Genomic DNA, 56537 nt, shown 5'->3' with positions numbered 1-56537 from the left:
ACAACGGACATGAAGGAACTGTTTTGCGCCCCCATGTGTTTGAGGAAATCCTGTTCCGAGACAATGCCCACAACCTTTTGCATTTCGTCAAGCACGGGCACCCCTGTAATAAAGGCATTCGCCATCCGCTCCGCCACTTCGGCCAAAGGGGTTGTCGGCGCGACAGTGACGACGTCTCTGGTCATGATATCGCGGGCGCGCACCGACTGGGTCAGCCTTTGCATTGCATGCCGGTAGGAGAGATGATACAGTTCCTTGAAATCACTTGTCGTGATATCAAGATAGCTCTCTATCTGCTTCATGGCCTCGTATATGTCGTCATCGGAAATTGCCGGTTTTTCCGGCAAGGAAGAAACCGGGCTGTTTTTTGCCGGTCCGGTGCCTTGGTTTTTCTTCATGCTTTTTTCCTCGTTTTGTCGTCACTGTCGCGGTCACGTCTCTTTCCAGGGGCTTGGCCGGGAACCCGCTTATTTCCCCGCATGCTCGGCCCGCATCGATTTGGCCAGTTCCTTGATCTCACCCAGGTCCTTGGTCATTTCGTTCCAGCCGTACCAGTAGGCATAGTCCGGATTGACATGAAAAAAGGCCTGATAAGCCCGCATGCGGTGTTTCATATACATCTGCACCAGCACCTGGTCGATGTAGGACAGGCCGTCCAGATTCTCGTTCCAGGCCGCGCCGTTGGTGTGCATGAAGGTGAGAAGGAACGGATAGTTGTGCGGGTAGCCCGCCGGTTTCGTGATGATGCCCTCCTTGTAGAGAGCGGCAACCGTCTCGATGGCATCGGCCATCAGCCGGTCTGATTTCTGCAGGATGGCGTCCCCCATCTCAAGCTGTTCCCTGGCATACTTTTCCGAATGGCATTCGGAGCAGGTGGCGATCATCTTGTTGCGTTCTTTCTCCCATGATTCCTGATCGAGTTTCGCCATTTTCACCGCCTTGACCGCATCGAGAACGGCGGTTGGCTCTCCTGTTTCAGGGTTCAATACCCCCAGGGCTTTCAGGATGGTGACCCGGTCGGCGGCTGCCTGCTTATCTTCGGGCAGCGGCAGCCGCACGCCGAGAAAGCCCCAGGCGGTATGGTTTGCATGGTTGCCGTCCGGCATGTGGCAGTGCTGGCAGGTGGGGGCGGCGGCGTTTTCAGGCAGATCCCCTTCCTTTTTGGCAAAATAGCGCGCCCCGTGCTTGGAGCTTGACCACATCTCCCATTGGGGATGGTCGTAGCCCATGTGGCATTGCTGACAGGCGTGGGGATTCAAGGCTTCCTTTTTGGAAAAAGCGTGACGGGTATGGCATTCGTCGCAGGAGTTGTTCTGGTAGCGGTAGCCTTTGTCCCGCAATTCTTTTTTCTGCTCCTCGGATTTGATGCCCATGTTGTGGCAGCCGCCGCAGCCGCGGCCGCCCTCGATCAGTTCGTCCGGGGCCATGTGGGTGGCGGGAATGGCATTGAGCGAGGTCCAGCCGAAGTTGTGCTTGCCGTCGGCAAACTGGTTGAACTGCTGTTCGTGGCAACCGGCGCAGACCTTTTCATCGGGCAGCTCGGCCAAGGTAGAATCATCCGCGCTTTTGTGCTTGTCGCCGTGGCAGGTTTTGCAGGTAACATCGCCGCTTTCGGCATGTTTACTGGTTTGGTAGTCCGCCACCTGGCCCGGGGAAATTTTGCTGTGGCAGTCGATACATTCGTCGGCCCCGGCAGGACCTGAGAAGCCTAAAAGTGAAAAAACAACCCCGGCAAGCAGTACTTTTTTCTTCATCATTTTTCTCCTTTTGTGTAATTTCCGATGCGCCTTGCCCGGGAAAAATCCGACCCCGTTTTCCCGTCACGGGGTCAGGTGCAAGGTATACCGAAGATTATAGGGGAGAACATTGACTTAAGTCAAAAAAAACAATTTTGTGGAGGCCGACAACCATACCGGCCTCAGCCGGGAAGTTTCGTTTTTTCCAGTTGACGGGCCAGGCGGATTCCCTCCTTCTCGTCGACAAGGCAGAGGATGGCGCCGCCGATGACAAAAAGGAGGATTACGGCAAGCAGGGAAAGACGGGGGCTGCCGGTGGCAAGGCTGATGACGCCCATCAGCAGGGGGCCGATAACGGCGGCGAATTTCCCCAGCATGTTGTAGAAACCGAAAAATTCGGCGGACCGGTCGGGGGGGATGATGCGGGAGTAGAGGGAGCGGCTCAGCGACTGCACACCGCCCTGGACCAGGCCGATGGCCGCGGCCATCAGGTAAAACTGGCTGACCGATTTCATGAACATCGCCCAGATGGTTACCAGCAGGTAGACGCATATTCCGGCAAGAATCGCCTGTTTGGTGCCGATCTTTTCACCCAGCCGACCGAAAATGAGGGCGGCGGGAAAACCGATGAACTGGGTGATGAGCAGGGCCAGGATAAGATCATTGGCTGAAAAACCAAGCGCCAAGCCGTAATCCACCGCCATGCGGACAATGGTGTCAAGTCCGTCGATATAGAGCCAGTAGGCGATGAGAAAGAGAAGTACCACCCTGGCTTTTTTTATTTCCCGGAAGGTGGCGGCAAGCTGACGGCAGCCGCCGGCAGCGGCTGTGACCAGTCTTTTGGGTGGGCCGGATGCGGATTCAGGCACCAGGAAGAAGAGCGGCAGGGAAAAAAAGATCCACCATGCGGCAACGGAGAGAAAGGAAAAACGCACCGCTGCCCCGGCGTCAGGCAAACCAAAGAGGCCGGGTTGTATGGTTGTCGTCACGTGAAAGGCAAAGATGAGCCCGCCTCCCAGATAACCAAGGGCGAAGCCCAGGGCGGAAACCCGGTCCGATTCGGCCGGCGTGGCCACATTGATCAGCAGGGAGTCGTAAAAGACGTTGCCGCCGGAAAAACCGATGATGCCGCCGATATAAAGCACAAAGGCGAAAAGCCAGGCGCCCTGGGGAACAAAAAAGAGCGATCCGCTCATAACGGCTCCGAGCAGGGTGAAGAAAAAAAGAAATTTCTTTTTCCCCCCGGCCTGATCGCTGACGGCGCCAAGCAGCGGCGCCAGCACAATGACGATCATGCTGCCGATGGAATTCGCCAGGCCGAGCCGGAAGGTGCCGGCGGAAACCTCCATGCCGCTGCACCAGTACTGTTTGAAAAAGATGGGAAAAAAACCGGCCATGATACAGGTGGCAAAGGCGGAATTGGCCCAGTCGTAAAAGGCCCAGGCAAGGACGCTTTTCCCCTTGCTTCCCTTTACCCCCATCTTATTTGCCACCTTGGTGGAGCAGGCTGATCATCAGTTCCGGGAAATCGGTGACAATGGCATGTACCTTTGCCTTCATTGCTTTTTTTAACTGATTTTCGCTGTTGATGGTGTAGACCCCGGTGAAAATGTTATTGGCGGCAATATCGGCAACCCGTTCTTCGGTGAGCTGGTTCAGGGCGCAGACAAAACCTTTGCAACCTGTTTGCCGCAGGATGTCTGACGGAAGAAGTTGTGAGTCAGGCGGCAGCAGGGCCGCGGTGCGAAAAGCATTGTCAAGCGACTGCAGATAGCGCAGTGAATCATGATGAAAAGAGGAAAAAAGGGTATGTGCGGTCATGGAGGCGTCCCTGGTAACGGCGGCGATGAGGTCGATCCGTTTCCGCCAGTCTTCCCCTGCCGCGGGTGGTTTGATTTCAACATTGAGGCAGGCCTTCCCCCTGACCAGGGCAAAGAGGTCGACCAGGCGGGGGATGCCTTCTCCGCTGAATCCAGGGCCAAACCAGGATCCGGCATCAAGGCCGCACAGCCGGCGGTAGGTGAAATTTCGTATTTCTCCCGTACCGCTGCTTGTTCTGTCCAGGGTGGAGTCATGGAATACCACCACCTCTCCGTCACGGGTTATCTGCACGTCGATTTCCATCATTCGCGCTCCGGCGTCAAGGGCAAGGCGAATTGCAGCAGCGGTATTTTCCGGCGCGTTGCCCGATGCGCCCCGATGGGCGACGACCAGAGGGAGCTCTGTCGTCAGCAGTTCTTCAAGTGTTGTCATGGTCATTTCCCGGTTTTGTTATGATGGTCAGGCTGGGTCAAATGCGGGGAGCAATGCTGGCTTTTGGGAGTTTTTTTCCGTTTCCGTTAAAAAAGTTGCCAGCCCCTCCTGGTAGAATTTGCCGGAAAGAAGAAAACCCGCATTGTGATTGCCGTTTATCTGTAAAAAGGTTTTCGGCTCATGCGCGGCGGCAAACAGGGCGCGGCCCTGGCGAAACGGCACTATCTCATCTTCCGTACTGTGAACGATGAGAAGAGGACAGGTGATATTTTTCACCGCGGCCAGGGTGTCATAGCTGAAACGGCAGAGGAGGGCGGCCGGAAAAAAAGGATAGAGGGCGGCTGCCATTTCCGGCGCCGAGGTAAAAGTGGATTCAAGGATGCAGGCGCGTGGCGCCTTGCGGCTGCTCAGCCAGGCGGCGACGGCGCCGCCCAGGGAACGGCCGAAAAGAATGATGCGGCTTGGGTCGATTTCCCGCTCCGTGAGGAGGTACTTCCAGGCTGCTTCAGCGTCAAGATAGGTTCCTGCTTCCGTCGGTATTCCTTGGCTTTCCCCGTATCCCCGGTAGTCGAAGATGAAGAGGGGGTGGCCGAGGCGGTGGATGATGTCGATGGTTTCCAGCCGGTGGGAAATATTCCCGCCGTTGCCGTGGCAGAAAAGAATGACGCTTTTGTCGCTGTCGGCGGGAATGAACCAGCCATGGAGCCTGACCCCATCGGCGGCGGCAAAAGTGACGGATTGATAGGGGAGGCCGATCTGGGCCGGAGTGGTGAAAATGGTGCGGTCGGGAAAATAGATGAAGCGCCCCTGGTTGACGAACAGGGTGGCCCCGAAGCAGAGATAAATCGCAACAAAAAGAAGAATGAGTGACAGCAGGGACGTGGACATGGCAGGTATCGTTACAGATGAAAACCGTTTTTGCTTTTTGTATGTGGGTATCGGAAATTATTGCTGAATTATAACAGATTTCTCTGTAAAGTCCTTTACAATCGATTCTGATTGGAGAAAAATAGGAGGATATGGTTGCATATCCAAATGATGTGTTGCGCGTGAAACATTTATTTAATGAGGTGTCATGATTATGAAAATGCAATTAAGTGTCGCCATGTGTCTGCTTTTTCTTTCTGTTTTCACCCTCACCGGCTGCGTCACACCCGGCACGCAGGCAACGGTTGCTTCCGGACAGGCTTCTCCGGACATCGGCCAGGTTCAGGCCCAGGCCTACAACGGACCCCAGGCGAGAATCGCCGTTGCCCGGTTCAAGGACAAAACAGGCGGAGGATGGTGGAACGGAAACATCGGTGACGGCATGGCGGATCAGCTGACCACCGCCCTGTTCAACACCAATCGGTATATCGTGCTTGAGCGTCAGGCCCTTGAAGATGTCATGTCGGAACAGGACCTTGGTGCCTCCGGCAGGGTGCGGTCCGATACGGCGGCTGAAATCGGCGCAATCGAGGGGGCCGAACTGCTGGTTGTGGCCGCGGTAACCGAATTTGAGGGCGCCGCCTCCGGAACCCAGGGCGGATTGAGCGGCGGCGCGGCCGGCGTTATCGGCGGGCTGCTGGGGGGATTTAAGAAATCCCATATGGCCATTGACATGCGCATCATCGATGCGAAAACATCACGGGTGCTTGCCGCCACCAGTGTTGAAGGCGAGGCGACCGACGTCAACCTGGGCGGGCTGCTTGGCGGGTACGGCAGTTCCGGAGCCCTGGCCGGCAGCCTCGGCGGCTGGAAAAACACCCCCACGGAAAAGGCGTTACGGATCTGCATTCAGAAAGCGGTTGATTTTATCGTGACAAAAACCCCCCAGAACTATTATCGCCATTAATTTTTTTGTCCGAGGCGATGCCCTGCCGGGGGTATGGAATGGTGGAAATTCCGCGTTACTGCCATACCCCTGCAATTGTTTCTCCGCAGGAGGGGCAACGGCCTTCCTTGATTTTGTTTTCCCGGATGCGGAAGCCGAAACGGCTGATCAGTTCCGTGCCGCAGGAAGGGCAGGAGGTGTTTTCCCCGCCCTCGCCGGGAATATTGCCTTCGTAAACAAAGCGCAGCCCCTCGCCAAGGCCGATTTCCCTGGCCCGGCGCAGGGTGGCCGCCGGCGTCGGCTCGTGGTCCGTCATCTGGAAGGTCGGGTAAAAGGCGGTGACATGCCAGGGCATGGCCGGGTCAACCTCCTTGATGAACCGTGCAATGGCGCGCAGTTCATCGTCTGAATCGTTCCAGCCTGGAATAACAAGGGTGGTCACCTCCACCCAAACCCCCAGTTCACGCATGAGGCGCACGGTGTCGAGCACCGGCTGCAGCCGGGCTTTGCAGACCTCCTTGTAGAATTTTTCCGTAAAGGCCTTGATGTCGATATTGATGCCGTCCAGCACCGGGGCCAGATGCCGGGTTGTTTCAGGCGACATGTAGCCGTTGCTGACAAAAACGTTTTTTATCCCGTTGTCGCGCGCCGGCACGCAGCAGTCGTAAGCGAATTCATAGAAGATGGTCGGCTCGACGTAGGTGTAACTGATGCTTTGGCACCCGGAACGGAGCGCTCCGGCAACTACTTCCTGCGGACTGGTCTCGCTGCCGGTGATGGCGCCGTCATTCATGCGTGGATACTGGGAAATCTGGTAGTTCTGGCAATGCAGACAGCGGAAATTGCAACCCACCGTGGCAATGGAGTAGGAACGGGAACCGGGCAGCAGGTGGAAGAGCGGCTTTTTTTCTATGGGATCGATGTTTTCCGAGATCAGCCGGCCATAGACCAGGCTGTACAGGATGCCGCCCCTGTTTTCCCGCACCCGGCAGATTCCCCGTTTGCCCTCCTGGATCCGGCAGTGATGGTTGCAGAGGTCGCAGATGACCTCTGTGTCCTTTTCCGTATGGTAAAACATGGCCTCTTGCATAACAGCCTCCCTGATTTTGGTCGTTGCTTTCTCCGGATGGTGACGGATTCGGGAAATGTTTGTTTTTCACCACGGAGCTCGCAGAGATATTTCTTTTAATTACAGTCTGATACCTCTGGGAGCACTGTGTTCTCCGTGGTAAATTTTCAGCCGTTGCCGGACAATCCATGTTGCCCCCTGAACAGGTACGATCTTTTTTATTATACTCATTTTGCGGCAGGGATTGAGAGGTATTTTTGTTTTATCAGGTCAGGGCAAGGTGAAGTTGCCTGCTGTGGCCGCTTTTATTTACTATCAATCCATTCTCTGTTAAAGTGGGTCAATGGCGGCGGGCGAAATTGCGGCTGCCGCCATGGTTTTGCATAACAACATCATCAACAACCATTGCGGGACAACCAATGAAAGTCGCTTTTTCCGATTATATTAAGGAGCATGTCATCCTGGGGGATGGGGCTTTTGGAACCTATCTTTTTGAAAAAGGGATAGATTTCGGGAAAAATATCGATCTGCTCAACATCAAGAACCCGGATCTCATTTATTCGGTTCATGAGGAATATATCCGGGCAGGCAGTCAACTCATTGAAACCAATACCTTTGGCGCAAACAGCTTTAAGCTTCAGGCCGCGGGCAAGGAAGATCAGATTGCCGAGATCAACCAGGCCGGAGCGCGTATTGCGGTCAAGGCCGCGGGGCATGATGCGTATGTCGCCGGCTCGGTGGGGCCGACGGGTATCGAGTTTCCCCTGATTTCAGGTGACATTACGGTTGAGGATATCAAGGCGGCCTTTGCCCTGCAAATGGGCGCCCTGGTGGAGGGAGGGGTCGATCTCCTTATTCTGGAAACATTTACCCATCTTGAGGAAATGCTGCTGGCCATTGAAACCGCCCGGCAGGTCGGCAGCGGATTGCCCATTGTCGCGCAGATGGTCTATCCGGCCCAGGGAAGAACCGCCCGCGGCATTGACGCCCTTGAATGCGCCCGGGCGGCCTTGGCTGCCGGCGCCACGGTTGTCGGCACCAACTGCGGCAGGGGCATTGACGCCATGTCCATGGCTGTCTCCCGTCTGATGCCGCTTGCCGACGAGCATGTGCCGCTTTCCGCCTTTCCCAATGCGGGACTGCCCGAGGTTATGGGCCATCGCATGGTGTATCCGGCCCAGCCTTCCTACATGGCCAGGCGTGCCGCTGAAATGCTGAAGATGGGGGTGCGTCTCATCGGCGGCTGTTGCGGCACCACCCCGGCCCATATTCATGAGTTTCGCAAAACCCTGAAACTCCGGCACAAAAAAACGCTTGATGCCAAGAGTGTCCCGGCAGCTCCCCTTGAGGAAACGCCTGCCGCCCCAGCCGGATTAAAAAGAAGCGGCCGGGGCGCTTTTCTCGATAATCTGCCGGAGGACAGGCTGCCGGTTCTGGTTGAACTGGACCCGCCCACCCATCTTGATATCGACAATGTGCTGGCAGGGGCCCGTTCCCTGGCCGCCAGCGGGGTGGACGCCGTAACCCTGGGGGAAAATCCCCTGGCCATCCTCCGGGCCGGCAACATCGCCCTGGCCCATCGCATCAGGGAGGAAACCGGCGTGCAGGTGGTACTGCATCAAACCTGTCGTGACCAGAATGCCCTGGGGCTTCAGTCCCATATCATGGCCGCCCATATCCTGGGGATCGAGGCGATCCTTGCCGTTACCGGTGATTCGGCCAGTTCAACGGACCAGCCCGGGGTAAGCGGAGTCTTTGACGTCAACTCCCTTGGGCTGATCCGCATGATCAGCCAGTTCAACCAAGGGCTCAACATGGCGGGGCAGTCCATCAAAAAACCGACCCGTTTTTCCATCGGCGCGGCCTTCAGTTTTCGGCCGTCCAACCCCACCATGCAGATCACCAGGTTGGAACGGAAAGCGGCCCAGGGCGCTCATTTTGTCATGACCCAGCCTCTTTTCGATAAAAACGCGGTGGAGGCCATGGTGGAACAGACAAGTCATCTGAATCTTCTTGTTTTTCCAGGGATTTTTCCGCTTATTTCGGCTCGTAACGCCGACTTTCTCCATAATGAGGTGCCGGGAATTTCCATTCCGGCCGAGATCCGGAAAAAATTGTGGAGTTATGCCGAGGTGGCTGACCAGCGCAAGGCTGCTTTGGAAATCACCGAGAAGCTGATTGCCGATCTTGCCTCGTTTGTCGATGGGCTTTACATTATCAGCCCGTTGAACAAGTGGGAAATCGCCGAAAATTTCGTCAAGCAGATTCGTCTGGCCGGATGGAAGGGAAGCGGCAGGGCCGCGATGAAAACGGCTCCATGAAAACCAAAGGCTGTTCATGCAAAAAAAACGAATTCTGATTGTCGATGATGAACCGATTGTTCTGAAAAGTCTCCAGTGGGGATTGACGGAACAGGGATACGCGGTCGAATGCGCGGAAAGCGGCGAGCAAGGGCTTGAGATGCTTGAGCGTGATTCGTATCATCTGCTGATCAGCGATTTGTTGATGGAGGGAATTGACGGCATTGAACTGATTAAAAAGGCCCGGGCGCTGTATCCCGATATGGCGGTTTGCCTGCTCACCGGTTATGCCGACCTTTCCTCCGCCATTGAGGCGCTGCGGTTGGGTGCTGATGACTATCTGATGAAACCGTGCGAGCTGACTGAACTTTTTCTGCGGGTTGAGCGGGCCCTGGCCCGGGAGGATCTGCGCAAGAAGATTCGCTATTTTGAAAATATCCTGCCGGTTTGCGCGGTCTGTAAAAAGATCCGGGATGATACCGGCAAGGAGCCGGGAGAAGGTGATTGGGTCAGTCTTGAAGACTATCTGCGACGCAAAACCGGGGTGGAGATCAGCCGGGTTCAGTGCGACCAGTGTGGAAAGAAGGAAAAAAGGAAGGAGGAGCCGTTCCTGAGATAACAGTTGTCTTTCGCATCATTTGCGTGGCGGTTTAAAGCGTCGCAGGGTGCACTGATTTGATGCTTTCATTGATTTTTTCCTGCAAGCTCCGATCGCCGATGAGCTGCCGGAGTTCTTGCAGCTCTCGGGCAATCAGTCGTTCCCGCTGGCCGGCAATATCGGCGAGATTTTTCTGTCGGGATGATTCCAGCGTTTCCAGAACCATCAGATCCGCCGCCAGATTGAAATTTCCCCTGTCCCGCAGAATGACCGCGGCCCAGAGCAGATGAGCGGACGGCGGGTTGATCTTCGGGTCCCGGGGCCAGAGTGGAGACGGCTGCCGGATAATGGCCGCTTTTTTGATCAGTGCCCCGCGGAGACGTTGATGCAGGGAGGATGTTCCCGGCATTTTTCCTGCCTGCAATGCGGTGATCATTTCCGAAAACATGCTGCACTCCTGTCCTTTTTCGGGAGAGAATATCAAATACCTCAAATAGTTAAAGTGCCTAAAGTGTCTCAAGTTAAAGGTGTCATATGATGAGAAAGCGCTGTAAATTCAAGCGATTGAGGCACTTTTCCCGTACCGCAATTCCGGTAGCAAAGTAAAATCTGCCGGGATCAGGTTGTCTGAAGTTGTCAAAAAAAAAATTTTAATGCAAACAAAAAAAGGAGAAAAAATGTCAATCATCAAAAAGCTGATGGGGGTTTGTCTGGTATCTGTTCTGGCAATGAGTCTTGCCGCTTGCAGTGAAGAAGGTTCGGCGGAAAAGGCGGGCAAGGAAGTTGACAAGGCATTTGATTCGGCAAAGGAAAAAGTTCACGATGCGACCAAATAACCGGGCGAGGTGAACAGAAACTTCCTTTTCGTCAAGGCGGCGTGGTGAGCCGTCATTCTTGATTGAGTTCCTGCAGCGACCTGGTCAGGCTTTCAATGGTATAGGGTTTCTGCAGGAATTTGTTCGCGCCGAGCTGCAGCACCTCTTCAACCCGCGCGTCCTGGCGGAATCCGGACACCAGCAGCACCTTCACCGCGCTGTTGATTTTGCGCAGTTCCACGTAAGTCTCCCGTCCCCCCATCACCGGCATGACCAGGTCAAGCAGCACCGCCTTGATATCGTCCTTGTTGTCGCGATACACATCAACCCCTTCCCGGCCGTCATTGGCGATGAGCACCGTATAACCCACTGATTCGAGAATGGCGCGGGAGGTTTCCCGCAGAACCTCGTCGTCGTCGATAACGAGAATCGTGCCGCTGCCCTGATGTATTATCGGTTTTTTGTCCCCGTTCGCCGCCAGAGGATCTCTTTCCAGCAGCGGGATATAGACGGTGAAGGTCGAACCGAGCCCTTCCTCGGAATAGACGTCGATAAATCCTTCAATCTGCTTGACGATGTTGTAGGCCATGGCCAGGCCGAGTCCCGTTCCCTTGCTTTTTTCCTTGGTGGTGAAAAATGGGTCGAATATTTTGGAGACGGTCTTGGTGTCCATGCCGATTCCGGTGTCATTGACGGAAAGCTGCCAGTACACGCCTTGCTTGGCTTCCGGGTGGGTTTTTTGAAAAAAAGGGTCCGCTTCTATTTTCGCCAGTCCCACCGTCAGGGTGCCGCCCCATGTTTCATTTTCCCGCATGATGGTCATGGCATGGACGGCATTGATGCAGATGTTGAGAATGACCTGTTCGATCTGGGTCGGGTCGGCCATGACATAGGCCGGCGTCGTCGCCGGCCGGGTGACGATTTTGATCGATTTGTCAAAGGTGTTTTCCCCGATTTTACGGATGTGTTTGATGGCCAGGTTGAGGTCGACCGGCACCATGTTGACTTCCTGTTTGCGCGACAGGGCCAGGAGCTGGCGCACCATGTCGGCGGCACGGAATCCGGCGCTGTTCATCCGGTCGAGATATTCCCGCAGTTCGTGCTCGGCAATGATTTCATGATTGTCCAGACGGAACTGGATCAGGGAAAGATTGCCCAGGATGCCGCCAAGCACGTTGTTGAAGTCGTGGGCCAGACCGCCCGCCAAGGTGCCCACTGACTCCATCTTTTGGGCCTGGCGCAGCTGTTTTTCCTTCATTTCGAGTTCCGTGATGTCGTCAAGCCTGATGGTGACGCCTTCCACCCCGTTGGCGATCAGGGGGAAAATGGTGAGGTTGTATGTCTGTTCGTGCGGGTGATTCATCTGCTCGCGGTGCAGCTTGATCGACTGTCTGCTGTTTTTGCTGTTCTGGATGAGCTGCCGGTATTTCAGGAAAAAAGGCACTATTTCCCATATCTTTTTCCCCATGGCCTCGGAGGAGGAGATGCCGGTTGCCGCGTACGCCGCGCTGTTCCACTGGGTAATTTCCGAATTTTCATTCACCGTCACCAGCATGGACGGCATGGACTCGATGATGTTGTTGAGGTAGTTGCGCATGCGGGCGATCTCTTCCGCCGCGTTCTTTTGCCTGGTGATGTCGCGCAGCAGCCCTTCATATCGAACGACCCTGCCGTCGCTGTCCTTGATCGCCTGGCAGGACAGGGAAATGTGGATATGTTCGCTGTCCTTGCGAATCATTTTCACCTCGTAGTCCTTGATGGAGATGTGGCCGCTGATGAGTTTCCGGAAGGTTTCCGTGCTTTGCTGCGAGGCGAATATGTCGGAAAACAGATTGCGGTTGAGCAGTTCGTCCCGGTTGTCATAGCCGAAAATGGCCACCATGGCCGGGTTGATGTCTTGAAAAACACCATCCGCGCCGCAGGCGAAAATCCCCTCCATGGCCCGCTGAAAAAGGTGGCGGTATTTTCGTTCCGATTGCTGCAGTGCCTCCTCCCGGGCGGCAATGGCCCGTGCCATGACGATCAGCACGTTGGAGAATTTTTCCAGTTCATACACTCCGCGTGGGGAGGGCGGCGAGACATCGAAGTTTCCCTGGCTGATGCTTTCTGTTAACCGCATGAAGCTTTGCACCGGCCGGGACAACATGCGGGAAAGAAAATATCCGAGGACAACGGCGAGCAGCCAGAACATCATCCCGGTCAGGACGCCTCTTTGCGTGATGAGGTTGACATGGGCCGTCATTTCCTCCAGAGACAATTCAACCGTGCAATATCCCATTCGTTCATCGCCAAGCTGGATATTGGAATCAATAAGAAGCCTGTTGCTCCGGCGGTCAAAATGGATGCAGTTCCGGCCGTCCTGCAGCAGGCATGGTCCTTCGTGCGTATGCTGCATGGTGCCGCCCAGCTTGTTGAGATCGCTTGACGCCAGGATGTGCCAATCCGTGTCGCTGATTTCAATGGATTGAACGTTGGGCAGGGTGGCCAGCTCTTGCGTCAGTTCCAGCAAGGGCGCGAAATTTTCCGTAATGATGTGGTCGACCGCGGAAACCGTGATGTTGCGGCTTATGGTGAGACCGTATTCCGACAGACTTTTGACGGTATGGTCCTTATACTGGCGGGTGTACAGCAGGGTCATTGCCGCGGTGAGCAGCAGGGCCACGGCGGAGATGGAAAAGATCAGGTAGGTTCGGATTCGGAAGGAGGCCATTATTGGGTGATATCTCGGTGCATCTCGATTATTTTGCGAAACGATTCGTAATCCGATTCCCGGGCAGGGACGATTTTCTCAAAACGGAGGCTGTCCAGCAGTTTTTTGTCGGCGGGATCATCCGCGGTGATGTCGAGAAGCACCTCCAGTATCAGTTCCGCCATGGAGGGGGGCATGTCGTTTCTGACAACAAAGGGAAACTGGGGGATTGCCGGCGAGACGGCGAGAACACGCAGTTTGTCTCGCACCGCCGCAAACTGCTCTCCGTCAAGTTGATCGACGCGAATGAGGCCGGCGTCATACTCCTTGTTCAGGATGCCGAAGATAATCGAGTCCACCTTGTTTAAAAAGTTAATGGTCACGTTTTCCGGTGCCGTAATACCCATTTCATCCAGCTTGATTTTGAGAAAAATGTATCCGGCATAGGAATGGGGGCCGATGGCGGCGATTTTTTTCCCCTTCAGCTGGGCAATGGTCGTAAGGTCGCTGTCCCGGCGGACGATGACTCCGCCGTAAAACGAGGGTTCGCCCCGGGCAATGATATGGTAACCGGCGGGCTGCATATGGAAAAAACAGGTGACGCAGGGAAGAGCGAGGTCGTACTCCCCCTGTTTCCCCCGTTCAATGTAGGTATGCCAATCGGGAGCGGAGACAAGCTCTACTTTTTTGCCCGTTTTTTTCTCAATGCTCTTGGCAATGGGACCGAAAAGCTCAAAAGTCGCGCGCGGGGACTTGTAGGGAAAGACGCCGAATTTGATCACCGTGCCCGGATCATGGGCACCGCCCTTGGGCGGCAGGCAAATAAAGGAAAAGAGGAAAAGCAGCATGAAGACGAAGGCCGTTGCCTGGGGATTTTTCCTTGTCCGGACCATTATCGTTTACCATGGAGCCTCTTTCAAAATGAACAGCCTACAAGGCTGTCCACAATTTGATCTTTGACAATCTATCCGATCAGGCGTAGGAGCTGATCCGCAAACAGGGTGATGACCCCGAACATCAAGTGCTGGGTCACCTTGCAGTGTCCCTTGACCATGACATTGTTAGCGCCGAAGTCTTCTTTCAATCGGCTGTTTGCCCGTTCCGCGCTGGACCGGATTTTATAGCGCTCTGCCTCGTGCGGTGCCATGGGGACAACCTCTTGGCCGCGGCCATTCTTATCTGTGATTGGAACATGGCCGAACTTCCGGCTGGTCTCCTCGATCCGCTTGGCATCGTAGGCTGCATCCATCAAATCGTAGAGATAGGTCACCTTTCCGCTGGTCAACTTGATCAGCGGAATCGCTACCTGGCTGTCATGCAGCGAAGCAGAGGTTACAAGGGCACTGATTGGCAGGCCGATATCGTTGATGTCCAGATGCAGCTTGAAACCGTTCCATGATATTTTGTACCCCTTGGCGTCCTTCTTGGTGCCACGATCACAGGCAACCGGCAACTCACCAATGGCTTCCTCGGCACTCTGGCGGACCTGACGGTCAAGCCGCTTCTCGATGGCCGGCGTCCGTTGCTCGCCTTTGGCGGGACGCCCCCTCTTGCGAGGCTTCTTCGGCTCCCTGGCCACCTTCTTCGCCGCTTTCTCACGTCCGGCAATGGCCGTGGAGTCCCGGCTGATGTGTCCGACAAGCTCTTCGCCAAGGTATTCCTTCACCAGTGCATCATGGACCCGCCCACCAAGACTGCCGGCGGCAAATTCGGCAAAGGCCCGCGACAAGGTAGGCTCCGACGGGATAGCATTGGAAGTGGCAAATCCGCATATCTGCCGCAGATTCCCTGCTGATTGCAGAGCCCGACGCAGGTCGCTGGTCGTCGGATATCGGTAGAGCGCCTTTGCCACGAATGCTCGGGCGCAAGCCTGTCGGTCAAGAGGCTTGCGCCCGGGATACTGATATCGACGTATGTTCCTTGGTACGTGTTGCTCAACCTGGATAATCTCCAGAATAGACACCAGGCGTTCCTCCTGCGCGGTGAGCGGAGCTTGCAAACATTTGTTCAGATGGGGAAACAGACTTCTTTGGACATACCCCATCAACCATGATATTTTGTCGGTGAGCTTCACGGCGTTCTCCTGTGTTCTGTTTTGCTGGTTACAAAACAATACCAGAAAACGCCGTGAAGTTCAATTATTTCAATATGTTACGCGATAATATCTTTTGTGTGGCGCGTCTCGTCATTTTGAAAGAGGCTCCATGAATTATGTTTTATGCAGACAGCGTTTCTCCTTTCAGCTTAGGATTTCATAAGTTGAAATGTCAAGCCGGAAGTAACGGTATCGCGCGAAATTAAGAAAAGTTATTATTTGTTTTTTTTGGCTCCCGAGTCGTTTGCTCGCCTCTGTTGTCACGGCCCTGATAGAAATTGGCCCAGGATGAGCTGCCGTTGAGCAGCCAATTGCGGGGCGGCTCAAAGCTTTGGGCATCTTCATCCGGGGAAGCGGATGAGGGATTTCTTTCGTAGGCCTTGACGTAGAGACATCGTTTTTTGCCTGGGTACACTTCGCACCAGCCGTCGCGGCTGCCGCCGCATGGCCCGTTCAGCATGTATTTGGCACAGCCCGATTGGGGGCAGAGGTAGCCGTGGCCGGCCAGGGTGCAGTCACCGCAGTTCTGGCAGTCGAAAAGGAGAAATTTGGACACATGCTCCAGGGCGAAAAACGGTTTTTTTAAACAGGAATCATGCAGGGCCAGGCAACTTGTCCGGCAGAATGGGAAGAGCGGGCTCCGCGGGTCAAATGCCGCGTTGTGCACCAGCCGGGCCAGGGAGAAAACGGGGCGGAAGGCTGCAAACCCCTGGCCGCATTGGTTCATTTCCTCGCGGTTCAATCCGGTATGCTCATCTTTATGGAAGAGGTAAAATCCTTCCTCCGGCCAGAAATTGACATCACCCACCAGTTCCCCTGCCTGCGGCAGGTACTTCCGCGCCTCGGTGAGCATGAAATCGAAATCCTCCATCCGCAGCCCCGGTCCGCCGATATGGGCGCCGTTGTAATCCATGTGGCGGAGGATGGCCAGCAGTTTGGCCGCCCTGGTCAGGCGGGCTTTTTTCCCTTTGTCGGCCGCTGTTGCTTCTTTTTGCATTTCACGATACAGCTTTTCGGAAACAATGCAGCCGGGCACGCCGCCCTGGTACATGATTTCCGCAAGCTTCAAGGTGGGGACAAAAACGCTGCCCAGCACGGGCAGGCGCAGATCATGCCGTTGCATGAAAAGCAGTGCTTCATGATATTTGCGGGCGTCAAAGCCAAGCTGGGTAATGACGTAATCGGCGCCTGCGGCTATTTTTCTCCGCAGTTTGGCGTACTGCATGAGTTGTTCCGCCTCGGTCAACTTGAAGGGAGAAACGGCAACACCCTTGAAAAAGGCGGTGGGCTGATTTTCATGGCGGATAAACCGGCCCTGATTCATGAGACGGAGCATATCCACCACATGAACGCTGTCCAGGTCGAAAACAGGTTTCGGGTGGCCGCTGTAGCCCTCCTTCGGGTAGTCGCCGGAGATAACGAGCAGGTTGTGCAGGCCGCGTCGGTCCCAACCGAAGAGCTGGCTTTCCATTTCATTGCGGTTTTTGTCCTTGCAGGAAAAATGGCTGATGACATCGAGCCCCATGGCCTTGATTTCCAGGCCGAGCACCTCCGGGGAAAGGGCGGGACTGCCGCCCGCATTGTCGGTGATGCTCACCGCCCGGATCCGTCCGTCAAGGGCGAGATCACGGGCCAGACCCAGGGTGCGGTCGATCCGGCGGTTGCGTCCGCCGCGACTCGGTACCAGCTCAAAGGTGATGGTGAATTCCTCCGGGCTGTGCAGCGAGCGCTGGAAGGGGGAGAAAGGGGGGGCCCCATCTTTGTCTTTACTTTCTTCGGTCATATTGGTTTATTTCAAGAATCAAGAATCAAGAATCAAGAATCAAGAATCAAGAATCAAGAATCAAGAATCAAGATTCAAGGTTCAAGATTCAAGGTTCCGGATGCACTAAAATTTTCAATTATCAAGATAGATATGAATTCACAGCTTCTGCTTGTTCTGCTTGTTTACCTGCTCATTAAAGGGGTGGAAAACATTGTCGCCCTGGTCAACCTGCAGCATCTGCGCCGCTATGGTCATAAGGTGCCGGCCGGTTTCAACGGTTTTGTCGACGATGCGACGCTGTCCCGCATGCGGGATTACACGGTTGATCATAACCGGGTGAATTTCCTTTCTTCCGGACTTGATGTGCTGATAACCCTGTTTTTTATCTTCGGCGGTCTTCTTGACCTGTATAATTCCTGGCTGGCCGGTCACGGCTGGTCAAATGCGGTGAGCGGTATCTGTTTTTTTCTTTTTCTTTTGTATGGGGGCTTTGTTTTGCAGATCCCTTTTGATCTCTATAAAACATTCGTCATCGAGGAAAAATACGGTTTCAACCGCCGGACTTTTCGGCTGTGGCTGGCCGATACGGTGAAGGAACTGCTGCTCACCACGGTTATTTCCGTTTTTCTGCTGTGGGTCACTTTTCGCCTCATGGTCTGGCTGCCCGGTTTCTGGTGGCTGTTTCTTTGGGCGTTCATGCTGCTGTTCAAGCTCTTCATGCTCTACCTGTCACCTTATGTGATTGAGCCCCTTTTTAATAAGTTTACGCCGATTAATGATAAAAAGCTTGAGGAAAAAATCAAGGATCTGCTTGCCGGGGCAGGACTTTCGGTTTCCAGGGTGTTCACCATGGACGCCTCAAAGCGGAGTGGTCACGGGAATGCGTACTTCAGCGGTATCGGGCATGCCAAGCGGATTGTCCTGTTCGATACGTTGCTCGCCAAAAACAGCGAGGATGAGATTCTGGCCATTCTGGCCCATGAAGCGGGGCATTGGAAGAAAAAACATATTTTGAAACGACTGGTGCTGATGGAGGTGGTTTCCTTTGTCGGGCTTTTTTGTGTCTGGTGGTTCATGCAGAATAATGTATTGCTCGACATCTTCTCCATCAAGGAGCCGACCCTGTACGCCAATCTTCTGCTGGTGGGGTTCTGTGCCATGCTGGTTGCTTTCCCGGTGAAGCCGCTGTCCGGTTATCTTTCCAGAAAACATGAATGGGAGGCGGACGCCTTTGCCGTCGAGCTCTTCGGCAAACCTCATGCCCTGGCCCGCGCCCTGGTGAAGCTGGGCCGCGACAATCTGGCCAATCTCCATCCGCATCCCTGGCAGGTTGCGCTCTATTACGGCCATCCGCCGCTGCCGCAGCGGGTGAAAAAATTGATGGGGGACTGAACATGACGGGCCGCAAATGGCGGGAAAATTCGGCTGTTTTTCACGAGATGGCGGCTGAATATGATTCCTGGTTTGAGGACAGTTTGCTTTTCAACATTGAATTGGCCGCCTTGCGGGAGTTGGAAACTCCTCTTGCAGCGCCGAAATTCGAGGTGGGAGTGGGGCCGGGACGTTTTGCCCGTGCCCTTGATGTCGACTTCGGCATTGATCCGGCCCTTGCACCGCTTGTCTTGTCAAACCGGCGGGGGATTTGCGTGGCGCAAGCCATCGGCGAAGAGCTGCCCTTGGGTGATTGCCGGGTGGCGACGGTGTATCTGCTTTTTACCCTCTGCTTTCTGGCAGACCCGCAAAAGGTCATGGCTGAATGCCGGCGGGTGCTGCAACCAGGCGGCCATCTGGTGCTCGGCATGGTGCCCGCAGGCGGGGCATGGGGTCGGGCCCTGCAGGCCAAGAAGGAAAAGGGTCATCCTTTTTACCGGAATGCGTCGTTTCACCGGGTGGATTTGATTGCCTCCCGGCTGCGGGAGGCCGGTTTTTGCGTGGCGGAGGAGCGTTCTTCCCTTTTTCAGAAGCCGGAGGAATTAAAAGAGATGGAACATTCCCGGCCCGGAGGTGATGAAAGTGCCGGATTTTGCCTGCTGGTGGGGAGAAAATGATATCGGCGTGATATGGCCGCGTTCGACCGCCGCTTTATTCGTCTGTTTTTTCTTGTTCTTCCAGCCAGCTCTTGCGTTCCTTGAGGAATTCCGAGACGAGAAAGGCTGTGCCGGTGACGATCAGGGCGGAAGCGATCAGGGTGGGAATCCAACTTGTTGATTTTGAATATTGATGCCCGTATTCCGGCAGTTCCCGCTTGCAGTAGCGGCAGACAATGGCGTTGCTGTAGATATTTTCCTTGCAGTACGGACATTTTTGCATGTTCATGGTGAACTCCGTATAAATTCATGTCACCTGTGGTGAGTCGATCAGGGGAAGCGGCATCTCTTTTGAATCTATCGTGCCGAGTTGTTGCTGTCAACCCCGGATATTTACAAATGTAGGGAGTGAATACATTGTCCGGTCGGTGCCGCGCCGCTGTCCGCTTCCCGGCCGTCGCTCCTGTTTGCGGTTGTTTCCCGCCCGGTGATCTGTTATAAAGGCGCCAGCCGTGCCGGCTGAAAAAATTCCGCCTCTTGCACCGCTTGCCGTTGTTGTGCTCAGGGGTCACTCTTAACCATCTTTTTTGTCACTCACCAGAAAACTGTTGCCCGTGCATATTCTTATCGTCAAGACAAGCGCCATCGGCGATGTCACCCACACACTCCCGGCCCTTCACGCCCTGCGTCGCCATTATCCCGCGGCGCGCATCGACTGGTTGATCGAGGAGGCGGCAAGCGGGCTGATCGTCGGCCATCCGGCTCTGGATCGTCTGCTGATTTCCAAACGTCGGAAATGGATGGATACGCTGCTCCATGGCCCCGGCCGTCTTTCCGCCTGGCGGGAACTGACCGGTTTTATTCGTGAACTGCGGAGCAGGCGTTATGATCTGGTTATTGATTTTCAAGGCTTGCTGAAAAGCGGCATTTTTGTCGGTTTGAGCCGGGGCAGGCGCAAGATCGGTTTTGGCCGGGGCATGGATCATGCCGAATGCAGTTATCTCTTTTTAAACGAAAAAGTCCCGCCGGTGGACATGAACATCCATGCCGTCCGGCGCGAGTTGCTGCTGCTTGAGGCCATCGGCGTCACATGCGATGAGGTGGTGTTTGACCTGCCCTTGCAGGACGGACATTTTCAGGAAATCGCCGCGTTGCTTCGCGCCGGGGGGATCGATGATCCGTCCCGGGTGGTGCCGATCAACCCCCAGGCCACCTGGCCGACCAAACTGTGGGACAACGGCAAATTCGCCCAGGTCGGCGACTGGCTGGCGGACCGCGGTCTGCATGTTGTCTATACCGGCGGCAGGGGGGACAAAATGGTGATTGATGACATCATCACCCGGATGCGGTGTCCGGCGATCAACCTGGCCGGGGAAACCTCCCTGAAAACCCTGGCCGCCCTTTACAAAAAGGCGCCGCTGGTCATCTCCACCGATACCGGCCCCATGCATATCGCCGCCGCGGTCAATACCCCGGTGGTGGCCGTGTTCGGTTCCACCGCGCCCTGGCGCACCGGTCCTTTTGGCGAGCGTCATCAGGTGGTTCGCCTAGATCTCCCTTGTTCCCCCTGTCTGAAAAAAGAGTGCCGTCATCACAGCTGCATGGAGAAGCTGCCCGCTGAAGCGGTGATCGATGCGGTTCAAAAAATTCTTTCCGCCGGAACGATCTCCTGTAAACCGTAACTGCAGAACTCCTGATGTTGTAACGTAATTTCAGTAAGTTGTATCACCACTTCGGATTCCGGCCTGTTGCCGGTTTTAGTGACTGAAATACTTCAAGTACTTCAAATACTTCAAGTGCCTAAAGTGCCTAAAGTTTAAGGTGTTATCTGATCAGAAAGTACCGCCACTTCAAGTACATTAGGCACTTTTCTCGAACCATAATTTATTTTTTTTCAATTCTTGCGGCTGCCATTCATTCCTACTGTTTATGCGTAGAACTACCTAAAAAATGTTTGACTTCTTTTGGGATTTCGTATTGTAATAAATGAGGAAGAAATGGAGCACCGCTGTATCGGCATGTCGTAGAAATGATGCCGTCCTGATTTTCCTGAAACAATATGGTCAGTGCTTGTGACAAGAAAAGGAGGTCTTCATGTCGAAAAAAGAAGATGAACACATCCCGCCGCTCCAGTGCAGCCGCCGTCTTTTTCTGAAGGGCTGCACCATCGCCGCTGCTGCCCTTGGATTATCGGAGGTCATGGTCCCCCGGTTGGTGGAGGCGGCGGCCAATCCCCAACGGCCGCCGGTGATCTGGCTCCATTTTCAGGAGTGCACCGGCTGCACGGAATCTCTGCTGCGGGCGTCCCATCCTGATATCGGCCGCCTGTTGCTTGATCTCATCTCCCTTGATTACCATGAAACGGTGATGGCCGCGGCAGGGCACCAGGCAGAAGAGCTGCTGAAACAAACCATCGAAAAACACAGCGGCAAGTTTATCTGCGTGGTCGAAGGCGGCATCCCCACCAAGGACAACGGCATCTACTGCAAGATCGCCGGGCGCACGGCCATGGATATCCTGGCCGAGGTGGCGCCCAAGGCCGCGGCGATCATCGCGGTGGGCAGCTGCGCCGCTTACGGCGGCATCCAGGCGGCCGAGCCGAACCCCACCGGCGCGGTGGGCGTGCAATCGCTTGTTCACGGCACGCCGGTCATCAATATTTCCGGCTGTCCGCCCAACCCGGTTTGTCTGCTGGGAACCATTCTCCATTACCTGACCTTCAAGCGTCTGCCCCCTGTCGATGGCCTGGGCCGACCTCTTTTCGCTTACGGCCGCAAGATTCATGATCAGTGCGAACGACGGGCCCATTTTGACGAGGGCCGTTTTGCCGAACAGTTCGGCGATGCCGGTCATCTGCAGGGCTATTGCCTGTACAAGGTGGGCTGCAAGGGGCCACAGACCTATGCCAACTGCCCGGTGGCCCGCTTCAACGATGTCGGGGTCTGGCCGGTGGGGGTGGGCCACGGCTGCGTCGGCTGCACGGAGCCGGATTTTTGGGACACCATGACGCCCTTTTACGAGAGGCTGCCCGGTGTTGCCATTCCCGGCGGCGACGGTATTGTCACTGGTGCGGGAAGTGCCGGCAAGAAAATTCTCGCCGTTACCGGTGCGGCCATCGGTATCCACGCGGCGGTGGGCATCGGGAAACGCCTTGTCAAAGGCAAGAAAGAAGAATAACCCGGACAGGGGAGGAGAACGGACATGGCGCAGCGAATTACCATCGATCCCATCACCCGGATCGAAGGACATTTACGGATAGATGCGGAAGTGGAGGGGGGCAGGATCAGCAAGGCCTGGTCCTCGGGTCAGATGTGGCGCGGCATCGAGGTCATCCTCCAGGGTCGGGATCCCCGGGATGCCTGGCTTTTCACCCAGCGGATCTGCGGCGTCTGCACCACGGTGCACGCCCTGGCCTCGGTGCGGGCGGTGGAAAACGCCCTTGGACTGGAAATACCCATCAACGCCCATTATGTCCGCAATATAATCATGGCGATCCATGCCCTGCATGATCATATCGTTCATTTTTATGTGCTGTCCGCGCTCGACTGGGTGGATGTGGTTTCCGCCCTCCAGGCCGATCCGGCTAAGACGGCGGCGCTGGCCCAGAGTCTTTCCGAATGGCCCGGCAACAGTGTCAAGCGTTTCAAGGCGGTACAGGAAAAGGTGAAGGCGCTGGTGGACAGCGGCCAGCTCGGTCCCTTTGCCAATGCCTACTGGGGCCACCCCGCCATGGTCCTGCCGCCCGAGGCCAATCTCATGGCGGTTTCTCATTACCTGGAGGCCCTTGATTATCAGCGCAAGGCCACCCAGGCGCTGGGCATCATTTCCGGCAAAAATCCGCATGTGCAGAATCTGTCGGTGGGCGGGGTGACCACCGCCATCAATCTCGACAACGAGGCGGCCCTCAATATGGAGCGCCTTTACTGGGTGAAGCAGCTGGTGGAGGAGGTGCGCGGCTTTATTCAGCAGGTCTACCTGCCTGACGTCATCGCGGTGGGCGCACTCTATAAGGACTGGCTGCCGTTCGGCGCAGGCGTCACCAATTATCTGGCCGTGCCGGACATGGTGCTGGACACCAAGGGCACACAGTTTGATCTGCCCGGCGGCACCATCATGAACGGCGATCCGGCCTCGGTGAAACCGATCAGCAGTTTCAGCGACCCCTATTTCAGGGACAATATTGTCGAGGGCATCACCCATTCGTGGTATGACGGCGACTGGTCGCGCCATCCCTATGAAGGGGAGACGGTGCCCAAATACACCGATTTTCAGGATGACGGCAAGTATACCTGGCTGAAAGCCCCACGTTTTCTTGATAAGCCGATGCAGGTGGGGCCGCTGGCGCAATTGCTGGTGGGCTATGCCCTGGGCCACCGGCAGACGGTCACCAATGTCAATGACGCCCTGAGCCGGGTCAGCGCCGTGGCCGGAGTCACGGTGGGCGCCGAGGTGCTGCATTCCACCCTGGGGCGCCATCTGGCCAGGGCGGTGCGCGCCTCCATGCTTGCCGATCTGGCGTTGAAGCACTGGCAACTGCTGGTGGACAATGTCGGACGCGGCGATCTGGCCATCTTCAATCCGCCGGTCTTTCCCAAGGGAGAACAACGGGGTTTCGGCTTCCATGAAGCGCCCCGGGGTTGCCTGTCCCACTGGATCGTCATCAATGACGGCAAGATCAAGAATTATCAATGCGTGGTGCCTTCCACCTGGAACGCCGGACCGCGGGACAAAGCCGGTCAGCCCGGCCCCTATGAGGCGTCGCTGGTGGGCAATCCCGTGGCGGACCCGGAGAAACCGCTGGAGGTGCTGCGCACCATCCATTCCTTTGATCCGTGCATTGCCTGTGCCGTTCACATGCTGGATCCCGGAGGCAGGGAGCTGGTCAACGTGAAAGTCGTTTAGGGGGTGGCTGCCATGAGTTACGAAAAAAAGTATGTGTGGAGTGTCCTGTTTCGTCTCTGCCACTGGGGTTTTGCCCTGTCAATCATCTTTCTTGTCGTCACCGGCCTGTATATTCATGATCCCTGGACCAATACCATGACGGAGGGCGGCGGGGGCTTCCCCATGGCGGAAATGCGTTTTTTTCATTTCATTGCCGGCTTTGTCTTTACCGCATCGGTGCTGGTGCGTGTTTTTCTTTATCTTTTCGGCAACACCCAGGAGCGGCTGGTGGGGCCCTTGCCGGTGACGCCGGCCAATATCAGAAATTTCTTTTCCACCGTCGCCTTTTATGCGTATATTAGGGATCATCATGAAGAGCGGCTGGGTCATAATGCCCTGGCCGGGATGGTCTATTTGGTCACCTGGCTTCTTGCCCTGCTGCAGCTGGTCAGCGGATTTTTCATGCTGTATCCGGAAAGCGGCGCCTGGCAGGGGTGGGGCGGGGCGATTTTCGGCACCCAGCAGCAGGGGCGGTTTGTGCATCACCTGATCATGTGGTATTTTCTCATTTTCAGTCTGACCCATCTTTACATGCTGGTGTGGAATGATCTGAAATCACCGGAGGGGCTCATTTCCTCCATTTTCAACGGAATCAAATACAAGCCGAAGAATGACAGTTCCGCCAAGGCCTGAAGTGCCTTTGTCATATGGGAAAAATGACGGCGACGCCTGGGTCGAACTGACGGTGCGCGGGGTGGTGCAGGGGGTCGGCTTTCGGCCCTTTGTCCATCGTTTGGCCGTGCAATACGGATTTTCCGGCACCGTTGCCAATGATGCCGCAGGGGTGGTGATCAAACTGGCGCCGCCCCTTTCCCGTGTCGATGCCTTTGTGCGGGCGTTGCGCCGGGAACTGCCGCCGCTGGCCCGGATCGAATCGATCAGTGTCCGCGAAATCGACTGCGCCGGAAAGCAGGATGGTTTCCGCATTCTGGCCAGTACCGGCAAGGGCCGGGCCGACACCATCATTCCGCCGGACGCGGCCCTCTGCCGGGACTGCCTGCGTGAGCTTTTTAACGACAATGACCGTCGTTACCGCTACCCCTTCATCAACTGCACCAACTGTGGGCCCAGGTTTTCCATCGTTGAAGCGGTGCCCTATGACCGGCCGAAAACATCGATGAAGGTCTTTACCATGTGCTCGAGTTGCGCCGCGGAATACGAGGACCCCGCCAACCGGCGCTTTCATGCCCAGCCCAATGCCTGTTGGCGGTGTGGTCCGGTTCTTTCCTGGCATGACGGCGCGGGACGCTTGATTGCCTGTGACGAGCCGCCGGCGGCGGCGGCCCGCGCCTTGGGAGAAGGAAAAATTGTCGCCATCCGGGGGGTGGGCGGCTTTCATCTGGCGGTTGACGCGGCCGGCGAAGCGGCGGTTTGCAGGTTGCGGGAAAGGAAAGGGCGGAAGAGGAAACCGCTGGCCGTCATGGTACGGGATATCGCGGTAGCCCGGGCGTTGTGTTCTCTTTCAGCCGAGGAGGAGGCGGCGCTGACCTCCTGGCGCAGTCCGATTGTGCTTCTGCGCGCAAAGGAGGCAACGAAGCTTGCCCCGTCCCTTGCCCCCGGCATCAACCGCCTCGGGGTGATGCTGCCTTATACCCCTTTGCACCAGCTCCTTTTCCGGGATAAAGAGTGTCCGGCTGCCCTGGTGATGACCAGCGGCAATCGCACGGGCGAGCCGATCTGCATCGCAAGTCCTGAGGCCATGGAGAGGCTTGCCGGCATTGCCGACTTTTTTCTCCTGCATAATCGTGATATCGTTAACCGGGTTGATGATCCGGTGGTGCGGGTTGTGGCCGGCAGGACCGTGGTCATGCGCCGTTCCCGGGGGTATGTGCCGCAAGCCGTCAGCCTGCGGCAAAAAATTGAGCCTGTTCTTGCCTGCGGGGCGGAACTGAAAAATACCTTTTGTCTGGCCCGGGACGACCGGGCGGTTTTAAGCCAGCATATCGGCGATCTGGTCCGGCCGCAACTGCTGCATTTTTTTAAGGAAAGTATTGCCAATATGAAAAATCTGCTTGATATACTGCCACGAGCCGTTGTCTGTGATCTGCATCCAGACTACCTGAGCACCCGCTATGCCGAAGGCTTGACCCTGCCCCTTTATCGGGTGCAGCATCATCATGCCCATGCGGCGGCGGTGATGGCGGAGCATGGGCTTGATGAAGAAGTGCTGGCCGTGATCCTTGACGGCAGCGGTTTTGGCCCTGACGGCACGGTCTGGGGCGGCGAGATTCTGCTGGCCGGACTTTCCTCCTGTCACCGACTGGCCCGGCTTGAACAGCTGCTCATGCCCGGCGGCGACGCGGCGGCGCATGAGCCCTGGCGCATGGGCCTGGCTGCCCTGTGGCAGGCGTACGGTCCGGATGGTTTTGCCCAGGCAACGGCCGGAACAACGCTTGCCGGGATCGATGTCCAAAAGCGCGAGATTATCCGGCAAATGATGGCCGCCAAGATCAATAGCCCCGCCACCTCGAGCTGCGGCAGGCTTTTTGACGCAGTGGCCTCCCTGCTTGATGTCCGGCAGGTGTCCGACTATGAAGGCCAGGCCGCCATGGAACTGGAAGCACTGTCTGAGAGCACCGGCAACGGCTCATTGCCGCACCTCGGCGGCAGGGAAGATCTGCGTTTTTCCGTCATGCTGGAAGAAAAGCCGGAGGTGATGGTGATCAGGTCTTCGCCGATGATCCGGGCGATTGTCGATGCCCTGGGACGGGGAGTCGACCGGACCGAAATCGGTCTTGCCTTTCATGGCTGGCTGATTGAGGCGGTAACCGCCGCCATCGAACGGCTGGCCAAGCGGGTGGGACGGAGAAAAGTGGCGCTGGGCGGCGGCTGCCTGCAGAATGGCCTGCTGCTGGAAGGGCTTGTTTCAAGCCTTGAAGCCGCGGGTTTTGTGGTATACTTCGGCGAGAATGTGCCGGTCAACGACGGCGGCATTGCCCTGGGCCAGGCGGTGATCGGCGGCCTGCTGGCTCGCGGGGAAGGTCGGAAAAAGCAAGAGTTCATCCCGGAAGATGCGGCGGGGAAAGACAAAACGGCGTGTCCTCTGTGCAGCCGGCGATAGGAACGATAAAACTGTTGCTGAGAAGTTAAATGTCTGGAAAAACGGTAAGTTCTGCATTATGTTCAAAGACTATTTTTCCGATACTTCCGCAAAGAAGGAAATCCGGATGAGCTTGCCGCGATGTTCGAAGAAATCGGCCGGGCGTGGGGGGATCCGGCGGCGCGGCACGCCATAACCTGGCCACTGACACTTATTATCCGGCGCAAACCATAATCAATGAACAGGATTGCCATATGTGCTTAGCCGTTCCCATGCGGGTCATCGCCGTCAAAGGCAGCCGGGACGATTTCACCTCTTCCCGCATCGGCATTGTCGAGGCCGGCGGCATTGAAAAGGAGGTGCGGCTTGATCTGGTTGATCGCTGGCCGCAGGTCGGCGACTATCTCATCATCCATGCCGGCTTTGCCATCCATACCCTGGACGCCGACGAGGCGCTGACCAATCTGCGCCTGCTGCGGGAAATGGCCGATGGGCTCGCGCCCCGTTCAGGACCAGGGGAGTAAAGGCCATGGACTACGTGAGCGAATTCCGGGATAAAACCCTCATTGCCCCGTTGCTGGCCGAGCTGAAACAGACGCTGACCCGGCCGCTGCGCCTGATGGAGGTGTGCGGCACCCATACCATGGCCATCTTCCGCCACGGCCTGCGCGCCATCCTGCCCCCTGAGATCGAGCTTATTTCCGGGCCGGGCTGCCCGGTCTGCGTCACCGCCTCTTCCCATATCGACGGCTTCCTTGATGTGGCACAGCGGGATGGGGTGCGGGTGGCGATTTTCGGCGATCTCTTCCGGGTCCCCGGTTCACAAAGCTCCCTGGCCCGTGCCCAGGCGGCGGGCGCGAAAGTCGAGATCGTCTATTCGCCCATGGACGCCCTGACCCTGGCGGAAAAGCACGAGGGGGAGGAGGTCGTTTTTCTGGCGGTCGGTTTTGAAACAACCATGCCGCTGGTGGCGGCCACCATTCTTGAGGCCGGGAGGCGCAAGCTCGCTCATTTTTCCGTTTTTTCAGCGGGCAAAATCATGCCGCCGGCGCTCCACGCCCTGCTCGCCGACCGGGAGCTTGCCCTGGACGGCTTGCTTTGTCCCGGCCATGTCTCCACCATCATCGGCGCCGAGGCCTATGAGCCCCTGGTTCGTGATTACGGCATTTCCTGCGTTATCGCCGGCTTTGAGCCGGTTGACATCCTCCAGGCGGTGCTGCTGCTGGCCCGGCAGAAAAGGGACGGGCGGGCCGAGGTGGAAAACGGCTATGCGCGGGCGGTCGCTTGGCAGGGAAACAGCCGGGCGCGGCAGGTGATGAACGAGGTGTTTGCGCCGGTTGACACCCCGTGGCGCGGACTCGGAATGATCAAGGCCAGCGGCATGGCGATCAGGGAGGAGTTTGCCTGCTTTGACGCGGAAAGGAAATTTGCAGTCCGCCTGCCGGAGTCAATTGAACCAAAAGGCTGTCTCTGTGGAGAGATACTGCGGGGCAGAAAAAAACCGCAGGCCTGTCCTCTTTTCAAGTCACGTTGCACTCCCATGGATCCAGTGGGACCCTGCATGGTGTCAAGTGAAGGAACCTGCGCCGCCTATTACCGTTTTGGCGAGGGCCGATGAAAAACGACACGATTCTTCTTGATCACGGCAGCGGCGGCCTGGCGAGTGGGGAGCTGATCCGCGATATATTCCTTTCCCGTCTCGGCAACCCGGTACTGGGGCAGCTGGAAGACAGCGCCATCATTGAAACGGATCGCGGCAGGCTTGCCTTTTCCACCGACAGCTATGTGGTGGACCCGCTTTTTTTCCCGGGCGGCGATATCGGTCTGCTTGCCGTGCACGGCACCATCAATGATCTGGCCATGCGCGGCGCCCGGCCCTTGTGTCTCAGTCTGGCTATGATTCTCGAGGAAGGGCTGCCGCTCGACGATTTGCAGCGGATTGTCGCCTCGATCGACAACGCCTGCCGGGAGTCCGGGGTGCCGGTGGTCACCGGCGACACCAAGGTGGTGCAGAAGGGCAAGGGGGACAAGGTCTTCATCAACACCTCCGGCATCGGCCTGGTGGATGAGGGGCTTGATATTTCCGCCCGCATGGCACGCCCCGGCGACGCGGTCATCCTCTCCGGCAGCATGGGGGACCACGGCATTACCATTCTGGGGCAGCGGGCCGGTATCTCTTTGTTCGGGAATCTGCGCAGCGACACCAGGGCCCTGCATCGCCTCGTGCAGAAACTGCTTGCGACTGTTCCCGGCGGCGCGGTGCATACCCTGCGTGATCCGACCAGGGGCGGGGTGGCGACATCGCTTAATGAGATTGCCGCTGCTGCCGGGGTGGCGATTGAGCTTGATGAAGATTGCATCCCGGTCACGCCCCAGGTGGCGGCGGCCTGCGAAATCCTCGGCATGGATCCGCTGTATCTGGCCAATGAGGGCAAATGTCTGGCCGTGGTTGACGGAACGCATGGCGCGGCGGCTCTTGCCGCCATGCACGGCATGCCGGAGGGTCGCGATGCCCGCATCATCGGCCGGGTGACGGAAAGTCCTCCCGGCCAGGTCGTGCTGCACACGGCTGCCGGCGGCGCACGCATCGTCCGTTCCCTGACCGGCGAACCGCTGCCGAGGATCTGCTGAATGCCGGGAGACAGAAGCTGGAAGGCAGGAGGAAAAAGATGACTGCACGGAAAAAAAAGGTCGGCATTCTCGGCATCGGCAACCTGCTTCTCGGGGATGAAGGATTCGGCGTCCATGTCATCCGCTATCTTGAAGAACACTACGCATTCCCGGAGCAGGTTCGGCTGCTTGACGGCGGCACTGCCGGCATCTACATGGCCCCTTTTCTGGAGGAGGTTGACCTTCTCCTCGTGGTTGACGTGGTGGCGGTGGACGGGGTGCCCGGCTCAATTCATCTTTTCAATGGCAATGACCTGAAAGGGGCGGGCCTCCAGTTGCGCATGTCCCCGCATCAGCTCGGATTGCTCGAGGTTTTGGAAATCAGCCGACTGCGAGAGCTGGCGCCGGAGGAGGTGACCTTCATCGGCGTGGTGCCAGCGAAGGTGGAAATTTCCATGATACTGTCGGAGACAATGGCCGGTAAAGTGGTTGAGGTGGCGGAGATGATTGTCGCCACCCTGGCGAGGGAAGGAATTCATGCACGAACTGTCACTGGTGCAGGGGCTGCTGCGGCAGCTAGCTGACCTTGCCGGAAAACATGGCGCGACGTCCGTCAGCCGGGTAAAGGTGGAGATTGGACCGTTGTCAGGCATCGTGGTCGATTCCTTTTGTTTCGGATTTGAGGTGTTGGCCGTGGAGGATGAGTTGACGCAACGGGCAATACTTGAGATTGTCGTGCCGCCCCTGCAGTATCAATGCTGCCATTGCGGCAGTTCTTGTCCGGCAACAACGACCATGCCGGACAGCTGCCCCCGTTGCGGCACGACGTTACTGGTGCCGGCAGGGGGCGACGGCATCGTGCTGTTGCAGGTGGAGATGGAGTGAGGAGTTTTTGATTGCGGATTTGGGATTTGGGAATGTGGATTGATAAATATTCACCATAGTGGACGCAGAGGGTGCTGGAAAAAAATCTGCGTGTTCTCCGTGTGCTTTGTGGTGAAAAGAGACATTTTACGAGTTTGAATTTTCAGGTGGAATTTTATGTGTGATGATTGCGGTTGTGCGGCCCCCGGCCCAAAGGTGGTGGAGGTCAACCAGAGCCTGCTTGCGGCCAACGACGCCCTGGCGGCAAAAAACAGAACGCATATCGAGGCGCTGGGCGCGGTGGCGATCAACATGATCAGCAGTCCTGGATCAGGCAAGACCACCCTGCTGGAAAAAACCATCGAAAGATTAAAAGGCGAGCTGCGCATCGGCGTCATCGAAGGGGACATTGAAACGGAACGGGACGCCGATCGCATCCGGGCCAAGGGGGTGCCGGTGGTGCAGCTGACCACCGGCGGGGCGTGCCATCTTGATGCCGCGTTGACCCACAGGGGGCTGCATGCCCTGGAAGACCAACTGGTCGACAAAAAGCTTGACCTGCTCTTTATTGAAAATGTCGGCAATCTTGTTTGCCCGGCCACCTTTGATTTGGGCGAGCATCAGCGGGTTGTGCTGGTTTCCGTGCCCGAGGGACCCGACAAACCGGCAAAGTACCCGAAGGCCTTTGTCAGTTCGCAGCTCTTTATCATCAGTAAAACCGATTTACTTCCTTATTTTGATTTTTCTCCGGCAGCCGCCGCAAAGGAGGCGCTGCAGCTCAATCCCCGTCTGGCCGTCATGGAGCTGTCCGCCGCTACCGGCGAGGGGCTTGACGGGTGGCTGGATTATCTGCGCAGTCTCTGTCGATGATTTTCGGACTCACTGATGACCTCATCTTTCCGCCCCCCTATCTGGCCAGGGAAGACGGTCTGCTGGCCATCGGCGGCGACCTTTCGGTGGAGAGGCTGTTGCTTGCCTATTCCCAGGGGATTTTTCCCTGGTACGGTGAGGAAGATCCTATTCTCTGGTGGGCGCCGGATCCCCGGCTCATTCTTGAGCCGGGGTCGTTTCATCTGTCCAGACGACTGGCCCGGGTCATCAGGCAGGGCATATTTTCGGTGAGTTTCGATGCCGCGTTTGAACAGGTGATCGACGCCTGTTCTTCTCCCCGGCCCGGAAAGGAGCAGGGCACGTGGCTTGTTCCTGAAATGAAGGAGGCGTATGTCCTGCTCCATGAGAAAGGCTATGCCCATTCCGTGGAGTGCTGGCGGGACAAAGAGCTTGTCGGCGGACTGTACGGCGTGTCGCTCGGCAGGATTTTTTTCGGCGAATCCATGTTTTCCCGGGAGTCGAACAGTTCGAAAGTCGCCTTGGCGTATCTGGTCAAGCTGTTGCAGGGATGGCAGTTTGACCTGATCGACTGCCAGATGAAGACAGGTCATCTCATCAGCCTGGGAGCCAGGGAGATAACGGGACACGAATTCTACGCGCGTCTGCAGCAGCATGTCCATTTGCCCGCCCACCAAGGATTCTGGAGTGATTTTCTCTTAAAATTCCATCCTTGACAACCGTTTTGCAGGAATTATCATTTACTTAGGAGGAGGCAAAAAGGCGGTTAAATGAAAAGTTCATTGGCAAAGGAGGTGTTGATTCATGTTTGATCTGATTCCATTTCGACGTCGGCATGGGAATGTCCCGGATGTTTTCGAGGAAATGGAGGACGTGTTCAAGAAAATGTGGAAAGGCACATTGTTTCATGAAATGATGACGGATTTTGATACAAACTGGTCTCCTCGTCTTGATGTTTGTGAAACAAAGGATGCCCTTGAGGTTGTTGCCGACCTTCCCGGCTTGGACAAAAAAGACATAGATATTTCCCTCGAAGGCGATGTCCTGGTCATCAAGGGTGAGAAGCACGAAGAGCACAAGGAAAGCGAAAAGCATGTTCATCGTATGGAGCGGCGGTATGGCTCTTTCTATCGGGCCATGCGCTTGCCGGTCGAGGTAAAGAGTGAGAATATCGAAGCCTCCTTCAAAGACGGTGTGTTGACGGTCACTCTTCCGAAGTCCGAGGAAGCAAAAAAGAAAATCGCCCATATTGACGTTCATTGAGGCGCAAGTTTCCTTGTGGAAAAAAACCCGCGTTAGCGCGGGTTTTTTTGTGGCGGCTGCGCGGGATGGGAATGAGATATCGTATTTTTGTCGTCATTTCATTTGACTCATGCGCATTTGTCGACGTAATGTTAAAAAAGCAAATTACTTCTTCATTCGATTCCTCAATTTCGTGTGAGCAGATGTGACCAATTCCCCGGACGAAGCGGGCGATCAATCGCTTGCGGCAAGAACGAACACCACTCTGCAGATGGAAACCGCGCGGCGCATCCAGCGGCTGACGGAAGAACTCAATGATGTAACCATCCAGCTTAACAGGGAAATAATCCTGCGTAAAAACATTGAAAATGTTTCCCGGGAAAGGGAGAAATTTTTCCGACTGCTGCTTGACGCGACTTCCGATGGGGTCTGGGACCGCAACATACCGACAGGTGAAGTCTATTACGGCGAAAACTGGGCAAGGATGCTGGGGTATACTGTCCGGGAAGTAAAAGAAAAGAACATTAAATGGGAAGATTTGCTGCATCCTGATGATAAGTCGCAGACCTTGGATGCGATCAGGAATCATTTCAAAGGTGAAACCTCGCGATATGTTGCGGAATTTCGTTTGCGCAACAAGGGCGGGGGATGGCAATGGGTGCTGGCCCGGGGAAAGGTGGTTGAGTGGGACGAGGAGGGGCAGCCGGTACGTTTTGTCGGCACCCATTATGATATTTCCGATCGGAAGAAGGTGGAAGATGAGCTGAAGGAAAGTTCGAGGAAAATCAAGGAGTTTGCTTACTCCGTGGTTCATGATTTGAAAAATCCTGCCATTTCCATCCATGGGCTTGCGAAAAAAATGCGTCAGAAGTATGGCGACGTGCTTGATCAGAAGGGTGCTTCCTTTTGTGAGCAGATTCTTCGGTCAGCCGAGCAGATAGCCGTGCTTGTGGATAAGATAAATCTTTTTATTGCGGCCCGGGAAGCACCGCTCCTTCTGCAGAAGGTTTCCTTGCAGGAGGTTTTTGCCATAATTCGTGAGGAATTCACACTGCAAGCGGATCGTCGGGTGGTGAAATGGATCGTGCCGGAGATTCTGCCCGAAATAATCGCCGACCGTCTTTCCCTTTTACGAGTCCTGCGTAATTTTGTCGATAATTCGATAAAATACGGTGGGGAAAATCTTGGTGAAATTGAGTTGGGCTACCGGGATTCCCCGGAATTTCATATCCTTTTTGTCCGGGATAATGGAGTCGGACTTGATCAGGAGGATTCAAAAGGGATTTTCGGCATGTTCAAGCGCAAGAAAACGTCCTGTGGGATTGAAGGGACAGGGCTTGGCCTGGCCATTGTCAAGGAAATCGCCGCCCAGCACGGCGGGAAGGTATGGTTTGAGCCCGAGCGCAAGCGAGAGGGCATTACTTTTTTTATTTCATTTTCTAAATCATTGATAACCGATTAGCTGGTACGGATTGCTGATGCGAGCCGGTTTTTTAGGCAAGGTTGCCGGAGGCATGGCGCTTTGACGGCAGGGAAATCGGCGGCACGCCGGTTTGGAATGACAACAAAGAGGATCGCTTCGTATGGAAGATATTTTGGTACAGGTACAGGAAGTCATTACCTTTTATGGGTTAAATATCCTTGCCGCCTTAATTATTTATATCATTGGTCGGTTGACCGCCAAGTTTCTGCAGGGATTTGCCGAAAAACTGATGACCAAAGGCAAGGTGGATCCGACCTTGATCCATTTTGTCGGCAACCTTGCCTATATCGGCATGCTGACCTTTGTCATCCTGGCGGCTCTGAACCAGCTCGGCATTCAGACCACCTCCTTTATCGCCGTGCTTGGTGCCGCAGGCCTCGCCGTCGGCCTTGCCCTGCAGGGATCGCTTTCCAATTTTGCCGCCGGAGTTCTGCTTATTCTTTTCCATCCCTTTAAGAAAGGAGATTTCATCGAGGCTGCCGGAACCGCCGGGACAGTGGAAGAAATTCAGATTTTTACCACCATGCTCGCCACTCCGGACAATAAAGCCATCATCGTCCCCAATTCCAAGATCATCGGGGATAATATCGTCAATATCACCTCCAAACCCACCCGCCGGGTTGATTTCGTTTTTTGCGTCGGCTATGGTGACGATATTGACAAGGTGAAAGAGGTTATCGAGCAGGTTCTTGTCGAAGACGAGCGCATTATGCAGGATCAGGAAATTTTCATCGGCGTTGCCGCACTTGCGGACAGCAGTGTCAATTTTGCGGTTCGCGTCTGGGTGAAGTCATCTGATTACTGGCCGGTATTCTTTGACACCAATGAAAGGATGAAAAAAAGATTTGATGCGGAAGGTGTTTCCATCCCTTTCCCGCAACGGAATGTGCATGTCTATGAAGCGGCAAGGGTGACCTGAGAGTTTGCCGGATTGGTGCAGGTTCTGTTAGCCCCGGTGATTTGTTGCTTGCCGCAGTAATTTCGGCGGCACAGGATCAAGAGATCGGAGCTTTTCCAGCAACAGCCGGGTTGAAGCAGGCGAGGGGAGGGTGTCAGCATCAGCCTCCAGGGACTGGACGGCCTTTGTCGCCATTTTGGCCATGCCTTTTTTATTACCGCTTTCCATCAGGATGTAAACGCCGGCTGCCCGGATAAACCCCTGCAGTGCTGATTTTTCCCTGCCCTGGGCCGTCAGCCACAGTTTTTCCAAAACATCGTGTACCTCAAAGAAAAGCCCTTCGTCCCAAAGGACAAAGGCCCGGGTAAGCGGATCCTGTATCTTTTTTCCGTCAATGGCGGCGACACATCGCGCGTAACGCTTCATTCTGTCTTCGATATAGGCCTTCGCGGGGGGAGATAACTCTGTCTGCAGCAGCTTTGCGGCTGTGGTTTCAATTTCGGCAAGGGACGGCGTGTCCGGATTTTCAAGGACGCGGGAAAGTGCCGAGGCAAGACTGTTGCGAATAATCCGCGCTTGGCGGTCGGTAAAGGGATTGAAATTCTGATTATCCATGCCGGGACAGGATTACAGAAAATTCCGGCAAAAAGCAAGGGAACGGTTCAGGGACTTTGATGAAAAAAATGATGGAAGCGGTCAAGCTGTTCCGGGACGAAAGAAGCTGGGAGCAGTTTCACAGCCCGAAAAACCTGTCCATGGCGCTGATGGTGGAATGCGCGGAACTGGTTGAGCATTTTCAGTGGTTGAGCCAGGAGGAAAGCAGAAATCTTCCCTTGGAAAAACGTCAGGCCGTGGAAGAGGAAATAGGCGACGTGCTTATTTATCTGGTCAATCTTGCGGAAAAGCTCGGGGTTGATCCTCTGGAGGCCGCCTGGAGAAAACTGGCAAAGAACCGGATAAAATATCCCGCCGACAAGGCGTATGGAAAATCACTGAAATATGACGAATATGAAAATGAATGATCCTGCCGATGAATTGATTGCCGTGGTTGACGAGGCCAATCGGGAAATCGGCAGCGCAACCAGGCGGGAGATGCGCAGTAACAACCTGATCCATCGGGCCACCTTTATTTTTGTCTTGAACCGCAGCGGCGAATTGTTTGTCCAGAAACGGACGCAAAACAAGGATGTTTATCCCGGATATTTCGACGTTGCAACGGGAGGCGTGGTCGGGGCAGGTGAAACTTATGAAGAATCGGCCCGGCGGGAACTTGAAGAGGAGCTTGGCATCGTCGGTCAGCCTCTTGATGCCCTCTTTGATTTCTTTTGGCAGGATGAAGGCAACAGGGTTTGGGGGCGGGCTTTTGTCTGTCGCTATGACGGGCCGGTGGCACTGCAACAGGAAGAAGTGGAGTGGGGAGAATTCATGCCTCTTGGACAAGTGAATGAGATGGTGAAAAGCATGCCGTTCACTCCGGATGGGCTCTATGCGCTGGATCGATTTTCGCTACGGCGCTGACATCCCCCACCCGTCTTTTGTGCTGACCACGGCGCGTGTTTTCAGGCTCTTTACGGCTGTCATGCTCTTTCGAAATAAAAAAAATAGATTTTTCAGGAGGATTTATGGTCGCGGCAGAACCTTTTCGTTATACAGCAGACGAGCTTTTTTCCTGGATTTCCGGGAAGCCGGATTTTGTCTTGCTTGATGTCCGCAATGAAAAAGAGTTTTCCAACTGGTATGTGGAAGGGCCGTCTCTGTTTCCCTATATCAATATCCCCTATTTCAATTTCATGGAGGATCCGGCGGAGAGCGTCGCCATGATCCCTGCCGGCGAGAAAATCAGGATCGTCTGTTCCAAGGAGGGCTCGGCCAAATATGTTGCCGAACAGCTCATCTCGCATGGGATTGCCGATGTCGGGTACATGGCCGGCGGCATTGTCGCCTGGGGGAATGTGCTTGGCGCCCGGCGGGTGAGTGACGAAAAATCCGCCTACGAATTGTACCAGGTGGTGCGGCCCGGCAAGGCGGCGTGCAGCTATCTGCTGCTGTGCGGCAAGGAGGCCATGGTTTTCGACCCTTCCAGGAATATTGATTTTTACATCGATTTTGCCGCAAGGCGCGGCGCTGCAATTGTAAAGAGTTTTGAAACCCACCGGCAGGCCGATTATATTTCCGGCTCCATCGACATGGCGACAAAAACCGGGGCTTCGATCATGGTAAAGAAAGAGGACTTTCTCGGTGCTGATTTTGAATATACCGCTCTTGAAGATGGCCGGATTTTTACCTTCAGCCGGGGAGATGTGGAAGTCAAAGCCATTCACACCCCAGGGCATACTCTGGGCAGCACCTCCTATCTGATCGACAATAAATATTTGTTAAGCGGCGATACGATTTTTATTAACACCGCCGGGCGTCCGGATCTGGGCGGCAAAAGCGCGGAATGGTCCCGTCATCTCTATCTGACCCTGACGCTGAAAATGCGCGGCTTAAACGACGATATTCGCGTGCTGCCGGGCCATTATACCTCTTGGGACGAAGCCAACCAGGACGGGATCTTCATGGAGAGTCTCGGTCGGATCCGCAAGAAAAATAGAGCCTTTCATCTGCCCAATGAACTCAAATTCGCGGAATTTATCGAAGCCAATCTCAGGCCTCAGCCCGGGGTTTATTCCCAGATCCGGCGGGTAAACGGCGGTTGGCTGAAGGTGGAAGCAGATGAAGCAGATATCATGGATCTCGGGAAAAATGAGTGCGGCGCAAGCAATTACGGCAAGGTGGGCGTCAGTGCGGAAAAAAACAGGGAAGAAAGTTGAGAGGCAGAGGGGAACGGATAATTTTGCGCCTGGTCCCGCGGCCCGCGGTTTTGCTCTGCGCGGTGTGCTGGGGAATAAACAGACTGATGTCTTTTATGATGTTCACGCCGAATAGTTCGATTTGACCTGGTGGGAGATGTCGGAGAATTGTTTTTTGATGGCATGCGGATTGTGTTCGTCGATGCCGTCTTTTATTTCATGGTGTTTTACCGTCCATGTTCTGACCAGGTTGCGACCCGAGTTTTTCGCCGCATACAGGGCCTGATCCGCGCGTGCAATAACTTCATGCCGGGACATCACCGGGTTTGGCTTCTTTCTCGTTTTTTTTCCGCTGCTTTTTTGTCCAGCTCATCGAGCCGTTTCCGCAGCTCTTCGCTGACGGCCACCCTGCCTTCAAGTACGCAGCCACGTCGTCCGGGCACGCACTCCGCGTGCAGTTTGAGGCATTTGTCGGTGTTGTAATCGTAGTTTTTACATGAAAAAGTCATGGTGATCTCAATTTGATAGAAATAAAAGAGGCCGTGTTGATTTTCTGGAAGCCGGCATTCGCGAGTGGGGAATAATAGTCAATTCAGGCAAAGAAGACAAGATGCGTGACATTTTTTGTTTTGTTGCAGGCGGCAAGCGGCATGGCGTGAAGCATCCGGATCAGCCGGGGTGCATGAAAAGAACCTTTGCTCCTCTAATATTTCGCGCCTTCAGTTCGGCCAGGGCAATGTTTGCATCCCGCAAGGCAAATTTCCGCACCTCCGGCCTGATGGGAATGGCTGCGGCCAGCTCCAGAAACTGCCGGATATCCGTTCGGCTGACATTGGCCACGCTCTTGATTTCCTTTTCCTGCCAAAGATGGGCGGGATAGTCAAGTTGAAGCAGGACGTTTTTGTCGGCTTCTTCCTTGCGGATGGCGTTTATCACCAGGCGGCCGCCTGGGGAGAGAGCGGCAAGCGAGGTAATCACCGGTTTCCAGGCCGGAGTGGTGTCTATGATGCGGTCGATTTCCAGTGGGGGTTTGTCGCCGATGTCTCCGGCCCATGTTGCCCCGAGAGCCAAGGCGAATTTTTGTTCATTCACGCTTCGGGCAAAAACAAAGATCCGTGAAGCGGGAAAGAGGTGGCGTGCCAGATGAAGGACGAGATGAGCCGAGGCCCCGAATCCGCAGAGGCCCAGTGTCATGCCGTTTGTCAAGCCGGTAAGACGCAGGGAGCGGAAGCCTATCGCCCCGGCACAAAGCAGGGGCGCGGCCTCGATGTCGCTGAAGATGTCCGGAATGGCGAAGCAGGAGCTTTCCGGCGCGGTCATGTATTCGGCATAACCGCCGTGAAAATCCCTGCCGGTCGCCTTGAAATCCGGGCAGAGATTTTCATTGCCCGTCCGGCAGAATCGGCAACTGCCGCAGGCGGAAAAGATCCAGCCCACCCCTACCCGGTCGCCCGGTTGAAAGAACGTCACCTTTGCGCCGACAGTGTGAATCCTGCCGATGACCTGATGGCCAAGGACAACCGGCAATCGGGGCGGCGGTGTTCGCCCCTCGATTTCATCCAGCTCTGTGTGGCAGACGCCGCAGGCGGAAACCCGGATGAGAAGTTCGTTTTCAGCCGGCTGCGGAACAGCAAGGTTTTCCAGGGCAAGTCGTTCTTCGTTCTCCCGGAGGAGTCCGATTTTTTTCAACACCATTGCCTGCATGGGGCTATGGAAAAATCAGATCAGAAGGGCATGTTGCAAAAAATGGGTGCACGGCTTTTTATGGTTTCTCCAGAACATCCTCGGCCCAAGACATTGCCGCGGCAACACGGGGAAAGCCGATGGTGGAAATAAGCAGAAGCAGGGTGTGCTGAATTTCCTTCCTGTCGGCGCCCGCCTCAAGCGCCCGCCGGGTGTGGGAGTGCACCGAACCCTCGGACTGCACCGCCGCGGCCGCGCCAAGCTGGATCAATTCCGATGTTTTTCGATCAAGAGGGCCTGCGCCCCGTACCGTTGTTCCCAGGTTGTCGAGGGCGGAAAATATTTCAGGGAAATGTTTGGACAGGTTGGTGTGGTGCTTTGGGCGTTTCTGGTCGGACATGAGCGTTCTCCTTGGATGTTGGTATTGATCATTTGTTGCTATCACTTCTTTTCGTGTCTGCTATTGCATCCGGCGGATGCGGACCTCGATTTCCTTGTGCTTCTGCAACAGATCGACAAGTTGTGCCGGGTCCGTGTCTCCATAATGATAGGGGTAAAGAATCATGGGTTTGAATGCCTTGGCCGCATCGGCCACCATCGCCGGAGTCATGGTGTAGGGCAGATTCATTGGCAGAAATGCGCAGTCAATGGCGGAGAGTTTCTTCATCTCCGGAATGTTTTCCGTATCGCCCGCAATATAAAGGCGTTTGTCGCCGATGGTGAGGATGTAACCGTTCCCCTCGCCCTTGGGGTGAAAAAGCTCGCCGGTGTCTCGTTTGTGGAGAAGATTATAGGCCGGCACCGCTTCGATCAGGATTTTCCGGACGGTTTCTTTTTCCCCATTTTTCAGGATTTTGCCGGAGCCGAGCTGTCGGCGGCATTTCTCCGTCAGGATGATGGTCGAATCTTCCTTGCGAATGGCCTCCAGGGCCAGGGGGTCGAGATGGTCGCGATGTTCATGGGTGATGAGAATGATATCCCCTTTGGGGAGCAGGGTATAGTCGGCTGTTTTGCTCCAGGGGTCAATGTGAATGTTTGTGTCCGCGATGGTCAGCATCAGGGAGCCGTGGCCGATAAAGGTTATTTTCAGATCCCCGGCAGATGTGGGAATGATGTCTTCCTCGAATTCAACCGGTGCGGCGATTGCCGCGGCATAAAAAAGAACCATGCCCAGCAGCATAAAAAAGATTTTTCGCATTGACCTGCCTCCTTTGATTTATTTAAACTATCATTTTCATGATAGATGAAAGTTTAGCATCAATACTCTCTTGATGGCAAGAGGATAACTGTGTTTAAACTGCCCGTCACTGTTTTTCGGGGGATCAACCCCGCACTCTTTTCCCGGCATCGGTTTCCGAAATAAAATGAAAACACGGTTTCAGCTTGATATTCTGCCGCAGCCGGATGATACCACCTGCGGTTCCACCTGCCTCCATGCCGTGTACCGTTATTTCGGCGATACAATTGAGCTGGAACAGGTGGTCAGTGAAGTGACGCACCTGGAGACGGGTGGAACCCTGGCGGTTTATCTTGCCCTCCATGCCTTGGGGCGCGGCTACTCAGCCACCATGTTCACCTATAATCTCCATTTTTTCGACCCCACCTGGTTTCATCCTCACGGACAGAATCTGCGGGAAAAACTTCTTGCCCAGGCGGCATTCAAAAATGATAATCCTCGACTGCAGGAAGCAACCTCGGCCTATCTTCATTTTCTGGAACTGGGCGGTAAAATTTATTATGAAGATCTTACCCGCAGTTTGATCCGCTGGTATTTGCGGAAGAATGTGCCCATCATTACCGGTCTCAGCTCCACTTATCTGTATCAAAGCATGCGCGAGTTCGGGATAACCGGGGAAGAGGATGATCTGCGAGGCGATCCTGCCGGCCATTTTGTCGTGCTGTGCGGCTATGACAAGGAGGAGCGGACCATCCATGTGGCGGATCCTTTTCATCAGAATCCTCTTGCCGCCCAGCAGGATTATATCGTCAACATTGACCGGGTTCTCTGCGCCATCCTGCTCGGGGTTTTGACCCATGACGCCAATTTTCTCATTATTCAACCCCGTAAAAAGTGAAGGCTATCTTGATGCAGACTTTAGTCGTCGTTAATGATCCCAAGGACTGGCCGCTGGAAATCGAAGGAATCGAACTGGTCGCGGCGCGCACGTATCTAACCGATCCCTCCTATGCCAAGCTGCGCAAGGCAATGGTCTTTAATCTCTGTCGTTATTACCGTTACCAGAGCACCGGTTACTACGTGTCGCTGCTGGCGTCGGCCCGGGGCCATAAACCACTGCCCGATATCACCACCATCCAGGATTTGAAAAGCCAGACCATTATCCGCATCGCCTCGGACGAGCTGGATGAACACATCCAGAAAAGTTTATCCCATATCCGTTCACGAGAATTCGTGCTCAGTATCTATTTCGGTCATAATGTCGCCAAGCAGCATGACAAGTTGAGCCAGCATCTGTTTCATCAGTTTCAGTCGCCTTTTCTGCGGGCGTATTTCGTGCATAATGAAAAACATCAGAAATGGTTTCTGCAGAACATCAATCCCATTCCGGCCGGTGAAATCCCGCCGGAGCACCGCCCCTTTGTTGTCGAAGTGGCGCGGGACTATTTCATGGGGCGTCGGCGCATCGTCAAGCGACGCAGCCATTCCCGTTATGATCTGGCCATTCTCCACAACCCTCATGATCCTGAGCCGCCTTCCGATAACCGGGCCCTGCACCATTTTGCCAATGCGGCGGATTCGCTCGGCATCAATACGGAGATGATCATCAGGGATGATTACGGTCGGCTGCCGGAATTTGATGCCCTGTTTATCCGGGAAACCACCAGCGTTAACCATCACACTTACCGTTTCGCCCGCCGGGCGGCGGCCAAGAAGCTTGTGGTGATTGATGATCCGGAATCGATTCTGAAGTGTACCAACAAAGTCTTTCTGGCGGAGATCCTGGAAAGGAACAGGGTGTTGACGCCGAAAACCGTTATTGTCCACAAGGACAATGCCGCGGAGGTGGCTGGCCAGCTCGGCTTTCCCTGTATCCTGAAGCAGCCGGATTCCTCTTTTTCCCAAGGGGTGATGAAGGTGGAATCATCCGACGAGCTGCGGCACCAGGTAACAAAACTGCTGGATAAATCCGATTTGGTCATTGCCCAGGAATTTCTACCCACCGAATATGACTGGAGGGTGGGAATATTTGACCGCCAGCCCCTTTATGTCTGTAAATATTTCATGGCCAAGAAGCACTGGCAGATCATCAAGCGGGACGCGGACGGCATGAAGACCGACGATGGCAATTATTCCACCCTGCCCGTTGAGCATGCGCCGGATCAGTTGATCCGTACCGCTTTGAAGGCGGCCAATCTGATCGGTGACGGTCTTTACGGCGTTGATATCAAGCAGATCGGTAAGAAGTTTTATGTCATCGAAATTAATGATAATCCAAATATCGACGCAGGCGTTGAGGATTCTGTTTTAAAAGAAGAACTGTATTTGCGCGTCATGCGCGTTTTTCTGCGGCGCATTGAGCATAAAAATGAATGGGGGCAGTCATGGTAGCACCTTCACCCTTGCATCTTTTCGAGGGGTTTGGCGTCGAGCTTGAGTATATGATCGTCAGCAACGGCAACCTTGACGTGCTGGCCGCCGCCGACCGGCTGCTTGCGGCTGTTTCCGGCGAGGTGCAAAACGAGGTCGAGCTGGGCGACATCGCCTGGTCCAATGAACTGGCCCTGCATGTGGTGGAATTCAAGACCAACGGGCCGGTTGCCTCTTTGGACCGGGTTGCCCCCCGTTTCCAGGAAAACATCGGCAGGGCGAACGAGTTGCTTGCCGAGATGGGGGCCAGACTTATGCCCACCGCCATGCACCCCTGGATGGATCCGCTCAGGGAAACAAAGTTGTGGCCGCACGGCAGCAAGGTGATTTATGAGGCGTACAACCGCATTTTCGGCTGCCAGGGTCATGGCTGGTCCAACGTCCAGTCCACCCATCTCAATCTGGCCTTTCACGGCGACGATGAGTTCGGCCGGCTGCACGCCGCCATCCGGTTGCTGCTGCCCATTCTTCCGGCGCTGGCGGCGAGTTCCCCATTGGTCGAGGGACGACCGAGCGGTCTGCTTGACACCCGTTTGGAATATTACCGATTCAACCAGAAACGGGTTCCTTCCATCAGCGGCGCAATCATCCCGGAGCCTGCCTACACCAGAAAAGATTATGAGGAAATGATATTACAAAAGAATTATCGGGATATCGCTCCCTATGATCCGCAAGGGATCCTGCAGGATGAGTGGCTGAATTCCCGGGGGGCCATTGCCCGTTTCGAGCGTTCGGCCATTGAGATCAGGGTGCTTGACATCCAGGAATGTCCGGCTGCCGACCTGGCAGTGGTCTCCGCCATCGTCAGCGTGCTGCGGGCGCTGGTGGGCGAGCGCTGGCGCTCCTTTGCCGAACAGGCCTCGTTTGCGGTGGCGCCGTTGGCCGAGCTCTTTGTTGCCGCCGTCCGCCAGTCTGATCAGACCGTTATAGCCGATCCGGCCTATCTCGGATTTTTCGGGGTCAGGGAAAAAAAGATTACTGCCGGCGAGCTGTGGCGGGCCCTGATCGAGCAAACTGTTGGTCCGGAGATTCCGTACCGTGGGCAAATTGATGGTCTTTTGAAGAAGGGGCCGCTCGCCCGGCGCATCCTCAGGGCGGTGGGAGCGGATTCATCCCGGGAAAGGCTGCGTGATGTGTACGGCAGGCTCTGCTCCTGCCTTGCTTCCGGAGAGATGTTTTCGCCCTGAGAGCGCACGACATTCCCATCCGGCAGCCGCTTGCAGGCGGCCGGCGGATGTTGCGGGCTTGAAATTTACAGACTGATGACCGCCGCGTCGCAGGCAAGATGGATGAGTTCCACCGCAGTCCCCATCCTTGCTCCTTCGATGAGGTCCGCTTCGCTTATTTTGCGCGACTTGCAACAGGGGGTGCAGGCCAGAACCGGGACGTTGTGACCCTGGAGATAGGTCATGAGGTCGTCGGCGGAGTCGCCTGTTGCCGCCTTGACGTGCTCCAGAAGGCCCTCCTTGGCCAGATAAACCGCGTCATCGAGCAGGAAAAGCGTGACGTTTTTTCCTTCCTTGTGGGCAATGGTGGCCAGATGGATCGCTCGTGCCGCCCGATTCGGGTTGTCGGTACCGCATGCCAGGGTAATCACTACATTATTTGTCATTTTTTCACCTCTTGTCATTGAAATTAAAAAAATAAAACGACCGACGCTTTACAAACTTTCAAATACGAATATAATATTAATTAGAGGGCGAGTCTGACATGTAAAAAATAAGAGAGCGGTCATCGCATCGTATACTTCAAGAGAGACTCACCCCACAAAAAGCAGAGTCGTGTTTGACTCTGCTTTTTTTTGTTTAAACGTCCCCCCGGGCCTTTGCGCCTTTTATTGTCAGGTTCTGAAAAAAAAGAAATCTCGTCACGCCGATTTCAATGACCGCATCCTTCTTTTCCACCATAACATCATGTGCTTTCCAGATGGTGACATCCTCGGTGGTAATTTTTTCAAACCAATTCCGACTCGAATCATCCGGTTGACCCATGCGTACCGCAGGGGTTTTGACCTTGACTCATCAGCCGTTAACCGCCGGACGCGGGGCGAGGTAAATGGTGGCATTGCCGCCTTTTCCGGCAATCAACCGCGCAGCTTTGCCGGTAACCCGTAGTGTCGCTTTTGTATCGTTTTTCATGAGCCGGATAGTACACCGCATGATTTGTTTTCACCAGCTTTAAACGCCCGTGCAATTGGTGAAAAATAAATTTTGTTGAGTAAAGGTTTTGGCGGTCGCGATCGATGTGTTACAATCACTGCAACCTAAGGACGACGGTCCGGACAAAATCAGAGGAGGAGTTCGATCCATGCAGGATAAACTTGTAATCGCCATGGCAGGACTGCCCGCCCGGGGAAAATCGACCATGGCTCTGAAAATTGCCCGCACGCTGGAACTTGACGACGTCAATGTGCGTATTTTCAATAATGGCGAACTGCGCCGGAAGCTGTCCAGGGAGGATACCTCGTCACCGGAGTTCTTTTCCCCGAAAAATCCCAAGGGGATCCAGCTGCGGGAGAAATGTGCCCGCATGAATCTTGACCTTGCCCGCAGCTATCTTGACAACCGCGGCAGGGTGGCGATTATCGATGCCAGCAATGTCACCAGAAGCCGGCGCAAGATGATTGAGGATACCTTTCCCGGCCTCCCCATTTTTTTTATCGAATGCGTTAATGTGGATGAAGAAGCCAATGAGGCGAGTCTGGAACACAAGGCGTCGTTAAAGGAATTCAAACACCTGACTCAGGCAGAGGCCTTTGACAGCTTTTATAAACGTGTCGCCCACTATGAGTCAATCTATGAACCACTGCACGCCGAGCGCAACATAATTCTGGTCGATTCCTTTGAGGGGTGGATTCTGCAGGAGAAGATATTCGATGTGGTGCCCTATTATGACCGCATTCGCGATATCATCACCACCCGGATTATCCGCAATCTTTTTCTTGTCCGCCACGGAGAAACTTCTTTTAATCTCGAAGACCGCATCGGCGGCGATTCAGGACTCACCCAAAAGGGTCTTGACCAGGCCAGGGCACTGGCCGAACATTTTGCCGGCGTCTCCATTCCTATCATCTTCACCAGCAATCATAAACGTACTTTACAGACCGCCGCGCCCATCGCCGCAAAACAGAAAAATTGCTCGGTTATCGCCCTGACCGAATTCAACGAGATCCACGCCGGTATCTGCGAAGGAATGACCTACCAGGAAATCCGTCAACAGATGCCCTTTGTGGCCAACGCCCGCAACCGGAACAAATACAATTATGTCTACCCGGAAGGGGAAGGGTATCTGACCATGGAAAAAAGGGTGCATCGTGGTTTGAAAAAGGTCTTTTATCTCAACAGCTACAATGACAATATCATGATTGTCGGACACCGGGCGGTAAACCGGATGATTCTCTCGGATTTCGTCTTCCGGCCGAAAGAAGAAGTACCCTACATCTATATGCCGCAGAACCGTTACTACCACCTGCAGATCGATCCTTACAAGAAACAGTTTGAATTGAAACCCTATGCCGCTTCATCCGACAAACATTTTGAATCAGGGAAAATTGACTGAATAACGGATAATTGATCCATGCCGTCAAACGGCGATTGACCCGGCTTGGCGGCACCATTTTGGGGGTAAATAAATTTGACAGAAGGAAAGAAGGGCATGTAATTTGGAAAGGACGGTTTTTGAATTTACGCGAAGGAAAAGAATCTCGTTTGTTTCATTTCTTTAATCAAAAAAGATGTCTGCTGATAAAAAAACAGATCTGAAGGGGAAAAGTGCGTTTGAGCTCTTCCCCGATATCATGAAGGGTATCCCCAAAACCGGGAAAGGGGAGGTGTCTCCGGCCGCGAATTCCGGGGTCGTTCGGGGGCGAGCCCCTGCCGTCAGCCGGGTCCCGCCTCCTCAGCCGCCTGATATCGGCATTTTGCTTTCCGGGGAAAAGGAAAGGGTGGCCCGCAATGCGGACGTGGCCGTCGCCTTGCTGCTCATGCCGGAGGGGAAAGAGAGGTCTCTGGTTGTCAATGTTCTGGAGGGGCTGGGGTATGTTGCCGACTGTGTCGGCTCCCAGGTGGAAGCGGTTGACAAAATGGGTTTTATGAATGCGGGTGTCGTCATCCTGCAGGACGGCTTTGACGGAAAGGAGCTTGATCAATCCCTTTTTCATCAGTATATGAAATCCCTGCCCATGAGCAGGAGGCGTTACATCTATTATGTACTGATCGGGCCTCGTTTCCATACCCTGTATGATCTTCAGGCCCTTGCCGAAAGCGTAAATCTGGTAGTCAATGTGCACCATGCGGACAAGTTTGGCTTGATCTTGCGAAAAGGCCTGATGCAGTATGAGGAGCTTTTCGGTCCTTATGTCGAGTTGCTGCAGGCCCAGGGGCGTAAATAAGCGACGAGTTCAGTCCGTTCTTGCATGGGCGGGGAAATCAGAGGGTGAGAAGGTCGCTGATCGATTTTTCAAAGAGATTCATGCTGTTGATGTTCCATTTTTCCGGATCTTCATAGCTGACGACCTGATCGTCGGTTAAAGAAAGATCCAGATCCTGGACAGGGAATGTCCCTTTTGATTTTTCGTCATGAAAGATGCGGACGACCGGCTGCATCAGGTTTTCGGTTGAGCCCACCACCACTCCGATGCGACCGCTGTCGAGCCTCACGCAGGAACCGATGGGGTACACCCCGATGGAGCGGATGAATTTGTGGGTCAAATCCTTGTTGAAGTGATGCTCGCTCCACTCATAGAGTTTTCGTAATCCTTCCACTCTGCCCATGCCGTTTCGGTAGCATCTGTCGGAGGTGATGGCGTCAAAAACGTCGGCAATGGCGCAAAGCTGAGAGCCGGTTTTGATTTCATCGCCTTTGAGGCCATGGGGATACCCGCTGCCGTCATAACGCTCATGGTGATGCAGTCCCATGTCATAGGCTTCTTCGGGGAGGTCTGTGGCGCTTTGCAGCACCTCGGCCGAATAAAGGGCGTGGCGTTTCATTTCGGCAAACTCAGCTTCCTCAAGTTTTCCGGGCTTGTTCAAGATGCTGAGCGGAATTTTTGTTTTGCCGATATCGTGAAACAGCGCGCCGATGGCCAGGCTTAATGTCCGTTTGTGCGGCACCTTGTAAAAGTTGCAGAAATTGAGAACATAGGCGCCGACGCTGATGGAATGCATCAGGGTGTATTCATCTTTTTTTCTGATTCTGGCCAGCAGCACCAAGGCATCACGGTTACGGGTGACCGATTTTTCCATTTTTGCGATGAGATCATAGGCCTCAGCGGTTTCCAGCGGCTTGCCTTCGCTTACGTTTTTAATTGCATTTTGGATGACGTTGACCGCCTGGTTTTTGATATTTTGGGCAACGAGCAGTTCTTCCTTGAGCGGCACGTTTCTGATGGAAACCGGTTCTTCGCTGGCCAGCCGCCGCAGCCCTTTGTCGGTTCCCTGTTTTGCCTCGATTTCAGGTTCGGCATCGTTGATGTCATCGCCCTTGTCGGTATCGATATAGACTTCCTTGATCCCGAACGAACGTAAATGGTCGATAATTTTTATATCTTTGATCAGGGCTTGATTTGCCAGGAGATAACTGGAATTGAAACCGCAGTTAAAGTCATGAACAAAAATGCCTGGTTTCAGATATTCTATTCTTACTTTTTTGATCATACAATCAGGTCGTATTTGAAAGTTTTTTGAGGTATTTAATAATTAAGATAGGACGCAGGACGATTCTGTTCCCAACTTTTTTTATTCTCATAATGTATGGGGATCGGGAGAAAAAGGAAAGCAATATTTGGCCACGCGATGCGGCAGAGCCGGGCGGCGGACCGGGTCTTTTTTCGTGGATTTTTTTGACAAGTTTGCGTGTCACTGGGAAGTCGGCAATAATTTAAAAAATTGCAAAGAGGTGTTTTTGGGGGAGGGGCGTTGCGTGCTGAATTTTGTTAACTTATTGGAAATATATGATAAATCCATGTCTTGACTGTGGGGCCTGTTGTGCTTTTTTTCGTATTTCTTTTTACTGGGGTGAGTCTGATAGTGGAAATACCGAGGGCGTTCCCACTGAGCTGACGGAAAAATTGAATGATTTCCGCATGGTGATGAAGGGGAGCAATGGGGCTTTTCCTCGTTGTGTTGCCTTGATGGGGATTGTCGGCAAAAAGGTAAGTTGCTTCATTTATGCAAAAAGGTCTTCCGTCTGTCGCGATTTTCAACCATCCTGGCTGGGTGGTGTGCATAATGAGGGTTGTGACAGGGCCAGGAGGCATTGGGGCATGCTGCCGTTGACCCCGGAAATATGGACCACGCCGGGTGACAATTTCCCTCGAAAAGCAGCCTGATTGGTTGCTGATCCCGTCATATTGGGTGACCAGGGGTCAACCTGGAACTACTCGGTTCTCACCAGCGATTTGTGGCCCAATTGGTCGGCTGCGGGTTACGATTCTTTCGATTGGGAAAAATGGCTACCGCTTTTTTTATGTGGAGGCCTGAAAAATGGAACGAAGGCCACGGGGGAAACAAAAAAAGCCTTTAACTCATAAAAGAGCTAAAGGCTTGATATTTTTGGTGGGCCGTCCCGGGATCGAACCGGGGACCTGCTGATTAAGAGTCAGATTTTTGTGCTTTCACATAATTTCACATAACACCACTTGGCCCTTGACTGATAAGGGTTTTCCCTGTATCTTATCTTCATAATACTTCACATAAAAACACCCTGTTTCATGTTGAAAGTGGGGACAGGGTGGGGATAAGATTTGACCTGCTGATCCTTGATATGGCTATCTGATTTAAATCATGAGGTCCAAAAATGAGCGGGAAAAAGTGGTTTCAGAGTAAATTTACGGGTGTCAGATACCGTTTCCATGAAACCAGGAAGCACGGTGTTCAGTTCGATAAATACTTTACCATTCGCTTTCAGTCCAATGGGAAGCGCAGTGAAGAGGGCTTGGGATGGGCAAGCGAAGGATGGACAGAACGGAAGGCGGCTCTTGAATTGGCCTCTTTAAAAGAGGCTGCGGTGAAGGGGTCAGGACCCGTCCGGTTGGCGGAGAAAAGGGAAATTGCCAACAATAAGCGGGCGGCAGTTGAGGTAGTCAAAAAACAGCAGGAAAAAGAGTCTGTCACGATAAGCCATTACTTCAGCAACGTCTACTTTCCCGCCACTGCAGAAGACGGCAAGAGCCATACTGCATTAAGAACCGAGAATTCTCTTTTTGAACTATGGATAAACCCGGTTATCGGCAATTTGCCTTTCAAGGATGTTGCCCCGATCCATATTGAAAAAATTCGGTCAAACATGACAAAAACTGGCCGGGCTCCCCGGTCAGCAGAATACATGATGAGCCTTGTTAGGCAGATTTTCAACCATGCTATGAAGTCCGGCCAGTATGAAGGGAAAAATCCTGTGCATGCCGTTAAGAAAACGAAATTCGATAATGGCCGCTTACGTTTTCTTTCACGGCAAGAAGCGGGAATATTGTTTGATGCCCTGAAAAAAAAGAGCCAGACGGTTTATGAGATGTCGCTGATTAGTTTACATTGCGGTCTACGGTTTGGTGAAGTCACAGCATTGACATGGGCTGATGTTGATCAGACGCACGGCACGTTGACCCTTCGGGATACCAAAAATAAGCGAAGCAGAACGGTTTTTATGAGCGAGGCGGTCAAATCAGTGATGGCAGCGAAAGAACCCGGTGCGCCGTCTGATTATGTTTTGCCGGCAAAAGGTGGGAAACGGATCATGACAACCCCTTCTACATTTAAAAGGGTGGTCAAGGCCCTTGGGCTTAACGATGGAATCATGGATAGGCGGCAGCATGTTTGTTTTCACACGCTGCGGCATAGTCACGCCTCATGGCTTGTTCAGGCCGGAACAGACCTTTTCACGGTGCAGAAGCAGCTTGGCCATACCAGCAGCGCCATGACACAAAGATATAGTCATCTTAATGAGGATCATTTCAAGACGGTGACAAAGGTTTTTGATAAACCGGATCAGCTGGCAAAAGTATTGCCGATGGTAAAAACAGGTTCTTGAAATATTCTATTTATGGTATATTGTTATGACATGGCAGGTTGACTTAACCAAAAAAACGGCCAAACAAAAAGAGTCATTGCCGAAAACGATCAAAGAGCAGTTGGTATTCCTGATCCGCGACATTGAAGAATACGGGCCTGTGCGTGGTAACTGGCCGAACTACAGTAAACTGAAACCAGGCCAGCACCATTGCCACTTAAAAAAGGGGCGGCCCACTTATGTCGCCATCTGGGAAGAACGGGACAAAGAAATAAAACTGATTGAGGTTGTCTATGTTGGAACGCACGAAAAAGCGCCATACTAAAACGGTGGAGCTTCGCTTTCGCGGCCCGGCTTCAAAAAAGGACGAAGCGGCCCGACTGCTGAAAGAACTTGGATTCGAGAATGCAACAGACTCCATCCCCTGGCGTGAAGCATTCCCGGAATACTCAACTGAGGAAACCCCTGCTGTTTGTCTACGAGCCGCCCGCCGGCGGGAAGGCTTGACTCAGAAAGAACTTGCCGCACGATCCGGCATACCGCAAGCTCACATTTCCCTGATGGAACGCGGCTTAATGGCGATTGGCGTAGTGAGGGCAAAGAAGCTTGGTGAAGCGTTGAATGCCGGCTACAAGGTTTTTCTGTGAATTGATTTTTCAGGGATAGGGTAGCTCCCGAAAAGCCAGTTTCCGGCTGGCCTTCCCTGATTTTTTTCAAACCGGGCCGCTTACGGAGGCGGAAGGATGATTGAAAATACCAAAACCGGCTGGTTCCCTGGATATTATGTGAATGACCGCTTTCATCTCTCTGATGAAACCAAAGAGCACATAATTGGTTTATTGGGTGATGCTGCAGTCAATCCTGTTGAGCAGGTTTGCCAGGAATTTTTAGGATTGCGGGAACATTGCGACAATAAACCCCGCAACAAGGAGCGGAAAGCCAAGCTGGCCGAGTTGCACGATTGCGCGGAACAGATGCGGGTTATCAGCCCGTTGAAAAAGTTTAAATTTCGGCAAACAGCGGCCGCAACCGACAGCCGCATGAAAAGTCCGTCATTTTCAAAAAAGACCTCTGCCTGATCAATATTTCGGGCAGTAGCAGGGCAAAAACAGTGGCAAAAATGGCAAAAATACCCAAAATAAGACGCCGCAGGACATCGGCCATCCCTTTCGGGGTGCCCTGTCCAAAGATTACCCGCATGAGAAGTCCCAAATTGTAGGCAGCGGCATGAATCAGGTAGCGTTTACTGACATTTTCCAGACCGCGAAGCGTCATCCGGGCAAGATTGCCACCTCGCTTGAGCATGGCAAAACTTCGTTCCACAATCTCGGAACGCCGACGGGACAACTGTTTTCCGTGGTCTCCCCGAGTGCGGCGGCGATTGCCGTGAAATTCCCGGCAGGCCTCTTTGTCGCCATGCCAACTTCGTCTCTGTTCGCTCTGCCGCTCCGGAATGTAGGTGGTGATCCCTTTGTCGGCATTGAGTTTCCTGATCAACTCCGCCTTGTGGTATCCTTTGTCGGTAACCACGCACAGCAGTTCCGGCGCTTCGTCACCGAGAACGGCAAGGTTCTCCTCGACTTGTTCCAGCGTCTCCTCGATGCTTGCCGTATCGCCCTGATCAGCCGGATGCACCACGACGCCCAGCATGGCCCCGGTGGCAAGATCGACCGCATGTTCCGCCTTGTAGGCAAGATGGGTCGTGCCATTCTTCATCTTGGCGATACGGGCGTCGGGATCGGTTTCCGATTGCCACTCGCGATTGGAAAGTTTCTTGCCTGTGCGTTTCCTGTCGAAACGGGCAACGTCGGCGGCATCACCTGGCTCTTGACCTGCCTCGCGCATCAACGTTTTGACATAGTCGGTGTAGGAGGAACCGGTATCTTTTCGCGCCAGACGCCGCAGAGAGGCATTGGCTTCAATGGTTGTCGAGTCGACACCAGTCGCGTATGCATCGATCAGCCCGTGTTGATGGACAATGCAGAGGATACGCTGGAAAACCTTGGTGTACAGCTCCAGCGGCAATCGTTGCCGCCAGATGGTGAAACTTGAATGATCCGGCGTTTTTTCGTGAATCTGATAGCCGAGGAACTCCCGCAACGACATCCTGTCACTGCAATGCCAGGCAATGCTGCGTTCGGACTGAAACCCTTCCAGGTAGCCGACAAAGAGCATGCGGAAGTAGACACCTGGAGGAATCGAGGGACGACCTGCTTCCGAGAAAAAGGGGGCACATTCCTGTTCCAGCCAGACGTCAAATCCATCGTCATCAAAAAGACGGTTGAGGCGGGTGTAAAAGGGATGGCCACCGCGTGGGGCCAGGTCGCTATGGGCGATCCAGAGCGGGAGCTGTTTATGTTTTCTGCGTTTACCGATGGCCATGAAGAAAAACCCCTGTTGTGTGATAATGTGGTGGCAGCATTTTACCCGATCTGCCACTTCATTCAAGCTCTATCCATGGTGAAAACGGAGTTTTTCAACGGGCTGTTATCACGTCCAGAATGGCCGACTTGATGAATGACTGGCAGGTTTCCACCACAATAAACGCACAACTCCAAAATGCCTCTCATATACCCGCAAGAAAACGATTAGTAAGAGACTCATATCTTGACGATCTAGCCCAAGATATGAAATTTTTAGAACGTATTACGAAATATTCCACAGATTCAACCAAACCAGGCAGACCCAAAGGAAGCGGCGACAAAGCTGCTCTCCATCTGGTAAGAAAATTATGGCTTGTGTGCCGGGATTGCGGGAAAATTCCAACTCGAATTAATCGCAACGGGGTAGCTGATGGCCTTTTACACCAATTGGTGAAAGTACTAGTTGGACGAAGCCGCTACGCGGCAGACGAGTGTGAATCGGCATGCAATAATGACCCACTAAAGGGGGAAATCGGCATTCAAAATTGACCCACCTCAGCCCCTGCTCCATACTCTTTGGAAATCTATCAGAGAGAGGAGAAAAGAAAGGAGATGCTGAACGTGGAAACAATCCGTAAAATCCGACAGGCCTATTTTAGAGAGGGGAAAGGAATTCGAGCGATCACCCGCGAGATGAACCTTTCCCGCAACACCGTCAGAAACATCATCCGAAGTGGCATAACCGATCAGAAGTACGAGAGGGTCTCCCAACCCCATCCCAAGTTGGGTTCCTTTATTGAGAGGCTGCGTGAGCTCTTGCATGAGGATGCCGACAAGCCGGTCCGTCACCGTCGGACTGCCCAGTTGCTGTTTGAACAACTGCAGCGAGAAGGCTACGAGGGTGGCTACGATGCCGTCCGTCGTTACGTGGGGATATGGAAGAGGTCGAGTGGCACTGCTATTGTTCAATCCTACGTACCTCTTGAATTTGTTTCCGGCGACGCCTTCCAGTTCGACTGGAGCTATGAACAGGTTGAGCTGGCTGGGGTTCCGGTGGAAGCGAAGATCGCTCAGTTCCGCCTCTGCCATAGTCGCAAACCGTTCTGCATCGCCTATACTCGCGAGACCCTGGAGATGCTCCTTGATGCCCACATCCGGGCCTTTGATTTTTTTGGTGGTGTCTGTTGCCGGGGCATTTACGATAATCTAAAGACGGTGGTCAGCAAGGTGCTGATGGGCAAGGACAGGGTATTCAACCGCCGATTCCAGAACCTGGCTTCCCATTATCTGTTTGACCTTGTGGCTTGCACCCCTGCCGCCGGCTGGGAGAAAGGGCAGGTGGAGAATCAGGTCGGCGTGGTCAGAAAACGTTTCTTTGCCAAGCGCCGCCGCTTTGCCTCCCTTGAAGAACTGAACGAATGGTTGGCGGATGAATGCCGGAATCATGCAGCCACCACCAGGCATCCCGAGCGCAAGGAGCAAACCGTCGCCCAGGTCTTTGCCGAGGAGAAAGACAAACTTCTGGCACTGTCGGCATCACCGTTCGACGGTTACCAGGAAAGCGTTAGCCGTGTATCTCCGCAACTGTTGATCAATTTTGACCGCAACCGTTACAGCGTAGATGCCATGGCGGCCGGCAAGACAGTGTCGGTACGGGCATACGCTGACCGAATCGTCATGGTGATGAACGGTACTGAGGTTGGCAGCCATCGTCGCCATCTCGGTCGCGATAAGGTCATTTACGACCCCTGGCATTATCTGGCCGTTCTGGAGAGGAAACCGGGAGCATTGCGAGACGGAGCCCCTTTCAAGCAATGGGATCTGCCGGAAGCAATAGTCGAAGTCAGGCGAATCCTTGAAAATCGAGTAGGCGGCGATCGGCAGTTTGTCAATATCCTGTCTGTGGTAAGCCGTTATGGCCTCGAATCGGTGGCCGTTGCCTGTGCCCAGGTTGTAGAAGACAAAACCGTCAGCAGTGACATCGTCCTCAGTATATTATCCAGAGAACACGAGGAGCCACCGTCGGAACCGTTGCCGCTGTCAGCCCAACTGCCGCTGATCACGTTAATTCCGGTGGTGGATTGTTGCCGTTACGATCAGCTGCTTTCCGGAGGTGCTTATGGTACTACGTGACCGGATAATGGAGGCAATCGGAGCCATTGGGCTGTACGGGATGAAGGACACCTTTGACGAGATACTGGCCTCGGGCATCAAGAGCAGGGCGACACCCGACAAGATACTCTGTGATCTCCTGGAGGCGGAGTTGGCGGAGCGGCAGGTCAGAAGCATCCGTTATCGTATGGGTCTGGCGAAGTTCCCTGTAGACAAGGATCTGGACCGGTTCGACTTCACGGCAACCCCGGTCAGCGAGATGCAGGTACGCAGCCTTTATGGTGGCAGCTTTCTCTCTGATCACACCAACGTCATCATGGTTGGCGGCACCGGCACCGGCAAAACGCATCTGGCCATTGCCATTGCCAGGCAAAGCATCAGAAATGGCAGGAAAGCCAGATTCTACAATGTGCTTGACCTGGTGAATCAACTGGAGCAGGAGAAGCTCAATAACCGGGGAGGCCGGTTGGTGGAACTCTTGGGCAGACATGACCTGGTTGTGCTCGATGAACTGGGCTACCTGCCATTCTCCAAGAGTGGTGGACAGTTCTTGTTCCACCTGATCTCGAAGCTTTACGAGCGGACTTCACTGATCATTACCACCAACCTGACCTTCGGAGAATGGCCCCAAGTCTTCGGCGACGGCAAAATGACCACCGCTCTCTTGGATAGGGTCACGCATCACTGCGAAATAATCGAAACCGGCAACGAAAGTTGGAGAATCAAAACAAGAATCAATAACTGAAAACTACTGCCTGAGGTGGGTCAATTTTGAACGCCGATGGTGGGTCAATTTTCAATGCCGTATAGTGGACCCCAGTTTTGAGACAGCAATTTAAGCTATGCGCTACCATCAAGGAGCAGGAAGTGATGAGCGAAAAGAAAAAGAGAA

General features: G+C 54.4%; 59 protein-coding genes and 1 tRNA gene (1 of these 60 running past the window's edge). 37 read left to right on the top strand and 23 right to left on the bottom strand.

The annotated features are described in order from the left end of the window. The 5 genes from BM485_08870 to BM485_08850 all read right to left on the bottom strand — a co-directional run. A protein-coding gene (locus BM485_08870; protein OKY75413.1) for a hypothetical protein crosses the window boundary here: on the bottom strand, positions 1–347 show its 5' portion. It extends 244 nt beyond the left edge of the window; 347 of the gene's 591 nt are visible here — the first part of the coding sequence; the start codon lies at positions 345–347; its stop codon lies off the left edge, out of view. 120 nt (positions 348–467) lie between these two features. Next, complete coding sequence (locus BM485_08865; protein OKY75368.1) at positions 468–1754, bottom strand: cytochrome C; 1287 nt, start codon at positions 1752–1754, stop codon at positions 468–470. Positions 1755–1918: 164 nt separating this feature from the next. Continuing rightward, positions 1919–3217, bottom strand: a complete 1299-nt coding sequence (locus BM485_08860) for an MFS transporter (protein OKY75367.1) — start codon at positions 3215–3217, stop codon at positions 1919–1921. Position 3218: 1 nt separating this feature from the next. Then, positions 3219–3989, bottom strand: coding sequence for a hypothetical protein (locus tag BM485_08855; protein ID OKY75366.1), 771 nt, complete (start codon positions 3987–3989; stop codon positions 3219–3221). A 27-nt stretch (positions 3990–4016) separates the two neighbouring features. Further along, positions 4017–4877 carry a hypothetical protein gene (locus tag BM485_08850; GenBank protein ID OKY75365.1) on the bottom strand — a complete coding sequence of 287 codons (861 nt, stop codon included), beginning with the start codon at positions 4875–4877 and terminating at the stop codon, positions 4017–4019. Positions 4878–5064: 187 nt separating this feature from the next. Here BM485_08850 and BM485_08845 point away from each other — a divergent pair, with 187 nt between their 5' ends. Then, entirely contained in the window at positions 5065–5823 is a 759-nt protein-coding gene (locus tag BM485_08845; GenBank protein ID OKY75364.1) for a hypothetical protein, read from the top strand. A 55-nt stretch (positions 5824–5878) separates the two neighbouring features. Here the strand turns inward: BM485_08845 and BM485_08840 are convergent, their stop codons facing one another. After that, complete coding sequence (locus tag BM485_08840; protein ID OKY75363.1) at positions 5879–6892, bottom strand: AmmeMemoRadiSam system radical SAM enzyme; 1014 nt, start codon at positions 6890–6892, stop codon at positions 5879–5881. 398 nt (positions 6893–7290) lie between these two features. On the opposite strand from BM485_08840, the gene BM485_08835 reads away from it, so the two are divergent. Both BM485_08835 and BM485_08830 read left to right on the top strand, forming a co-directional pair. Then, positions 7291–9192 carry a bifunctional homocysteine S-methyltransferase/methylenetetrahydrofolate reductase gene (locus tag BM485_08835; protein ID OKY75362.1) on the top strand — a complete coding sequence of 634 codons (1902 nt, stop codon included), beginning with the start codon at positions 7291–7293 and terminating at the stop codon, positions 9190–9192. A 16-nt stretch (positions 9193–9208) separates the two neighbouring features. After that, positions 9209–9790 (top strand): hypothetical protein, encoded by a 582-nt coding sequence (locus tag BM485_08830; GenBank protein ID OKY75361.1) that lies wholly within the window; start codon positions 9209–9211, stop codon positions 9788–9790. A 31-nt stretch (positions 9791–9821) separates the two neighbouring features. Here the strand turns inward: BM485_08830 and BM485_08825 are convergent, their stop codons facing one another. After that, on the bottom strand, positions 9822–10217 hold the full coding sequence (locus BM485_08825) for a hypothetical protein (protein OKY75360.1): 396 nt from the start codon (positions 10215–10217) through the stop codon (positions 9822–9824). 175 nt (positions 10218–10392) lie between these two features. Between BM485_08825 and BM485_08820 the strand changes: the two genes are divergently transcribed. Further along, positions 10393–10605: a hypothetical protein gene (locus BM485_08820; protein OKY75359.1), complete on the top strand. Its 213-nt coding sequence runs from the start codon at positions 10393–10395 to the stop codon at positions 10603–10605. Between the two features lie 52 nt (positions 10606–10657). On the opposite strand, the gene BM485_08815 is transcribed toward BM485_08820, so the two are convergent. The 4 genes from BM485_08815 to BM485_08800 all read right to left on the bottom strand — a co-directional run bounded on the left by BM485_08815 (position 10658) and on the right by BM485_08800 (position 17151). Then, complete coding sequence (locus BM485_08815; protein ID OKY75358.1) at positions 10658–13294, bottom strand: hypothetical protein; 2637 nt, start codon at positions 13292–13294, stop codon at positions 10658–10660. Continuing rightward, positions 13294–14121, bottom strand: a complete 828-nt coding sequence (locus tag BM485_08810; GenBank protein OKY75357.1) for a hypothetical protein — start codon at positions 14119–14121, stop codon at positions 13294–13296. The genes BM485_08815 and BM485_08810 overlap by 1 nt, the downstream gene beginning before the upstream one ends. Before the next feature lie 116 nt (positions 14122–14237). Continuing rightward, positions 14238–15317, bottom strand: a complete 1080-nt coding sequence (locus tag BM485_08805) for a hypothetical protein (protein ID OKY75412.1) — start codon at positions 15315–15317, stop codon at positions 14238–14240. Positions 15318–15570: 253 nt separating this feature from the next. Continuing rightward, on the bottom strand, positions 15571–17151 hold the full coding sequence (locus tag BM485_08800) for a hypothetical protein (GenBank protein ID OKY75356.1): 1581 nt from the start codon (positions 17149–17151) through the stop codon (positions 15571–15573). 132 nt (positions 17152–17283) lie between these two features. On the opposite strand from BM485_08800, the gene BM485_08795 reads away from it, so the two are divergent. Together BM485_08795 and BM485_08790 are read left to right on the top strand one after the other, a co-directional pair. Beyond that, entirely contained in the window at positions 17284–18525 is a 1242-nt protein-coding gene (locus tag BM485_08795; protein OKY75355.1) for a hypothetical protein, read from the top strand. Positions 18526–18527: 2 nt separating this feature from the next. Then, entirely contained in the window at positions 18528–19181 is a 654-nt protein-coding gene (locus BM485_08790; GenBank protein ID OKY75354.1) for a hypothetical protein, read from the top strand. Between the two features lie 34 nt (positions 19182–19215). On the opposite strand, the gene BM485_08785 is transcribed toward BM485_08790, so the two are convergent. Then, positions 19216–19449 (bottom strand): hypothetical protein, encoded by a 234-nt coding sequence (locus tag BM485_08785; GenBank protein OKY75353.1) that lies wholly within the window; start codon positions 19447–19449, stop codon positions 19216–19218. A 325-nt stretch (positions 19450–19774) separates the two neighbouring features. Here BM485_08785 and BM485_08780 point away from each other — a divergent pair, with 325 nt between their 5' ends. From BM485_08780 to BM485_08710, 15 genes are all read left to right on the top strand, one after another. Next, entirely contained in the window at positions 19775–20842 is a 1068-nt protein-coding gene (locus BM485_08780; protein OKY75411.1) for a lipopolysaccharide heptosyltransferase I, read from the top strand. Between the two features lie 412 nt (positions 20843–21254). Continuing rightward, entirely contained in the window at positions 21255–22337 is a 1083-nt protein-coding gene (locus BM485_08775) for a Ni/Fe hydrogenase (GenBank protein ID OKY75352.1), read from the top strand. 24 nt (positions 22338–22361) lie between these two features. Next, positions 22362–24062, top strand: a complete 1701-nt coding sequence (locus BM485_08770) for a hydrogenase 2 large subunit (GenBank protein OKY75351.1) — start codon at positions 22362–22364, stop codon at positions 24060–24062. Positions 24063–24074: 12 nt separating this feature from the next. Continuing rightward, positions 24075–24734, top strand: a complete 660-nt coding sequence (locus tag BM485_08765) for a Ni/Fe-hydrogenase, b-type cytochrome subunit (GenBank protein ID OKY75350.1) — start codon at positions 24075–24077, stop codon at positions 24732–24734. A 7-nt stretch (positions 24735–24741) separates the two neighbouring features. Then, the gene (locus BM485_08760; GenBank protein OKY75349.1) at positions 24742–27162 is read left to right on the top strand and encodes a carbamoyltransferase HypF; all 2421 of its coding nucleotides are present in this window, start codon (positions 24742–24744) and stop codon (positions 27160–27162) included. 233 nt (positions 27163–27395) lie between these two features. After that, on the top strand, positions 27396–27665 hold the full coding sequence (locus BM485_08755; protein OKY75410.1) for a hydrogenase assembly protein HupF: 270 nt from the start codon (positions 27396–27398) through the stop codon (positions 27663–27665). 5 nt (positions 27666–27670) lie between these two features. Continuing rightward, positions 27671–28759 (top strand): hydrogenase formation protein HypD, encoded by a 1089-nt coding sequence (locus BM485_08750; GenBank protein OKY75348.1) that lies wholly within the window; start codon positions 27671–27673, stop codon positions 28757–28759. After that, positions 28756–29772 (top strand): hydrogenase expression/formation protein HypE, encoded by a 1017-nt coding sequence (locus tag BM485_08745; protein OKY75347.1) that lies wholly within the window; start codon positions 28756–28758, stop codon positions 29770–29772. Before BM485_08750 ends, BM485_08745 begins: the two co-directional genes overlap by 4 nt. Before the next feature lie 38 nt (positions 29773–29810). Continuing rightward, on the top strand, positions 29811–30335 hold the full coding sequence (locus BM485_08740) for a hydrogenase maturation endopeptidase (GenBank protein OKY75346.1): 525 nt from the start codon (positions 29811–29813) through the stop codon (positions 30333–30335). Beyond that, entirely contained in the window at positions 30289–30636 is a 348-nt protein-coding gene (locus BM485_08735) for a hydrogenase accessory protein HypA (protein OKY75345.1), read from the top strand. Before BM485_08740 ends, BM485_08735 begins: the two co-directional genes overlap by 47 nt. Before the next feature lie 156 nt (positions 30637–30792). After that, positions 30793–31485 carry a hydrogenase accessory protein HypB gene (locus BM485_08730; protein ID OKY75344.1) on the top strand — a complete coding sequence of 231 codons (693 nt, stop codon included), beginning with the start codon at positions 30793–30795 and terminating at the stop codon, positions 31483–31485. After that, positions 31482–32180 (top strand): leucyl/phenylalanyl-tRNA--protein transferase, encoded by a 699-nt coding sequence (locus tag BM485_08725; GenBank protein ID OKY75343.1) that lies wholly within the window; start codon positions 31482–31484, stop codon positions 32178–32180. Before BM485_08730 ends, BM485_08725 begins: the two co-directional genes overlap by 4 nt. A gap of 88 nt (positions 32181–32268) precedes the next feature. Then, positions 32269–32727, top strand: coding sequence for a hypothetical protein (locus tag BM485_08720; protein ID OKY75342.1), 459 nt, complete (start codon positions 32269–32271; stop codon positions 32725–32727). 184 nt (positions 32728–32911) lie between these two features. Further along, positions 32912–34168 (top strand): hypothetical protein, encoded by a 1257-nt coding sequence (locus BM485_08715; protein ID OKY75341.1) that lies wholly within the window; start codon positions 32912–32914, stop codon positions 34166–34168. 121 nt (positions 34169–34289) lie between these two features. After that, on the top strand, positions 34290–35108 hold the full coding sequence (locus BM485_08710; GenBank protein ID OKY75340.1) for a mechanosensitive ion channel protein: 819 nt from the start codon (positions 34290–34292) through the stop codon (positions 35106–35108). A 27-nt stretch (positions 35109–35135) separates the two neighbouring features. On the opposite strand, the gene BM485_08705 is transcribed toward BM485_08710, so the two are convergent. After that, positions 35136–35702, bottom strand: a complete 567-nt coding sequence (locus tag BM485_08705) for a hypothetical protein (protein ID OKY75339.1) — start codon at positions 35700–35702, stop codon at positions 35136–35138. 59 nt (positions 35703–35761) lie between these two features. Between BM485_08705 and BM485_08700 the strand changes: the two genes are divergently transcribed. The 3 genes from BM485_08700 to BM485_08690 all read left to right on the top strand — a co-directional run bounded on the left by BM485_08700 (position 35762) and on the right by BM485_08690 (position 37900). Then, positions 35762–36109: a nucleotide pyrophosphohydrolase gene (locus tag BM485_08700; protein OKY75338.1), complete on the top strand. Its 348-nt coding sequence runs from the start codon at positions 35762–35764 to the stop codon at positions 36107–36109. Continuing rightward, positions 36102–36605, top strand: a complete 504-nt coding sequence (locus tag BM485_08695) for an NUDIX hydrolase (protein OKY75409.1) — start codon at positions 36102–36104, stop codon at positions 36603–36605. The genes BM485_08700 and BM485_08695 overlap by 8 nt, the downstream gene beginning before the upstream one ends. A 104-nt stretch (positions 36606–36709) precedes the next feature. Then, positions 36710–37900: a hypothetical protein gene (locus BM485_08690; protein OKY75337.1), complete on the top strand. Its 1191-nt coding sequence runs from the start codon at positions 36710–36712 to the stop codon at positions 37898–37900. Positions 37901–38002: 102 nt separating this feature from the next. On the opposite strand, the gene BM485_08685 is transcribed toward BM485_08690, so the two are convergent. The 5 genes from BM485_08685 to BM485_08665 all read right to left on the bottom strand — a co-directional run bounded on the left by BM485_08685 (position 38003) and on the right by BM485_08665 (position 40760). Further along, a complete protein-coding gene (locus BM485_08685) occupies positions 38003–38197 on the bottom strand; it encodes a hypothetical protein (GenBank protein ID OKY75336.1) in 195 nt (64 codons plus the stop codon). Then, the gene (locus BM485_08680; protein ID OKY75335.1) at positions 38197–38388 is read right to left on the bottom strand and encodes a hypothetical protein; all 192 of its coding nucleotides are present in this window, start codon (positions 38386–38388) and stop codon (positions 38197–38199) included. The genes BM485_08685 and BM485_08680 overlap by 1 nt, the downstream gene beginning before the upstream one ends. 160 nt (positions 38389–38548) lie before the next feature. Then, positions 38549–39583: an alcohol dehydrogenase gene (locus BM485_08675; GenBank protein OKY75334.1), complete on the bottom strand. Its 1035-nt coding sequence runs from the start codon at positions 39581–39583 to the stop codon at positions 38549–38551. Between the two features lie 58 nt (positions 39584–39641). Beyond that, positions 39642–39962, bottom strand: coding sequence for an alkylhydroperoxidase (locus BM485_08670; GenBank protein OKY75333.1), 321 nt, complete (start codon positions 39960–39962; stop codon positions 39642–39644). A 60-nt stretch (positions 39963–40022) separates the two neighbouring features. Beyond that, entirely contained in the window at positions 40023–40760 is a 738-nt protein-coding gene (locus BM485_08665; protein ID OKY75332.1) for a metal-dependent hydrolase, read from the bottom strand. Between the two features lie 166 nt (positions 40761–40926). Here BM485_08665 and BM485_08660 point away from each other — a divergent pair, with 166 nt between their 5' ends. The 3 genes from BM485_08660 to BM485_08650 are packed head-to-tail and all read left to right on the top strand — an operon-like array spanning position 40927 to position 44356. Continuing rightward, positions 40927–41637: a hypothetical protein gene (locus BM485_08660; protein OKY75331.1), complete on the top strand. Its 711-nt coding sequence runs from the start codon at positions 40927–40929 to the stop codon at positions 41635–41637. Positions 41638–41648: 11 nt separating this feature from the next. Continuing rightward, a complete protein-coding gene (locus BM485_08655) occupies positions 41649–43130 on the top strand; it encodes a glutathione synthase (protein ID OKY75330.1) in 1482 nt (493 codons plus the stop codon). Further along, entirely contained in the window at positions 43124–44356 is a 1233-nt protein-coding gene (locus tag BM485_08650; GenBank protein OKY75329.1) for a glutamate--cysteine ligase, read from the top strand. Before BM485_08655 ends, BM485_08650 begins: the two co-directional genes overlap by 7 nt. Before the next feature lie 65 nt (positions 44357–44421). Here BM485_08650 and BM485_08645 read toward each other — a convergent pair whose 3' ends face one another. Continuing rightward, positions 44422–44781, bottom strand: a complete 360-nt coding sequence (locus tag BM485_08645) for a sulfur reduction protein DsrE (GenBank protein ID OKY75328.1) — start codon at positions 44779–44781, stop codon at positions 44422–44424. Between the two features lie 193 nt (positions 44782–44974). Then, a complete protein-coding gene (locus BM485_08640; GenBank protein OKY75327.1) occupies positions 44975–45160 on the bottom strand; it encodes a hypothetical protein in 186 nt (61 codons plus the stop codon). A gap of 316 nt (positions 45161–45476) precedes the next feature. Here BM485_08640 and BM485_08635 point away from each other — a divergent pair, with 316 nt between their 5' ends. After that, positions 45477–46727 (top strand): 6-phosphofructokinase, encoded by a 1251-nt coding sequence (locus BM485_08635; GenBank protein OKY75326.1) that lies wholly within the window; start codon positions 45477–45479, stop codon positions 46725–46727. A gap of 175 nt (positions 46728–46902) precedes the next feature. Next, positions 46903–47559, top strand: a complete 657-nt coding sequence (locus BM485_08630) for a hypothetical protein (protein OKY75325.1) — start codon at positions 46903–46905, stop codon at positions 47557–47559. Positions 47560–47596: 37 nt separating this feature from the next. Here BM485_08630 and BM485_08625 read toward each other — a convergent pair whose 3' ends face one another. Further along, on the bottom strand, positions 47597–48823 hold the full coding sequence (locus tag BM485_08625) for a hypothetical protein (protein OKY75324.1): 1227 nt from the start codon (positions 48821–48823) through the stop codon (positions 47597–47599). Positions 48824–48950: 127 nt separating this feature from the next. Here BM485_08625 and BM485_08620 point away from each other — a divergent pair, with 127 nt between their 5' ends. Together BM485_08620 and BM485_08615 are read left to right on the top strand one after the other, a co-directional pair. Further along, a complete protein-coding gene (locus BM485_08620) occupies positions 48951–49139 on the top strand; it encodes a hypothetical protein (GenBank protein ID OKY75323.1) in 189 nt (62 codons plus the stop codon). Next, on the top strand, positions 49120–49497 hold the full coding sequence (locus tag BM485_08615) for a zinc/iron-chelating domain-containing protein (GenBank protein ID OKY75322.1): 378 nt from the start codon (positions 49120–49122) through the stop codon (positions 49495–49497). Before BM485_08620 ends, BM485_08615 begins: the two co-directional genes overlap by 20 nt. A gap of 224 nt (positions 49498–49721) precedes the next feature. Here the strand turns inward: BM485_08615 and BM485_08610 are convergent. Then, positions 49722–49806, bottom strand: a tRNA-Lys gene (locus BM485_08610). 158 nt (positions 49807–49964) lie between these two features. On the opposite strand from BM485_08610, the gene BM485_08605 reads away from it, so the two are divergent. From BM485_08605 to BM485_08595, 3 genes are read left to right on the top strand one after another with little or no spacing between them, the layout of a single operon-like run. Further along, positions 49965–51191, top strand: a complete 1227-nt coding sequence (locus tag BM485_08605; GenBank protein ID OKY75321.1) for a hypothetical protein — start codon at positions 49965–49967, stop codon at positions 51189–51191. Between the two features lie 25 nt (positions 51192–51216). Next, entirely contained in the window at positions 51217–51495 is a 279-nt protein-coding gene (locus BM485_08600; GenBank protein ID OKY75320.1) for a cytotoxic translational repressor of toxin-antitoxin stability system, read from the top strand. Then, positions 51464–51817, top strand: a complete 354-nt coding sequence (locus tag BM485_08595; protein OKY75319.1) for a transcriptional regulator — start codon at positions 51464–51466, stop codon at positions 51815–51817. Before BM485_08600 ends, BM485_08595 begins: the two co-directional genes overlap by 32 nt. A gap of 355 nt (positions 51818–52172) precedes the next feature. On the opposite strand, the gene BM485_08590 is transcribed toward BM485_08595, so the two are convergent. Continuing rightward, positions 52173–53552: a hypothetical protein gene (locus BM485_08590; GenBank protein OKY75318.1), complete on the bottom strand. Its 1380-nt coding sequence runs from the start codon at positions 53550–53552 to the stop codon at positions 52173–52175. 119 nt (positions 53553–53671) lie between these two features. Here BM485_08590 and BM485_08585 point away from each other — a divergent pair, with 119 nt between their 5' ends. The 3 genes from BM485_08585 to BM485_08575 all read left to right on the top strand — a co-directional run bounded on the left by BM485_08585 (position 53672) and on the right by BM485_08575 (position 56390). Then, complete coding sequence (locus tag BM485_08585) at positions 53672–54082, top strand: hypothetical protein (GenBank protein OKY75317.1); 411 nt, start codon at positions 53672–53674, stop codon at positions 54080–54082. A gap of 63 nt (positions 54083–54145) precedes the next feature. Continuing rightward, entirely contained in the window at positions 54146–55666 is a 1521-nt protein-coding gene (locus BM485_08580; protein ID OKY75316.1) for a transposase, read from the top strand. Continuing rightward, positions 55653–56390 (top strand): ATPase, encoded by a 738-nt coding sequence (locus BM485_08575; protein OKY75315.1) that lies wholly within the window; start codon positions 55653–55655, stop codon positions 56388–56390. Before BM485_08580 ends, BM485_08575 begins: the two co-directional genes overlap by 14 nt. Positions 56391–56537: the final 147 nt, after the last annotated feature.

The organism is Desulfobulbaceae bacterium DB1 (assembly GCA_001914235.1).
Lineage (GTDB): Bacteria > Desulfobacterota > Desulfobulbia > Desulfobulbales > SURF-16 > DB1.
The sequence above is the reverse complement of the archived record's forward strand: the minus strand, read 5'-3'. Positions and strand labels throughout refer to the sequence as shown.

Bases quoted from the DNA above. Each gene is read 5' to 3' on its own strand.
- BM485_08865 (OKY75368.1), bottom strand. From the start codon at position 1,754: ATGAAGAAAAAAGTACTGCTTGCCGGGGTTGTTTTTTCACTTTTAGGC.
- BM485_08860 (OKY75367.1), bottom strand. From the start codon at position 3,217: ATGGGGGTAAAGGGAAGCAAGGGGAAAAGCGTCCTTGCCTGGGCCTTT.
- BM485_08855 (OKY75366.1), bottom strand. From the start codon at position 3,989: ATGACAACACTTGAAGAACTGCTGACGACAGAGCTCCCTCTGGTCGTC.
- BM485_08850 (OKY75365.1), bottom strand. From the start codon at position 4,877: ATGTCCACGTCCCTGCTGTCACTCATTCTTCTTTTTGTTGCGATTTAT.
- BM485_08845 (OKY75364.1), top strand. From the start codon at position 5,065: ATGATTATGAAAATGCAATTAAGTGTCGCCATGTGTCTGCTTTTTCTT.
- BM485_08840 (OKY75363.1), bottom strand. From the start codon at position 6,892: ATGCAAGAGGCCATGTTTTACCATACGGAAAAGGACACAGAGGTCATC.
- BM485_08835 (OKY75362.1), top strand. From the start codon at position 7,291: ATGAAAGTCGCTTTTTCCGATTATATTAAGGAGCATGTCATCCTGGGG.
- BM485_08830 (OKY75361.1), top strand. From the start codon at position 9,209: ATGCAAAAAAAACGAATTCTGATTGTCGATGATGAACCGATTGTTCTG.
- BM485_08825 (OKY75360.1), bottom strand. From the start codon at position 10,217: ATGTTTTCGGAAATGATCACCGCATTGCAGGCAGGAAAAATGCCGGGA.
- BM485_08815 (OKY75358.1), bottom strand. From the start codon at position 13,294: ATGGCCTCCTTCCGAATCCGAACCTACCTGATCTTTTCCATCTCCGCC.
- BM485_08810 (OKY75357.1), bottom strand. From the start codon at position 14,121: ATGCTGCTTTTCCTCTTTTCCTTTATTTGCCTGCCGCCCAAGGGCGGT.
- BM485_08805 (OKY75412.1), bottom strand. From the start codon at position 15,317: ATGGGGTATGTCCAAAGAAGTCTGTTTCCCCATCTGAACAAATGTTTG.
- BM485_08800 (OKY75356.1), bottom strand. From the start codon at position 17,151: ATGACCGAAGAAAGTAAAGACAAAGATGGGGCCCCCCCTTTCTCCCCC.
- BM485_08795 (OKY75355.1), top strand. From the start codon at position 17,284: ATGAATTCACAGCTTCTGCTTGTTCTGCTTGTTTACCTGCTCATTAAA.
- BM485_08790 (OKY75354.1), top strand. From the start codon at position 18,528: ATGACGGGCCGCAAATGGCGGGAAAATTCGGCTGTTTTTCACGAGATG.
- BM485_08785 (OKY75353.1), bottom strand. From the start codon at position 19,449: ATGAACATGCAAAAATGTCCGTACTGCAAGGAAAATATCTACAGCAAC.
- BM485_08775 (OKY75352.1), top strand. From the start codon at position 21,255: ATGTCGAAAAAAGAAGATGAACACATCCCGCCGCTCCAGTGCAGCCGC.
- BM485_08770 (OKY75351.1), top strand. From the start codon at position 22,362: ATGGCGCAGCGAATTACCATCGATCCCATCACCCGGATCGAAGGACAT.
- BM485_08765 (OKY75350.1), top strand. From the start codon at position 24,075: ATGAGTTACGAAAAAAAGTATGTGTGGAGTGTCCTGTTTCGTCTCTGC.
- BM485_08755 (OKY75410.1), top strand. From the start codon at position 27,396: ATGTGCTTAGCCGTTCCCATGCGGGTCATCGCCGTCAAAGGCAGCCGG.
- BM485_08750 (OKY75348.1), top strand. From the start codon at position 27,671: ATGGACTACGTGAGCGAATTCCGGGATAAAACCCTCATTGCCCCGTTG.
- BM485_08745 (OKY75347.1), top strand. From the start codon at position 28,756: ATGAAAAACGACACGATTCTTCTTGATCACGGCAGCGGCGGCCTGGCG.
- BM485_08740 (OKY75346.1), top strand. From the start codon at position 29,811: ATGACTGCACGGAAAAAAAAGGTCGGCATTCTCGGCATCGGCAACCTG.
- BM485_08735 (OKY75345.1), top strand. From the start codon at position 30,289: ATGCACGAACTGTCACTGGTGCAGGGGCTGCTGCGGCAGCTAGCTGAC.
- BM485_08730 (OKY75344.1), top strand. From the start codon at position 30,793: ATGTGTGATGATTGCGGTTGTGCGGCCCCCGGCCCAAAGGTGGTGGAG.
- BM485_08725 (OKY75343.1), top strand. From the start codon at position 31,482: ATGATTTTCGGACTCACTGATGACCTCATCTTTCCGCCCCCCTATCTG.
- BM485_08720 (OKY75342.1), top strand. From the start codon at position 32,269: ATGTTTGATCTGATTCCATTTCGACGTCGGCATGGGAATGTCCCGGAT.
- BM485_08710 (OKY75340.1), top strand. From the start codon at position 34,290: ATGGAAGATATTTTGGTACAGGTACAGGAAGTCATTACCTTTTATGGG.
- BM485_08705 (OKY75339.1), bottom strand. From the start codon at position 35,702: ATGGATAATCAGAATTTCAATCCCTTTACCGACCGCCAAGCGCGGATT.
- BM485_08700 (OKY75338.1), top strand. From the start codon at position 35,762: ATGAAAAAAATGATGGAAGCGGTCAAGCTGTTCCGGGACGAAAGAAGC.
- BM485_08695 (OKY75409.1), top strand. From the start codon at position 36,102: ATGAATGATCCTGCCGATGAATTGATTGCCGTGGTTGACGAGGCCAAT.
- BM485_08690 (OKY75337.1), top strand. From the start codon at position 36,710: ATGGTCGCGGCAGAACCTTTTCGTTATACAGCAGACGAGCTTTTTTCC.
- BM485_08685 (OKY75336.1), bottom strand. From the start codon at position 38,197: ATGTCCCGGCATGAAGTTATTGCACGCGCGGATCAGGCCCTGTATGCG.
- BM485_08680 (OKY75335.1), bottom strand. From the start codon at position 38,388: ATGACTTTTTCATGTAAAAACTACGATTACAACACCGACAAATGCCTC.
- BM485_08675 (OKY75334.1), bottom strand. From the start codon at position 39,583: ATGCAGGCAATGGTGTTGAAAAAAATCGGACTCCTCCGGGAGAACGAA.
- BM485_08670 (OKY75333.1), bottom strand. From the start codon at position 39,962: ATGTCCGACCAGAAACGCCCAAAGCACCACACCAACCTGTCCAAACAT.
- BM485_08665 (OKY75332.1), bottom strand. From the start codon at position 40,760: ATGCGAAAAATCTTTTTTATGCTGCTGGGCATGGTTCTTTTTTATGCC.
- BM485_08660 (OKY75331.1), top strand. From the start codon at position 40,927: ATGAAAACACGGTTTCAGCTTGATATTCTGCCGCAGCCGGATGATACC.
- BM485_08655 (OKY75330.1), top strand. From the start codon at position 41,649: ATGCAGACTTTAGTCGTCGTTAATGATCCCAAGGACTGGCCGCTGGAA.
- BM485_08650 (OKY75329.1), top strand. From the start codon at position 43,124: ATGGTAGCACCTTCACCCTTGCATCTTTTCGAGGGGTTTGGCGTCGAG.
- BM485_08645 (OKY75328.1), bottom strand. From the start codon at position 44,781: ATGACAAATAATGTAGTGATTACCCTGGCATGCGGTACCGACAACCCG.
- BM485_08640 (OKY75327.1), bottom strand. From the start codon at position 45,160: ATGGGTCAACCGGATGATTCGAGTCGGAATTGGTTTGAAAAAATTACC.
- BM485_08635 (OKY75326.1), top strand. From the start codon at position 45,477: ATGCAGGATAAACTTGTAATCGCCATGGCAGGACTGCCCGCCCGGGGA.
- BM485_08630 (OKY75325.1), top strand. From the start codon at position 46,903: ATGTCTGCTGATAAAAAAACAGATCTGAAGGGGAAAAGTGCGTTTGAG.
- BM485_08625 (OKY75324.1), bottom strand. From the start codon at position 48,823: ATGATCAAAAAAGTAAGAATAGAATATCTGAAACCAGGCATTTTTGTT.
- BM485_08615 (OKY75322.1), top strand. From the start codon at position 49,120: ATGATAAATCCATGTCTTGACTGTGGGGCCTGTTGTGCTTTTTTTCGT.
- BM485_08605 (OKY75321.1), top strand. From the start codon at position 49,965: ATGAGCGGGAAAAAGTGGTTTCAGAGTAAATTTACGGGTGTCAGATAC.
- BM485_08600 (OKY75320.1), top strand. From the start codon at position 51,217: ATGACATGGCAGGTTGACTTAACCAAAAAAACGGCCAAACAAAAAGAG.
- BM485_08595 (OKY75319.1), top strand. From the start codon at position 51,464: ATGTTGGAACGCACGAAAAAGCGCCATACTAAAACGGTGGAGCTTCGC.
- BM485_08590 (OKY75318.1), bottom strand. From the start codon at position 53,552: ATGGCCATCGGTAAACGCAGAAAACATAAACAGCTCCCGCTCTGGATC.
- BM485_08585 (OKY75317.1), top strand. From the start codon at position 53,672: ATGGCCGACTTGATGAATGACTGGCAGGTTTCCACCACAATAAACGCA.
- BM485_08580 (OKY75316.1), top strand. From the start codon at position 54,146: ATGCTGAACGTGGAAACAATCCGTAAAATCCGACAGGCCTATTTTAGA.
- BM485_08575 (OKY75315.1), top strand. From the start codon at position 55,653: ATGGTACTACGTGACCGGATAATGGAGGCAATCGGAGCCATTGGGCTG.